Annotated in this window: 57 protein-coding genes; 35 read left to right on the forward strand and 22 right to left on the reverse strand. The window is 68.7% G+C overall.

The features are described from left to right. On the reverse strand, nucleotides 1-250 hold a 250-nt coding region (locus Q8Q77_RS09090; RefSeq protein ID WP_305583255.1), incomplete at its 3' end, for a DUF2170 family protein. A gap of 295 nt (nucleotides 251-545) precedes the next feature. Between Q8Q77_RS09090 and Q8Q77_RS09095 the strand changes: the two genes are divergently transcribed. The 7 genes from Q8Q77_RS09095 to trxC all read left to right on the forward strand — a co-directional run bounded on the left by Q8Q77_RS09095 (nucleotide 546) and on the right by trxC (nucleotide 6,942). Continuing rightward, nucleotides 546-1,190 (forward strand): YjfK family protein, encoded by a 645-nt coding sequence (locus tag Q8Q77_RS09095; RefSeq protein ID WP_305583256.1) that lies wholly within the window; start codon nucleotides 546-548, stop codon nucleotides 1,188-1,190. Between the two features lie 11 nt (nucleotides 1,191-1,201). Continuing rightward, complete coding sequence (locus Q8Q77_RS09100; protein WP_305583257.1) at nucleotides 1,202-1,615, forward strand: DUF350 domain-containing protein; 414 nt, start codon at nucleotides 1,202-1,204, stop codon at nucleotides 1,613-1,615. A gap of 8 nt (nucleotides 1,616-1,623) precedes the next feature. Next, nucleotides 1,624-2,223 (forward strand): DUF1190 domain-containing protein, encoded by a 600-nt coding sequence (locus Q8Q77_RS09105; RefSeq protein ID WP_305583258.1) that lies wholly within the window; start codon nucleotides 1,624-1,626, stop codon nucleotides 2,221-2,223. A gap of 281 nt (nucleotides 2,224-2,504) precedes the next feature. After that, nucleotides 2,505-4,034 carry a hypothetical protein gene (locus tag Q8Q77_RS09110; protein ID WP_305583259.1) on the forward strand — a complete coding sequence of 510 codons (1,530 nt, stop codon included), beginning with the start codon at nucleotides 2,505-2,507 and terminating at the stop codon, nucleotides 4,032-4,034. Continuing rightward, entirely contained in the window at nucleotides 4,031-5,107 is a 1,077-nt protein-coding gene (locus Q8Q77_RS09115; protein ID WP_305583260.1) for a class I SAM-dependent methyltransferase, read from the forward strand. Before Q8Q77_RS09110 ends, Q8Q77_RS09115 begins: the two co-directional genes overlap by 4 nt. A gap of 73 nt (nucleotides 5,108-5,180) precedes the next feature. Next, entirely contained in the window at nucleotides 5,181-6,386 is a 1,206-nt protein-coding gene (locus tag Q8Q77_RS09120; RefSeq protein WP_305583261.1) for an acyl-CoA dehydrogenase family protein, read from the forward strand. A gap of 85 nt (nucleotides 6,387-6,471) precedes the next feature. Beyond that, on the forward strand, nucleotides 6,472-6,942 hold the full coding sequence (gene trxC / locus Q8Q77_RS09125) for a thioredoxin TrxC (RefSeq protein WP_305583262.1): 471 nt from the start codon (nucleotides 6,472-6,474) through the stop codon (nucleotides 6,940-6,942). Here the strand turns inward: trxC and Q8Q77_RS09130 are convergent. The 9 genes from Q8Q77_RS09130 to Q8Q77_RS09170 all read right to left on the reverse strand — a co-directional run bounded on the left by Q8Q77_RS09130 (nucleotide 6,908) and on the right by Q8Q77_RS09170 (nucleotide 14,759). Further along, entirely contained in the window at nucleotides 6,908-8,551 is a 1,644-nt protein-coding gene (locus Q8Q77_RS09130) for a hypothetical protein (RefSeq protein WP_305583263.1), read from the reverse strand. The genes trxC and Q8Q77_RS09130 overlap by 35 nt on opposite strands. A gap of 65 nt (nucleotides 8,552-8,616) precedes the next feature. Next, nucleotides 8,617-9,000 (reverse strand): MerR family transcriptional regulator, encoded by a 384-nt coding sequence (locus Q8Q77_RS09135; protein ID WP_305583264.1) that lies wholly within the window; start codon nucleotides 8,998-9,000, stop codon nucleotides 8,617-8,619. Then, nucleotides 8,997-9,398, reverse strand: a complete 402-nt coding sequence (locus Q8Q77_RS09140; RefSeq protein ID WP_305583265.1) for a nuclear transport factor 2 family protein — start codon at nucleotides 9,396-9,398, stop codon at nucleotides 8,997-8,999. Before Q8Q77_RS09140 ends, Q8Q77_RS09135 begins: the two co-directional genes overlap by 4 nt. A gap of 84 nt (nucleotides 9,399-9,482) precedes the next feature. Then, nucleotides 9,483-10,145 (reverse strand): hypothetical protein, encoded by a 663-nt coding sequence (locus tag Q8Q77_RS09145; protein ID WP_305583266.1) that lies wholly within the window; start codon nucleotides 10,143-10,145, stop codon nucleotides 9,483-9,485. A 364-nt stretch (nucleotides 10,146-10,509) separates the two neighbouring features. Further along, on the reverse strand, nucleotides 10,510-10,953 hold the full coding sequence (locus Q8Q77_RS09150; RefSeq protein WP_305583267.1) for an SWIM zinc finger domain-containing protein: 444 nt from the start codon (nucleotides 10,951-10,953) through the stop codon (nucleotides 10,510-10,512). Nucleotides 10,954-11,036: 83 nt separating this feature from the next. Next, on the reverse strand, nucleotides 11,037-11,327 hold the full coding sequence (locus Q8Q77_RS09155; RefSeq protein ID WP_371130436.1) for a type II toxin-antitoxin system ParD family antitoxin: 291 nt from the start codon (nucleotides 11,325-11,327) through the stop codon (nucleotides 11,037-11,039). A gap of 82 nt (nucleotides 11,328-11,409) precedes the next feature. Then, entirely contained in the window at nucleotides 11,410-12,174 is a 765-nt protein-coding gene (locus Q8Q77_RS09160) for a Stf0 family sulfotransferase (protein WP_305583269.1), read from the reverse strand. Between the two features lie 193 nt (nucleotides 12,175-12,367). Further along, complete coding sequence (locus Q8Q77_RS09165) at nucleotides 12,368-12,916, reverse strand: hypothetical protein (RefSeq protein ID WP_305583270.1); 549 nt, start codon at nucleotides 12,914-12,916, stop codon at nucleotides 12,368-12,370. Nucleotides 12,917-13,481: 565 nt separating this feature from the next. Further along, on the reverse strand, nucleotides 13,482-14,759 hold the full coding sequence (locus Q8Q77_RS09170) for a hypothetical protein (RefSeq protein ID WP_305583271.1): 1,278 nt from the start codon (nucleotides 14,757-14,759) through the stop codon (nucleotides 13,482-13,484). A 391-nt stretch (nucleotides 14,760-15,150) separates the two neighbouring features. Here Q8Q77_RS09170 and Q8Q77_RS09175 point away from each other — a divergent pair, with 391 nt between their 5' ends. Next, on the forward strand, nucleotides 15,151-15,708 hold the full coding sequence (locus Q8Q77_RS09175; protein WP_305583272.1) for an RNA polymerase sigma factor: 558 nt from the start codon (nucleotides 15,151-15,153) through the stop codon (nucleotides 15,706-15,708). Then, the gene (locus tag Q8Q77_RS09180) at nucleotides 15,695-16,060 is read left to right on the forward strand and encodes a DUF6768 family protein (protein ID WP_305583273.1); all 366 of its coding nucleotides are present in this window, start codon (nucleotides 15,695-15,697) and stop codon (nucleotides 16,058-16,060) included. The genes Q8Q77_RS09175 and Q8Q77_RS09180 overlap by 14 nt, the downstream gene beginning before the upstream one ends. A gap of 95 nt (nucleotides 16,061-16,155) precedes the next feature. Here the strand turns inward: Q8Q77_RS09180 and Q8Q77_RS09185 are convergent, their stop codons facing one another. Next, nucleotides 16,156-16,278 carry a hypothetical protein gene (locus Q8Q77_RS09185; RefSeq protein ID WP_305583274.1) on the reverse strand — a complete coding sequence of 41 codons (123 nt, stop codon included), beginning with the start codon at nucleotides 16,276-16,278 and terminating at the stop codon, nucleotides 16,156-16,158. Nucleotides 16,279-16,427: 149 nt separating this feature from the next. Beyond that, on the reverse strand, nucleotides 16,428-17,045 hold the full coding sequence (locus Q8Q77_RS09190) for a DUF938 domain-containing protein (protein WP_305583275.1): 618 nt from the start codon (nucleotides 17,043-17,045) through the stop codon (nucleotides 16,428-16,430). 109 nt (nucleotides 17,046-17,154) lie between these two features. On the opposite strand from Q8Q77_RS09190, the gene Q8Q77_RS09195 reads away from it, so the two are divergent. After that, nucleotides 17,155-17,703: a DUF4199 domain-containing protein gene (locus Q8Q77_RS09195; protein WP_305583276.1), complete on the forward strand. Its 549-nt coding sequence runs from the start codon at nucleotides 17,155-17,157 to the stop codon at nucleotides 17,701-17,703. 55 nt (nucleotides 17,704-17,758) lie between these two features. Here the strand turns inward: Q8Q77_RS09195 and Q8Q77_RS09200 are convergent, their stop codons facing one another. Further along, a complete protein-coding gene (locus Q8Q77_RS09200; RefSeq protein ID WP_305583277.1) occupies nucleotides 17,759-18,079 on the reverse strand; it encodes a DUF1476 domain-containing protein in 321 nt (106 codons plus the stop codon). Between the two features lie 207 nt (nucleotides 18,080-18,286). Between Q8Q77_RS09200 and purC the strand changes: the two genes are divergently transcribed. The 5 genes from purC to purQ are packed head-to-tail and all read left to right on the forward strand — an operon-like array spanning nucleotide 18,287 to nucleotide 20,813. Next, complete coding sequence (gene purC, locus Q8Q77_RS09205) at nucleotides 18,287-19,045, forward strand: phosphoribosylaminoimidazolesuccinocarboxamide synthase (RefSeq protein WP_305583278.1); 759 nt, start codon at nucleotides 18,287-18,289, stop codon at nucleotides 19,043-19,045. Beyond that, nucleotides 19,045-19,284: a phosphoribosylformylglycinamidine synthase subunit PurS gene (purS, locus tag Q8Q77_RS09210; protein WP_305583279.1), complete on the forward strand. Its 240-nt coding sequence runs from the start codon at nucleotides 19,045-19,047 to the stop codon at nucleotides 19,282-19,284. Before purC ends, purS begins: the two co-directional genes overlap by 1 nt. Further along, nucleotides 19,281-19,658, forward strand: a complete 378-nt coding sequence (locus Q8Q77_RS09215) for a hypothetical protein (RefSeq protein WP_305583280.1) — start codon at nucleotides 19,281-19,283, stop codon at nucleotides 19,656-19,658. The genes purS and Q8Q77_RS09215 overlap by 4 nt, the downstream gene beginning before the upstream one ends. Then, on the forward strand, nucleotides 19,655-20,140 hold the full coding sequence (locus Q8Q77_RS09220; protein ID WP_305583281.1) for a DUF3291 domain-containing protein: 486 nt from the start codon (nucleotides 19,655-19,657) through the stop codon (nucleotides 20,138-20,140). The genes Q8Q77_RS09215 and Q8Q77_RS09220 overlap by 4 nt, the downstream gene beginning before the upstream one ends. Nucleotides 20,141-20,150: 10 nt before the next feature. After that, entirely contained in the window at nucleotides 20,151-20,813 is a 663-nt protein-coding gene (gene purQ, locus Q8Q77_RS09225) for a phosphoribosylformylglycinamidine synthase subunit PurQ (protein WP_305583282.1), read from the forward strand. On the opposite strand, the gene Q8Q77_RS09230 is transcribed toward purQ, so the two are convergent. From Q8Q77_RS09230 to Q8Q77_RS09240, 3 genes are read right to left on the reverse strand one after another with little or no spacing between them, the layout of a single operon-like run. Further along, nucleotides 20,810-21,208: an SRPBCC family protein gene (locus tag Q8Q77_RS09230; RefSeq protein WP_305583283.1), complete on the reverse strand. Its 399-nt coding sequence runs from the start codon at nucleotides 21,206-21,208 to the stop codon at nucleotides 20,810-20,812. The two genes, purQ and Q8Q77_RS09230, sit on opposite strands and share 4 nt — an antisense overlap. Next, a complete protein-coding gene (locus tag Q8Q77_RS09235; RefSeq protein WP_305583284.1) occupies nucleotides 21,208-21,570 on the reverse strand; it encodes a VOC family protein in 363 nt (120 codons plus the stop codon). The genes Q8Q77_RS09230 and Q8Q77_RS09235 overlap by 1 nt, the downstream gene beginning before the upstream one ends. A 21-nt stretch (nucleotides 21,571-21,591) precedes the next feature. Next, nucleotides 21,592-22,440: a helix-turn-helix transcriptional regulator gene (locus tag Q8Q77_RS09240; protein WP_305583285.1), complete on the reverse strand. Its 849-nt coding sequence runs from the start codon at nucleotides 22,438-22,440 to the stop codon at nucleotides 21,592-21,594. A gap of 130 nt (nucleotides 22,441-22,570) precedes the next feature. Here Q8Q77_RS09240 and Q8Q77_RS09245 point away from each other — a divergent pair, with 130 nt between their 5' ends. The 6 genes from Q8Q77_RS09245 (at nucleotide 22,571) to purL (ending at nucleotide 29,174) form a co-directional block, all read left to right on the forward strand. After that, nucleotides 22,571-22,936, forward strand: a complete 366-nt coding sequence (locus Q8Q77_RS09245; RefSeq protein WP_305583311.1) for a BlaI/MecI/CopY family transcriptional regulator — start codon at nucleotides 22,571-22,573, stop codon at nucleotides 22,934-22,936. Beyond that, a complete protein-coding gene (locus tag Q8Q77_RS09250) occupies nucleotides 22,929-23,870 on the forward strand; it encodes a M56 family metallopeptidase (RefSeq protein ID WP_305583286.1) in 942 nt (313 codons plus the stop codon). Before Q8Q77_RS09245 ends, Q8Q77_RS09250 begins: the two co-directional genes overlap by 8 nt. Before the next feature lie 62 nt (nucleotides 23,871-23,932). Further along, nucleotides 23,933-25,843 (forward strand): CocE/NonD family hydrolase, encoded by a 1,911-nt coding sequence (locus Q8Q77_RS09255; RefSeq protein WP_305583287.1) that lies wholly within the window; start codon nucleotides 23,933-23,935, stop codon nucleotides 25,841-25,843. A 29-nt stretch (nucleotides 25,844-25,872) separates the two neighbouring features. Further along, complete coding sequence (locus Q8Q77_RS09260; RefSeq protein WP_305583288.1) at nucleotides 25,873-26,208, forward strand: hypothetical protein; 336 nt, start codon at nucleotides 25,873-25,875, stop codon at nucleotides 26,206-26,208. A 198-nt stretch (nucleotides 26,209-26,406) separates the two neighbouring features. Next, the gene (locus Q8Q77_RS09265; protein WP_305583289.1) at nucleotides 26,407-26,931 is read left to right on the forward strand and encodes a hypothetical protein; all 525 of its coding nucleotides are present in this window, start codon (nucleotides 26,407-26,409) and stop codon (nucleotides 26,929-26,931) included. 44 nt (nucleotides 26,932-26,975) lie between these two features. After that, nucleotides 26,976-29,174 carry a phosphoribosylformylglycinamidine synthase subunit PurL gene (purL, locus tag Q8Q77_RS09270; RefSeq protein WP_305583290.1) on the forward strand — a complete coding sequence of 733 codons (2,199 nt, stop codon included), beginning with the start codon at nucleotides 26,976-26,978 and terminating at the stop codon, nucleotides 29,172-29,174. Here the strand turns inward: purL and Q8Q77_RS09275 are convergent. Then, the gene (locus Q8Q77_RS09275) at nucleotides 29,171-29,656 is read right to left on the reverse strand and encodes a CinA family protein (RefSeq protein WP_305583291.1); all 486 of its coding nucleotides are present in this window, start codon (nucleotides 29,654-29,656) and stop codon (nucleotides 29,171-29,173) included. The genes purL and Q8Q77_RS09275 overlap by 4 nt on opposite strands. Nucleotides 29,657-29,765: 109 nt before the next feature. Here Q8Q77_RS09275 and Q8Q77_RS09280 point away from each other — a divergent pair, with 109 nt between their 5' ends. The 6 genes from Q8Q77_RS09280 (at nucleotide 29,766) to Q8Q77_RS09305 (ending at nucleotide 33,526) form a co-directional block, all read left to right on the forward strand. Next, a complete protein-coding gene (locus tag Q8Q77_RS09280; RefSeq protein WP_305583292.1) occupies nucleotides 29,766-30,998 on the forward strand; it encodes a serine hydrolase in 1,233 nt (410 codons plus the stop codon). A gap of 24 nt (nucleotides 30,999-31,022) precedes the next feature. Further along, the gene (locus tag Q8Q77_RS09285) at nucleotides 31,023-31,433 is read left to right on the forward strand and encodes a VOC family protein (protein ID WP_305583293.1); all 411 of its coding nucleotides are present in this window, start codon (nucleotides 31,023-31,025) and stop codon (nucleotides 31,431-31,433) included. A gap of 99 nt (nucleotides 31,434-31,532) precedes the next feature. After that, nucleotides 31,533-31,766, forward strand: coding sequence for a BolA family protein (locus tag Q8Q77_RS09290; RefSeq protein ID WP_305583294.1), 234 nt, complete (start codon nucleotides 31,533-31,535; stop codon nucleotides 31,764-31,766). A gap of 10 nt (nucleotides 31,767-31,776) precedes the next feature. Further along, nucleotides 31,777-32,673 carry an aldo/keto reductase gene (locus tag Q8Q77_RS09295; protein ID WP_305583295.1) on the forward strand — a complete coding sequence of 299 codons (897 nt, stop codon included), beginning with the start codon at nucleotides 31,777-31,779 and terminating at the stop codon, nucleotides 32,671-32,673. Nucleotides 32,674-32,765: 92 nt separating this feature from the next. Then, nucleotides 32,766-33,110 (forward strand): Grx4 family monothiol glutaredoxin, encoded by a 345-nt coding sequence (gene grxD, locus Q8Q77_RS09300; RefSeq protein ID WP_305583296.1) that lies wholly within the window; start codon nucleotides 32,766-32,768, stop codon nucleotides 33,108-33,110. Continuing rightward, entirely contained in the window at nucleotides 33,107-33,526 is a 420-nt protein-coding gene (locus Q8Q77_RS09305; protein ID WP_305583297.1) for a thioesterase family protein, read from the forward strand. The genes grxD and Q8Q77_RS09305 overlap by 4 nt, the downstream gene beginning before the upstream one ends. Here Q8Q77_RS09305 and Q8Q77_RS09310 read toward each other — a convergent pair. Continuing rightward, on the reverse strand, nucleotides 33,523-33,891 hold the full coding sequence (locus Q8Q77_RS09310) for a hypothetical protein (RefSeq protein WP_305583298.1): 369 nt from the start codon (nucleotides 33,889-33,891) through the stop codon (nucleotides 33,523-33,525). The genes Q8Q77_RS09305 and Q8Q77_RS09310 overlap by 4 nt on opposite strands. An 88-nt stretch (nucleotides 33,892-33,979) precedes the next feature. After that, entirely contained in the window at nucleotides 33,980-34,597 is a 618-nt protein-coding gene (rpsD, locus tag Q8Q77_RS09315; RefSeq protein ID WP_305583299.1) for a 30S ribosomal protein S4, read from the reverse strand. Nucleotides 34,598-34,869: 272 nt separating this feature from the next. Here rpsD and Q8Q77_RS09320 point away from each other — a divergent pair, with 272 nt between their 5' ends. Both Q8Q77_RS09320 and Q8Q77_RS09325 read left to right on the forward strand, forming a co-directional pair. Then, the gene (locus Q8Q77_RS09320) at nucleotides 34,870-35,322 is read left to right on the forward strand and encodes a hypothetical protein (RefSeq protein ID WP_305583300.1); all 453 of its coding nucleotides are present in this window, start codon (nucleotides 34,870-34,872) and stop codon (nucleotides 35,320-35,322) included. A 91-nt stretch (nucleotides 35,323-35,413) separates the two neighbouring features. Next, nucleotides 35,414-37,150: a hypothetical protein gene (locus Q8Q77_RS09325; RefSeq protein WP_305583301.1), complete on the forward strand. Its 1,737-nt coding sequence runs from the start codon at nucleotides 35,414-35,416 to the stop codon at nucleotides 37,148-37,150. On the opposite strand, the gene Q8Q77_RS09330 is transcribed toward Q8Q77_RS09325, so the two are convergent. Beyond that, complete coding sequence (locus Q8Q77_RS09330) at nucleotides 37,147-38,472, reverse strand: DUF1254 domain-containing protein (RefSeq protein ID WP_305583302.1); 1,326 nt, start codon at nucleotides 38,470-38,472, stop codon at nucleotides 37,147-37,149. The two genes, Q8Q77_RS09325 and Q8Q77_RS09330, sit on opposite strands and share 4 nt — an antisense overlap. A gap of 68 nt (nucleotides 38,473-38,540) precedes the next feature. Next, a complete protein-coding gene (locus tag Q8Q77_RS09335) occupies nucleotides 38,541-39,314 on the reverse strand; it encodes an RNA methyltransferase (protein ID WP_305583303.1) in 774 nt (257 codons plus the stop codon). A 129-nt stretch (nucleotides 39,315-39,443) separates the two neighbouring features. On the opposite strand from Q8Q77_RS09335, the gene Q8Q77_RS09340 reads away from it, so the two are divergent. From Q8Q77_RS09340 to Q8Q77_RS09365, 6 genes are all read left to right on the forward strand, one after another. Next, complete coding sequence (locus Q8Q77_RS09340; RefSeq protein ID WP_305583304.1) at nucleotides 39,444-40,055, forward strand: DUF2726 domain-containing protein; 612 nt, start codon at nucleotides 39,444-39,446, stop codon at nucleotides 40,053-40,055. A gap of 125 nt (nucleotides 40,056-40,180) precedes the next feature. Then, a complete protein-coding gene (locus Q8Q77_RS09345; protein WP_305583305.1) occupies nucleotides 40,181-41,410 on the forward strand; it encodes an NADP-dependent isocitrate dehydrogenase in 1,230 nt (409 codons plus the stop codon). Between the two features lie 5 nt (nucleotides 41,411-41,415). Beyond that, the gene (locus tag Q8Q77_RS09350; protein ID WP_305583306.1) at nucleotides 41,416-41,964 is read left to right on the forward strand and encodes a DUF2939 domain-containing protein; all 549 of its coding nucleotides are present in this window, start codon (nucleotides 41,416-41,418) and stop codon (nucleotides 41,962-41,964) included. Between the two features lie 65 nt (nucleotides 41,965-42,029). After that, complete coding sequence (locus Q8Q77_RS09355; protein WP_305583307.1) at nucleotides 42,030-43,577, forward strand: esterase-like activity of phytase family protein; 1,548 nt, start codon at nucleotides 42,030-42,032, stop codon at nucleotides 43,575-43,577. A gap of 85 nt (nucleotides 43,578-43,662) precedes the next feature. Next, nucleotides 43,663-44,040: a VOC family protein gene (locus Q8Q77_RS09360; RefSeq protein WP_305583308.1), complete on the forward strand. Its 378-nt coding sequence runs from the start codon at nucleotides 43,663-43,665 to the stop codon at nucleotides 44,038-44,040. 126 nt (nucleotides 44,041-44,166) lie between these two features. After that, a complete protein-coding gene (locus Q8Q77_RS09365) occupies nucleotides 44,167-45,072 on the forward strand; it encodes a hypothetical protein (protein ID WP_305583309.1) in 906 nt (301 codons plus the stop codon). Here the strand turns inward: Q8Q77_RS09365 and alaS are convergent. Continuing rightward, on the reverse strand, nucleotides 45,069-47,165 hold a 2,097-nt coding region (gene alaS / locus Q8Q77_RS09370), incomplete at its 5' end, for an alanine--tRNA ligase (protein ID WP_305583310.1). The two genes, Q8Q77_RS09365 and alaS, sit on opposite strands and share 4 nt — an antisense overlap.

The following is a 47,165-nucleotide window of genomic DNA, read 5'->3' on the forward strand; positions in this document are numbered from 1 at the left end:
GGAAGACGTTGAACGCCGCCTGGTCCTTCTGCTCGTCCACCGGCCAGAGGATCACCGAGACCACCATCTGCAGCGGCCCGACACTGACATAGACCGGCAGGTCGCCGTATTCGTGCATGGTGACCAGCAGGACCGGCTCGGTCCCCTCGATCACCTGGGCGGTCAGCTCACCCTCGCGGACCAGGGTGCTCTCGACGAGCGCGTCGCGCAGGCCAGGAACGGTCCAGGCGGTGTCTATGACGGAGTCCATGTGTTTGACGCCTTGTGCGTGAATGGTTTTGCCTAACAAAGCCGGGCCGCGCGTCGACTCGATGACGATGGCCTGCACTGCGGCCTGGATGTCGGCCTTGCACGCCGACGGCGCCCAGACCTCGATCTTCACGAACCCCGCTTCCCGCCTGGCCAGACGCCAGGCGCGGGTGCGCAGGGCGGCTTGTTCGGATCGGGGAGCTCGTCTAGCCATGGATACATGTACGCATACCATGAACGCTTGACAAGATGTCGCAGCGGGTCATTCTGCCCCGGGTTTAGGAAAGCGCCCACCGATGTTCCGCAAGCTCTTCGGCAAGGATACCCCGAAGCTGGCCGCGCCGGTGCTTCCTATTGTGCGCAACGTCACCATCGGGCGCACCGTCATCCTCGATCCCCTCACCTGGCGGCGCTTCGGCGACCAGACGAAGTTCGCGCTCGACCGCGACACCCTGGAGATCACCGCCCAGGGCGTGGTCAGCCTCGACGACGGCGCTTTCGTCCATCGCTTCTACACCGACGACCACGTGATGTTTCAGGCGGTCTCCGACGACAAGGAGGGCCAGAGCGCCAACGACTTCACGCTCTTCGTCCCCTGGCGCACCGCCTATCCGGGCAGCTCGGCCCAGAACCGCCTGTGGGCCGACAAGCTGCGCGGGGCGACCTTCATGGAGGACGACCTGCCGATCTATCGCCGCTTCTGGTTCGACGAGGACACCATCGACCAGGCGCCGGTGACCTTCTGGGAGAACGTCTTCGAGGACCGGGCCGCCGAGATCCCCTATTCGCGCCTGTTCCAGACCTGCATGCTGTTCCATCGCGACCTGCCCGACGAGGGCCGCGAGCTGCTGCTGGCGATCACGCTGGAGCCCAAGGACGGCGACGTCACGCACGAGATCATGATCGGCCTGCCCCTGGCGGTCGGTGAATTCAGAGCCTGAGAGGCCAAGCCATGTTCGATGTCACCGCGTTCCAGACCGGCGCCCTCGCCTTCCTGCTGGCCTTCGTCACGGCGGGGATCTTCACCCTGGCCTTCAAGGTCATCTACCAGTGGATCACTCCCTACAGGGAGCGCGACCTGATCCGGGCGGGCAACACCGCCGCGGCCATCGCGCTGGCCGGCGCCCTGATCGGCTACGTCCTGCCGCTCGCCTCGGCGCTCAGCCACACCGTCAGCCTGCTGGAGTTCGCCGCCTGGGCGACCCTGGCCGGCGTGATCCAGATCGTGGCCTTCACCGCCGTGCGCCTCATCGCCCTGCCCGACGTCAAGGCGCGCATCGAGGCCGGCGAGGTCTCCATCGGCGTTTACCTGGCCGGGGTCTCCATCGCCGTCGGCCTGCTCAACGCCGCCTGCATGACCGCGTGAGGCCCGTCATGAAGCGTTCCTCCTCCCTCACCCTCACCACCATGCTGGCCGGCGCCAGCCTGACCGTCGCCGCCTGCGACGACCCACCCTCGGCCGCGCGCTGGGACCAGGGCTCGGTCGCCCAGGGCGAGCAGGTCGAGACCTTCCAGTACGCCGACCTGGACTCCTGCAAGACCGCCAACGCGATCCCCGACGCCGAGTGCGACACCGCCTACGCCAAGGCGCTCGAGGACAACGACAAGTCCGCCCCCCGCTTCGAGGCCAAGGCCACCTGCGAGGAGACCTACGGCGCCGGCAATTGCGTGCCGCGCGGCTCGGGCGGCGGCAGCTTCTTCACCCCCCTGCTGGCCGGCTTTGTCATCGGCCAGATGTTCGACGGCGGCGGCAATCGCTACTACCGCGGCACCGGCCTCTATCGCGGCCGCGACGGCTACCAGACGGGCTGGGGCGGCACGCTCGGCCGCGACTACACGACCGGGCGCACCACCATCTCGCGCCAGAGCATCGATCCGCCCGACAGCATCCGCCAGGCGCCGCCCCGCATGCAGACCCGCACCTCCGTGGTCTCCCGAGGCGGCTTCGGCGGCGGCCGCGGCTTCGGCGGGTAGGACCTAGATGCTCCCCTCCTGGGGGAGCTGTCACCGCAGGTGACTGAGGGGGACTTTGACTCTTATGGGCTGCAACCCCTCCGACACGTCGCCGATAGAGGCGACGCGCCACCTCCCACTAATCGCGCCGCGCGCTGGGGGAGGATCTAGGAGCGCCGCCCTCCGCTCGCCCCTCGGGCGAGCCAGCTTCGCCGCGGCCTCGACACCCGCCTCCCGTGCGTTAGGATTTGGCCGCAACCGGGGTGGGGTGTGGCGTGACGGGTCCTAGGCGTTTGATCGGCATGGCGTGCGCCATCGCCGTCGTGAGCTTTCTCCACCCGGCGGCGGCCCGGGCGGCCTGGATCAAGGCCGAGACCGACCGCTTCATCGTCTACGGCGACGGACGCGACAAGGCGGTCCGCAACCTCGCCGAACGGTTGACGATCTTCGACGCCACCCTGCGCATTCTCAATCCCGCCGTCGGCCAGGGCGTCCCTCAGCGCAAACTTGAGGTCTATCTGGTGGCCGACGGCCGCGAATTGCGCCGGGTCGAGCCGCGACTCGACGACCGCATCGGGGGCTTCTACCGCGCCGCGCCCCAGGCGACCTTCGCGGTGGTCCGCTCGTCGGACAGCGTGATGGGCGCCGATGACGTCCTGTTCCACGAGTACGCCCACCACTTCATGCTGGAAAACTTCCCCGCCGCCTATCCGGGTTGGTTCATCGAGGGCTGGGCGGAGTATTTCATGACCGCGGAGGTCACCTGGAAGGGCGTCAAGGTTGGCGGCTACAACGAGAACCGCGCCTACTGGCTGTTCCATGCCCCCTGGCTGCCGCTGGAGACGGTGCTCTCCAAGTCGCCCTCCGAGATCGAACCGGCCAAGCGCCACATCTATTACGGCCAGGCCTGGCTGCTGATGCACTACATGCGTGGCGACCCCGCCCGCGTCGCGCAGATCAACAAGGCGACCCGGGCCATCGCCGCTGGCGAACCGCCGGTGAAGGCCATGCAGGAGGCCACCGGCCTCACCATCCTCGAACTGACCAAGGCCCTGCGCGGTTACCGCAGGCTGCCGATGTTGATGGTCAAGCCGCCGATGGAAGGCCCGCCCCAGGTCACGATCACCCCCCTCCCGGCCACGGCCGAGGCGTTCCTGCTCGACAACCTGCGCCTGGCCACGGCCTCGGTCGCCCAGCCCGACGCGGCGTTGCTGGCCGACATCCGGACCCGGGCGGCCCGCTATCCCGGCGACCGCCTGGCCGAGCTCACCCTGGCGCGCGCCGAGTTCAACTTCGGCGACACCGCGGCCGGCGAAGCCATCGCGCAGTGCCGGCTGAAGGAGGCGCCTGGGGACGTCGAGTTGCTGTATCTGGCGGGGATGGGCCAGATCCTCGCCGCCGAGCGCGCACCCGACACCCACGTCGAGCGCCTGCGCGCCGCGCGCAAGCTCCTCGGCAAGGCCTACGCGCTCGACCAGGACGACTACCGCATCCTGCTGGCCTACGCCTACAGCCGCAGCGCTGAGCCCGCCTACCCCACCGAGAACGATCTCAACGTGCTGCTGGAGGCCCGCGCCCTGGCGCCGTCGGTGCAGATGGCGTCGGTCTGGGCCGGCGCGGCGCTCATCAAACGCGACCGCCGCGACCAGGCGGTGGGCATGCTCTCCGGCGTGGCCAACAATCCGCACGGCGGCCCCTTGCCGGCCCAGGCCCGCGCCCTGCTGGCCGGAAAGTCCATGGCCGAGGCCTCCCGCATCGCCGCCGCCGAGCCCGACGAGCCTGGCCCGGGCGAACCCGAGAAGCCGCCCGCCCCGGCGAAGCCGGCGAAATGACCGCCCTCGACCAGCAGCTCGCCATCGGCGTCACGCGCCTGCGCGAGCACATGCTGAACCATGCCGAGCTGATCTTCCGCCGCATCCTGGACGCCGACCCAGAGCACCTCCAGGCCGGCCGCTATCTGGGCGTCACCCTGGTCAAGCTCGGGCGCCGCGACGAGGCCCTGCCCCTGCTGCAGGCCGCCGCGGCCCGCGACCCGCAGGCCCGGGCCGATCTCGACGCGGCCCTTAACGGCGGGCCCTTCGCCACCGACCAGGGCGAGCACGCCTTCAAGGTGATCGACTATCCCTACCGTTCGACCGTCCGCTACGGCTCGGGCCGCCCGCCGCACCGCGAGCTCGCCGCCCTGATCGGCGCCGGCGCCCCGCGCTACGGCCAGTTCCTCGACCGCCTCGGCGAGATCGCCGGCGACTTCGACGACATCCCGCTGGGCGGCGCCTATGAAACCCCGACGCCCTTCTGGCTCAACGCCTGGTTCCCGCCGCTGGACGGCATGGTGCTGACGCAGATGCTGCGCGCCCACGATCCGGCCCGCTTCCTGGAGATCGGCTCGGGGGTCTCCACCAAGTTCGCCCGCCGCGCCGTGACCCGCTACGGCCTCAGGACCCGCCTGACCTCCATCGACCCCCAGCCCCGCAACGAGGTCGACGCCCTGTGCGACGACGTCATCCGCCGGCCGCTGGAGGACTGCCCGCCCCAGATGTTCGAGGCCCTGGTCCCCGGCGACATCCTCTTCCTGGATTCCTCGCACCGCGCCTTCCAGGGCTCGGACGTCACGGTGTTCTTCCTCGACATCCTGCCGCGTCTGAAGCACGGGGTGATCGTCCAGGTCCACGACATCTACCTGCCCGACGACTACATCTCCGGCCACGTGGCCCGGCTGTGGAACGAGCAGTACCTGCTGGCCACGGCCCTGCTGTTCGGCGGGCAAGCCTTCGAGGTCCTGTTCCCCTGCTGGTATGTCGGCCAGGACCCGGCCCTGGCCGCAAAGGCCGCCGCCCTCCTGCGCCAGGGTCCGCGCGAGACCCTCAACCTCTACGGCGCGTCCTTTTGGCTCAGGAAGACCTGACGTCGGGTCAGTCTTTGTCGCCGCCTCCCGCGGGCCTAGGATGGCCCTCGACAGCACAGACGGGAGACGTGACATGGCCGATCATGGCGGGGATATCGGGCTCGAGGCCTTCCGGAGCGACGTCGCCGCCTGGCTCGGCGCCAACTTCCCGCCGGCGCTGAAGGGCAAGGCGGCCCTGGCCTCGGCCGAGATCTCCTATGCCGACCCCCACCTCGCCGCCTGGCGCAAGGCCATCGGCGCCAAGGGCTGGGCGACCCCGACCTGGCCGGCCCAGTACGGCGGCGGCGGCCTCTCGCCGCTGGAGGCCCGGACCCTGGCCCAGGAGATGGCCAGGATCGGCGCCTTCAACCCGCTGATGTTCGGCATGGGCGTGACCATGATCGGCCCGACCATCCTCGACTACGGCACCGAGGCCCAGAAGGCCCGGCACATCCCGCCCATCGTGCGCGGCGACGTGCAGTGGTGCGTCGGCTATTCCGAGCCCAACGCCGGCTCGGACCTGGCCTCCCTGCAGATGCGCTGCGAGGACGCCGGCGACCACTATGTGATCAACGGCCAGAAGACGTGGACTTCCGGCGCCCAGTACTCCGACTGGTGCGGCGCCCTGGTCCGCACCGACTTCGCCGCCAAGAAGCACGACGGCATCTCCTTCATGCTCATCGACATGCGTCAGGACGCCATCGATCCGCGCCCCATCGCGCTGATCGCCGGCGCCTCGCCGTTCTGCGAAACCTTCTTCACCGATGCGCGCGCGGAGAAGGACGGCCTGCTGGGCGAACTCAACGGCGGCTGGACCGTCGGCAAGCGCCTGCTGCAGCATGAGCGCGCCAGCCAGACCGGCGCCTCCTCGGGCGGCCGCGCCGCGCCGCTGCAGGACATCGCCAAGCGCTATGTGGGCGTCGACGACCAGGGCCGCCTGGCCGACAGCGACCTGCGCACCCGACTCACCCAGCACCTGATGGACGCCAAGGTCCACGGCCTGACCCTGGCCCGGATCGTGGCCGAGTCGAAGGGCGCCTCGGGGGCCACCAACACCGCCTCCATCCTGAAGAACTCCGCCACCCACGTGGCCCAGACCCGCGCCGAGCTCAGCCTGGAGATCTTCGGCTGTCAGGGCCTCGGCTGGGACGGCGACGACTTCACCCGCGACGAGATCGAGACCGTCCGCGGCTGGCTGGGCGGCAAGGCGATGTCGATCTACGGCGGCTCCTTCGAGATCCAAAACAACATCATCTCCAAGCGCATCCTGGGCCTGCCCGAAACCACCGCCTCGACCTGAGAAAAAGCCGCTCATGTTCCTTTTCCCCTTGCGGGAGAAGGACACACCGCTCCCCAGCCCGCGCCCAGAGAGCCGCGAGAGTCCGATGTCAGACGCCACAGCCGCCGCCGATCTGCTTGTCGTCGCCTGTCCGGTCGACGGTTCGCTCAACCGGGTCCCCAGGGGCAAGCTCGACAGCGGGCCCAAGTGCGGCAAGTGCGGCGCCCTGCTCTTCCAGGGCAAGGCGGTCGATCTGACCGCGGCGACCTTCGAGCGGCACGCGCTCAAGAGCGACCTGCCGCTCGTCATCGACTTCTGGGCGGCCTGGTGCGGCCCCTGCCGCATGATGAGCCCGAACTTCGAGGCCGCCGCGGCGCAGCTTGAGCCCCGCGTGCGGATGGCCAAGCTCGACACCGAGGCCGAACCCGCCATCGCCGGGCGCTACAACATCCGCGGCATCCCCAGCATGATCATGATCCGCAAGGGCCGCGAGATCGCCCGCGTCTCCGGCGCCATGCCGACCCCGGCCATCGTCCAGTGGGTCACCCAGGCCCTCGCCCAGGCCCCGCCCGGCTGAGGTCGAGCTCCGGCCGCTCGCAACCGGCGCCGCACACCGGCAGCATCGCGCGATACTCGCGCACCTTGGCCCGGCTTCCGGCGAGCTCGGCCGATCGCACGGCGCCCAGCAGTCCGCCCAGCCGGCGCGGCGCCCGGCGCAGCGAGGCCTCGTACGCCGCCAGCGCCTCGACCGGCGCCTTGAGCTCCAGCAGCAGTTCGCCCAGCTGCTCCCGCGCCGGCAGGATCGCCCCGGGCGTCACCGGGTGCTTCTCGGTGGCGTCGTCGGCCTCGGCGGCCGCCGTCATCAAGGTCAGGGCGGCCTCCCGCTCGCCCCTGGCATGGGCCAGCCAGCCGGCCGCCACCAGTCGGTGGATCTCCACCTGCCCGCCCCAGTCGTACTCGCCCGGCCGCGCGGGCAGGCCCTTGCGGATCTCGTCCAGGGCGGCGACCTCGCTCGCGGCCTCGGCGACCCGTCCCGTGCGCGCCAGGCCGACAGCGCGCGCGAAATGGATATGCGCCTGGGCCCAGCGGAACTTCGACCAGGCCACGCCGGCCCGGTCGGCGGAGGGCAGGGGCAAGGCGGCGGCCTGCGACCACCGCCGCCGCTCCAGCGCCATCCGCGCCGGAATGGCCGACATGGCGTAGGCCACCTTGAAGTTCGGCGGATCGACCCGCTTGAGGCCGTTCAGCTCGTCCAGCACGCCCTGGGCCTGATCGTCCTGCGCCAATTGCAGGTGCGCATAGACCAGATAGTCCATGGCGTGGAGCTGCTCGTCCCAGGCGCCCGGCAGGGCGTGACGCGCGGCGTAGGCCTTGGCCGCCGCCTGCGCCTGCCGGTCGGACTTGATCGCCTCCGCCCACAGGCCCAGGCGCGTGAAGATGTGCGACGGCATGTGCTGGGCGTGGGCCGAGGCCGGCGCGATGCCCGCATAGCTGCGCGCGGCCGGCAGGGCGAGGTCGGCCAGGGCCGGATAGTCGAAGCTGTGGATCAGGTAGTGGGAGACGCCCGGATGGTTGGGCTCCTGCGCCAGCACCTTGTTCAGGATGGCGGCGGCCTGGCGTTCGCGGGCATAGGTCTCGTCGGCGTCCGTCGTGCCGGCGGCGATCAGGGCCAGGGCATGGAACACCCCGGCCTCGCGGTCCCGCCGATAGCGGCCGGCCAGCGCCTGCATGGCGTCCAGATAGGCCAGCACCCGGGTCAGGTGGGGCGAGCCGGCCTGGTCGTAGAACGCCCCGGCGGCGGCGATATAGTCCCGCTCCCGCGACGTCTTGCCCCCGATCGCCCTGGCCTTGGCCACCGCCGCGGCCCCCTTGGCCAGCTCCCCCGGCGTCGGCGGCGCCCAGAGCGGATGATAGTTGCTCATCGCCACGCCCCAGTGCGCCATGGCGCATCCCGGATCGGCCTCCGCCGCCTCGAGATAGCTCTTCTCCGCCTCCTCATATTCGAAGGAGTGCAGCCAGGCCGTGGCGCGGTTGAAGCGCGCCTGGGCGGTCGGGGCGCAGGATGTCTCGAACGCCACCGTCCCCAGCTCATGCCCCTCATGCTCATGCTGGGCGAGCGCCGGAGACGCCATCGTCAACAGGACCGTCCCGACCAGGCCGGCGAATATCCACGAACCCGACCGCAAGACCGCTCTCCTCATCCGACCTCGGACGATCCTGCGCCCTGAAACCCCTCCTGACGAGGCCTCGGTCAGCGAGGCCGGCGCTTCTTCTCCGCCCACTCGTCATAGAAGGCGATCTTGACGTCGATCTGCTCGAGCGCCGTCTTGAGGTCGACCATCCGCGCCTCGATCTCGGCGCGATGTTCGTTCAGCAGCGACCGGCGCGCGCCCAGGCTGGGCCAGCCCTGCATCGACAGCTCGGTGAGCCGGCGCATGTCCGCCACCGACATCCCCGTGCGCCGCATCCGTTCGAGGAACAGCACGTGCTCGACGTGGTCGGCCTCGTAGACCCGCCGCCCGCCGCCGTCGCGCCCGACCGCTGGTATGAGGCCCTGGGCCTCATACCAGCGGATCGTATGGACGCTTCGATCCACGAGCTTGGCGAAGCGCCCAATATGATAGCGGACGCTCACGCCGGGAGCGGCTCCAGCACGGCCTCGGCCAGCGCTGAATCGAGGTACTCGCGCACCTCGGCCATCTTGCCCCCGGCCATCTCGATCACGAAGCAGTAGCGGTTGTCGTAGGCCTTTCCGGATTTCAGCGTCACGGCCCCGCGCGCCTCGACGATCACCACGTCGCCCTCGGCGAAGATGTTCGTCGCCGTATTCGTGTAGGCGCTGGCGTATTGCTTGCGCAGCGGTGCGAACAGGTTGTCGCGCGCCCGCTCGCGGCCGTGGTGGACCTCGCCCCACACGCCGCCGACCATCGGGCGCCACACCATGTCCTCCGCCATCGCCTCGTAGAAGGCCCGGCTGTCGCCGCCGGCCAGGGCCTCCATCGCGTTGGCGACGATCTGTTTGTTGTCGAGCATCTCACTGGTCTCCAGGTTGAACCAGTTTCGGAGGGAACATCCTAGAGCATGCTCTAGGTCAATAGCCCCATGACCAAGGCCGCCTCACCGCACCGCAAGCGCCCCCGGCCCCTCCGGTCCATCGCCATAGGTGTCGCCGAAGTTGCGCACGGTGATGTTGAGGATGGTGCGGTTGTCCTCCACGACCGCCCCGTCCCCCTCCACCAGGGGCTTGGGCCCGTACCGGGTCGGCGCCAGCTTGCCGGCCTGCCATTTCAGCGCGTCGATCCGCACCCGGGCCAGATAGGCGGTCTCCGGCGTCGCCCCCTGCGCCTCCTCCCACACCTGGTCGAAGCGCCGGTGCGCCTGCGCCATCCGCGCCACGCCATAGGCCTGCGCGAACTCCGGATGGCGCTTCAGCCAGCCATAGACCGTGTCCTCGTGCGGCAGGCCCGGCAGGTCGCAGGCCTGGCCCACCGTCATCCCCCGCGCCACCCGCGCGCAGATCAGCTCGGCCACCGGCGGACAGTACAGCGTCCGCCGCCCCCCGCGCGGATTGCCCCGCCCCGCCGCCATGGCCTGCGCCAGCCGAGCCCGGAACTGGGGCCTGGCCTTCGCCCACCCCTTCACCCCAGCCCGGCTCGGCATGTCCGGCTCCCGGCAGACCGCCATCAGGCTCTCCCCGCCCGCCAGCCGCGCGCAGACCACCGAAGCCAAGGCGTCGGAATAGGCCCGCCAGGGCCGGGGAACTGCAACGTCAGAAGTCATGGGAGTCTCGCAAACCTCATCCCTCCTCTTTATGGGGAGGGACAGACCGCGAAGCGGTCAGGGTGGGGAAGTCCGGCCGCCGCGCGAGGCGCCAAGCCCGTCAGACTGCCCGAAGTCTCGCAGAATTCGGCGCGAAAGTCGAGAACATTTCGAGAACATTCGCATCGCCCGGTACACGCGCCACCCGATCCCCGCCCGATCCCCGGATGTGTGGTCAGATGCTCCCCTTCTGGGGGAGCTCCCGGCCGATTGGCCGGGTGAGGGGGACTTTAATGCCCTTTGACTGAGGTTCGACGGGCTTCGGCAGGGGTTAAAGTCCCTAGACCCTCCGGGTCCTCCACCGGCTCAGCAGGACGCCAAGGCCCTACCCCTCATCCTCGTCGTAGGCATCACCCATCTCCAGCGCATCCAGCGCCTCGGGATCGGCCAACAGCATGTCCAGCACCTTGTCCACCAACGCCTCGCGATCCAGCGCCAGCAAAGGGGCCCGCAGCCGGTCCCACCGCACCCGCGCGATCTCCATATCCTCCGGCGCGGCGGCGTTCCCCCACAGCGCCAGGGCGATCATATGCTTGCACACGCCCCAGTCATCGAAGGCCGGGCATGTGCAACTCCCGGCGAACCCCCGCGCCCGCCGCAGCAGTTCCACCCGATAGGTCTCCGTCCCGAACACCCGCGCCAGCAACCGCCCCTCGTCGGCGGCCACCACGTCGACGGCATCCTGTTCGAAATACCCCTGCCCCCGCGCGAACATCTTGTCCCCGGCGGCCTTGCGCAGGGCGGCGATGTCGAAGGGGGGCGGATCCATCACCCTACCGCCCCGCCGCCGCCGGTTCCTGGTTCAGCGCGAACAGCCGCTCCAAGGCCTCCTCTTCGGCCCCGCGGCCGCGCCTACAGGTCACGAACCACGCCGGCCTGCCGACGCGCCGCCTCGAGGATGTCCTGCATCGCGTTCGAGCTGATCCCGCTGTCCAGCGCTTCCGTGACCAGCCGCTGCATCGCCCCGATCTTCTCGTCGCGCTCCTGGTCCCGCCGGATCAGGTCCCGCACATAGTCGCTCGCATTGCTGTAGCGCCCCGTCCGCGCCCGCCCCTCGACCCAGTCCTTCAGGGCCTCGGGCAAGGAAACATTCATCGTCGCCATGATCGCACCTCTTGGCTCAGAGGACGCGGAATTTGGCAAAGTTTGTCAATTTCTGGGGCTGGTCGCGCCCTTCAACGCCCGAGCGAGGGCGCCGGCAGGGCAAAATTCGGGGACACGATACTTAATTCAACGCCGCGACCGATCGCCTGAACCTGTCGGCCCACTCTCGGCTAAGGACATCCGCCATCCTTGCCGTCTTGACCGTTACAGCTGAGGCGGCCTCTGGCGTGCAGCCCAGGGAAGACAGAAGGGTTCGGAGCACCTGGCGCGGGTCATCGGCCAGCGCCTCGTAGGTGACCCGTACAGGTTGGATGTGGTGCGACGCGAAGAAGCACTCCCATGCCGCCTCATCGGATTCCAATTCCCTTATGATGCTGGCTATACGCTCCGCATCATACTGCGCTGGCTGCGGCGGACCTGTCCTCTGGCGCTCGCTTCCATCGGCGGCGACGTGCCAAAGACCACTGCGTTCGGCTTTTAGCAGCGATATTGCTTGAGCGGTCTTGTCCACTCGAGAAACGTGGATGTAGAGAGGCTTCCCGAAGGCGCGCTCAATGAGCGCCGCGTCATCTGCGATGCTTGGGTAGAGCAACCTAAGACGTGTGGTGAGTTCCGCCACACTGTCCCACATAATTCGCAAGCCAAATATTCCGGTTTCACCCGTGCCTTCTCGCAGAGCGGCCGCGAGGTACATCCGATTGAATTCGATATCGTCCGCAAATTCAGTTCTCGATAGCCCCCACGACTGCGCCCGCTTCGAAATGTCCGGACGGCGATAATACGAGTTTGGACGCCCGGACACCCCGGTGTCAGCGAGGAGATCGCATAGAAGCGTGGTGCCGGAACGCGGGGTGGCGCAAATGAGATATGACGAAGCGCCGAGCATATGATCCTTTCGGGCGGAAATTCGGGGACACTATGCCTGATTCAACGCCGCGCTGGCACGCCCGGCAAGAGTTCAGCGCCACGCCGGTAGCACGCCAATTTATGTATAGTGTCCCCATATTTCTAGCAGCGGCGAAGGTCCGTTCGGTTTGAGATCATAGCTGCTCGCGACCCGATGCGAAGATCTCACCGCGTCAGAGGCGGTAGAACTCTACGAACTTCTCCAAGGACGCGCGCGTCGCCAGCAACCCAAAGGGGAACACCGTCCAAGGGCGGGCGAGGTCCATCGTTGGCAACGCCGCCATGACCATATCAGTGACATCGGGTCGAAGCTGCTCTTCGCTGTCGATGACCTGCCCCCACAGCGAGTTGCCCTGAAAATTCCGTGCCTCAGGTTCCACCGGCTCGGCCGAGGCCACATAGGCGGGCGGGAAGACGCGGCGGTAGGCTGGCAGATGGTATAGCCATGACCGCCCCCGGACATGCTTGGCGTCGGGACATTTCGTGAGGATGTGCTCGACGAGCGCAGCCATCTCGTCCCTTCGCCGAGCGAGCTTGATCCTCACAAGCGGCCCTCCCGCCGCGTCAGTGTCGAAGTTGCGGAAGTGAATCGGAACCGATCCATCGGCGTCAGCCACGTTGTTGCAGGCGAAACAGCCGAAGCGCATCCGGCCTGGACCAGGCCAGTCGTCCTGACGCCCCACCGTGAACGCAGCCACGGTCAGCGCCACTTGGTCTGGCAAGCAAGGGAGTTGCTCCAGCGCGTCGGCATACCCGCACCAGGATGGCGCGGGCTCGTCGCCGACCGGGCCAAGCCCAAACCCGCGGTGAAACGTTGTGTGCCGGAGTACCGCCTCTCCTAAGGAGCGCCCGCTCAGTTCGGCCAGACGCCGAGCCAGACGGAGCTGCAGCTCGAAATAGGGCCCTAGCCGTCTTGCGCGTTCAGCACGATCCATCGGTCCCGTCATCAGCGGCGAAGTTAGCTGGACCGAGTCCGCAAATCACTCCTTTCAGCAATTCAAAATCGCAGCTGTGGTCTGAAGACAGCGCTTACTTGGAGTTGGCGGGGATAGCCGAACCAAACGCCCCCCTTGCATCCAGCCGACGCATCGCCGACGGCGGTGAATCGAAGGGGCTGAGCGAGCGCGGGCGAATTCGGGGACACTATACTTAATTCAACACTGCGCTGGCGCCCCGCCAAGGATCCAGGCAACGCCGGTCGCATGGCAACTAAGTATAGTGTCCCCGCATTTCTAAACTCGACATCTGCTGTTCCCCGCCGCATCCGCGAGGACCGTAGCACAGCCCTCAGTGGCTTGGCGCGGGGACCCCGGTGGAAGCATCCGGATTCCAGCCGAGAAGCAGCAGCATGACGAGGAAGCCCAGGACGTAGGCCAGCGGCACGAACCAGCCCTCGCGCAGCCATCGGAACACTGATCGCCCCTCCGGATAGAGGTTGGTGAGCGCCACCCCGGCCGAGGACCCGAACCAGACCATGGAACCCCCAAAGCCCACGGCGTAAGCCAGCAGAGCCCAATCGTATCCTCCCTGCTCCAGCGCCAGCGCCGTCAGGGGGATGTTGTCGAAGACCGCGGACAAGAAGCCCAATCCCAACGAGCTCTGCCACGTGGGATCCGGCAACGCGTTCACCGGCATCAGCGAGGCCGCCGCGACCAAGGCCACCAGGAACGATGCGCCCTTGAGCGCAGGCCGGGCCACCGCCCAGTCGGGCTTGGCGACGAAGGCCGTCAGGATCAAGGCCACCCACACGGCCAAGCCCAGCCAGGGCGCTGTTTCCTCGCCCTCCGTGAGGGCGTTTGCAGTGATGTTCGTCGCCACGGCGGCGGCCAGGATGAACATCACGATCCACACGCGGCGCCATTGCAGCGGATGATCCGGCTCGTCCTTGGCGAGGATTGGCTGATAGCGCTGCTGTGATCGCGCGCCCGCCAGGCTGCAGACGACGAACGCGACGCCGGCCGCCACATATGCCGGCAGCACCGTGAGCGGCGATATCCCGTTCAGCCACATGATCGTGGTCGTCGTGTCGCCGATGACGCTGCCCGCTCCGCCGGCGTTAGCGCAGGCGACGATGGCGGCCAGGAAGCCCACGCTCACCCGGCCCTGGTAGACGTGGCGCGCCATCACGCCGCCGATCACCGCGGCGGCGATGTTATCCAGGAAGGCCGACATGACGAAGACGATACCCAGGAGCACCACCCCGCCTGTCCAGTCGTCAGGCAGTAGGCTCGGGAGGTGATCGGGCAGGTTGCTGCGCTCGAACTGGTTCGAGAGCAGTTCGAACCCGACCAGCAGCAACATCAGATTGGTCAGGATCACCCATTCGTGCCGTAGGTGTTCGCCCAGCGCGCCCAGGCCGACGCCCGTGGGAAAGCCGCTGACCATGGCCTGGTAGGCGATGATCGCGGTGAGCCCAGCGAGCGCCACCTCCAGGGTGCGATGATGGAAGATAGCGACACCGAGCAGGGTCAGGCCGAAGAGATAGAACTCGATCGGCGCGCCCAGGAGCGCGGGCGCGTCAACCCCCGGCGCGGCGGCCTGCGCCAGGGCTGGAAGGGCGCTCATGGCTAGCGCCAAGGGAAGAACCAGTCGAGTTCGCATCGCGGTCATGAGGCTAGGTACCCGCCGGCGATGGAATAGCCAACCGCGGTAGCTTGCGCCGCGCGATCGCTCGGTCGGTCGATCGCTCGGTCGGAAGATCAACAGCACATGGCGTCCCGCGACGCTGCTAAAGGCGTAGTCCGGCCGGCTCGGCATTGCGGCCTGACGCGCCACGGTCGCCGCGCCCCTCCGCGTTCAGGCGATAGCTGTCGACTTCGAAATAGACGCGATCACCGGCGCTAGCGCCAAGGCCCCATAGGCGGCGTCGAACCCATCACCGTTGTCGGCCCCTGGCTTTGAACCTTTGCGCAGGGTGGATCGACTATACTACCGACGTGGGCGGGAAGGCGGGCCATTGCCTCAGCGCGAGATAGACCGGGTCTACGACGAACTTCTCGTCACCCTCGTCCAGAGTGGGGATCGGCGTGCGATTGAGCGGCTGGCGGCCCGATGGCAGCCGCGCCTTATTCGTGCAGCGCGGCGATTGGTGCGCGATGACGACGTTGCCCGCGAGGCCGTACAGGAGACCTGGACCGGCGTGCTAGCCGGAATCGCTCACCTCGCGGACCCGGCCAGGTTCCCCGCCTGGACGTTCAGGATCCTACATCACAAGTGTGTGGACCTGATTCGTAGCGCCCAGCGCGGCCGGCGACGGACCACGGCGCTCGATGCGGCGCTGGAACCGGCCGCGCCCACCGGTGGCGGCGAGGACGTGACGGCGATCCTCCAGGCGCTTGGCCGGTTGAGCCTCGATCACCGTTCGGCCGCGGTGCTCTATTTTGGCGAGGGGCTGACAATGGCCGAGATCGCTGTGGCGACGAACGTGCCGTTGGGCACGGCCAAGTCGCGAATTTTCCATGCCCGCCGGCAATTGAAGGCGGCACTCGCAGGAGACGACCATGACCGAAATTGACGAGAGGTTGCGCGCGTCGCTAAGCGCCGATGACGAGGCGTTCCTTGACGGCCTGGACAGAGAACGAACACTGTTCGCGCAGCTGGGAGAGACCTTCAAAGGTCCTATGCGGAACTGGACAATCGTCGCCAATGTCGCCGCGATCATCGCGGCCGTCATAGGGGTCTGGTGCGTGTGGCGGATGATCGAGGCGGAAACGACGCGTGGCCTCATCCTTTGGGCGGCGGCCGGATGGGCCGCTTGGACCGTGCAGATCACTGTGAAGCAGTGGATATTGCAGCGCATGCAAATGCTCGGAATCCTGCGCGAACTGAAACGCTTGGAGTTGCGCCTGGCGCGGCTGGAGCCTTGACCGCAGGCGCCGTCTGTTCACGGGCGGTATCGCGCGCCGGTGCTGAGGTAGTTGCGGGATCGCTGACCTTACGGGGCGCCAAAGAGCATGTCCGATCAGCTCGCATCCAGCTTTGCGAGGATGATGAACTGCAGCATCCAGCCCGCGAGCGCGACGCCGCCGACAAAAGCGCCAATAATGACCAAGGCCAATAGGTTTGATTGCGGATATCGAGCCATCGGCTCATTCCTTCAGCCAGTCTAGCACCGGGCTAGTAAGCCCCGCCGGCGAGGTCCGATCAAGCTTCTCGCACACTTCGGCGCTGGCGCGGCCGGCAAGGCTCCAGCGCAACGCCGGTCGCGCGCCAATCGAGCATGACGCCGCCCGCTCAAACCTTCCGAAACACCACCGCCAGGTTATTCGCCGGCATCCCAATCCGCTCAACCAACCCCAACCCATGCTCAGCGGCCAGCGCCGCCACATCGTCCAAACACCGGATCCCCCAGGCGGGGTTCCTGCGCCTCAGGCTCTCGTCGAAGCTGAGGTTGCTGGGCGCCGTCGGCACGTCGCGCTCGATGAACGGCCCGTAGAGGAACAGCACCCCGCCCGCCGGCAGCAGCCTCCCCGCCCCCGCCATCAGCCCCTGCGCCGCCGACCACGGCGAGATGTGGATCATGTTGATATTGACCACCGCGTCGGCGCGCTCGATCGGCCAGGCGTCGGGGTCCGACGCGTCGAGCCTAAGCGGCGGCAGCAGGTTGGGCAGGCCCGCGTGGTCGCGCCAGGCGGCGATGCTGGCCAGGGCCTCGTCGTCGCTGTCGGTGGGGCGCCACAGCAGGTGGGGCGTGGCCGCGGCGTTGTGGACCGCGTGCTCGCCGGCGCCCGAGGCGATCTCCACCACCAGGCCCGCGGCCGGCAGGCGCGGCTTCAACACCGCCAGTATGGGATCGCGGTTGCGGGCCGTGGAGGGCGAGACCCTCGCGCCGGGCGGAGGCAGGTCGGACATCGACCCTCTTTGCGCGCTGAAGCCGCCTTGCGCCAGGCGAGGGATCTTGGGGAATACCGCCGAGGGTGCGAAGGCGCCATGGTCGTTCGCGCCGCCAGGAGCCACCGGCATGACCCGCATCATCCTGACCTACGGCCTGATCTCGGGCCTCGTCGTCATCCTGGGCGTCATCGGTTCGATCGCCTCCACCGGCGGCGAGGGGCCCCATTCCAGCGTCCTGGTGGGCTATCTGATCATGCTGGTCGCGCTCTGCGCCATCCTGGTGGGGGTCAAGCAGTATCGCGACCAGACGCTGGGCGGGGTGATCGGTTTCGGCCGGGCCTTGGTCCTGGGGCTCGGCATCGCGGCCATCGCGTCGCTCGCCTATATCGCGGTGTGGGAGGCCTATCTGGCGCTCACCGACTACGTCTTCATGGACCAGTACACGGCCAAGGTCCTGGCCGATAAGCGGGCCGCCGGGGTGAGCGGGGCCGACTACGCCAAGGCCGCCGCCGAGATGGAGACCATGCGCGTGCTCTACGCCAACCCGCTGATCCGCATGGCCATGACCTTCACCGAGATCTTCCCGGTCGGCCTGCTGATCTCGCTGGTCAGCGCCGCCCTGCTGCGCAATCCGCGGTTCCTGCCGGCGCGCTCGCGGCCCGTGGCGGCGGCCTGAAACAAAAACGCCGCCCTTTCGGGCGGCGTCTGTGGTCGGCGAGGCGGTTTGGGCCTCAGCCGGCGCGGAGCTGTTCGCGGGCCTGGGCCAGCAGTTCGTCCATCTTCATGCGCACCTCGCCCTCGGAGATGGCGACGCCGGACCCTTTCAGGTCCTCGAACACCTTGCGCAGCACGTCCTCGTCGCCGGGCAGCTCGAAGTCGGACTTGACCACGGCCTTGGCGTATTCGGCGACGCTGTCCTCGGACAGGCCCATCAGCCCCGCGGCCCACTCGCCCAGAGCGCGGTTGCGACGGGCGCCGGCCTTGAATTCCTGCTCCTGGTCGAGCTCGTACTTCTTCTCGAAGCCGCGCTCTCGATCGTTGAAGGTGGTCATGTGTTCCCCAGTGGGCCGTCAGTCGGGCGTTGCATATCCCTTGGCGAAGGCGCTCGCAATGCAAACGCGCGAGATCGGCTGCGACGTCTGGCCTCTTTGCGCTGTTTGCGCCGGCCGGGCGGTTCCGCTAATCCTCACAAAGCCTCATATGGGCGAGAGGTCTGAGTCGATGGCTCGGCTAGCCCTCGCTCTCGGAGAAGGCGCTTTATGACCACCCGCCGCAAGAAGATCTACGAGGGCAAGGCCAAGATCCTCTATGAGGGGCCCGAGCCCGGAACCTTGATCCAATACTTCAAAGATGACGCTACCGCCTTCAATTCGCAGAAGAAAGCGATCCTGGAGGGCAAGGGCGTCATCAACAACCGGATCAGCGAATACGTGATGGTCAAGCTGAACTCCATCGGGGTCCAGAACCATCTGATCAAGCGCCTGAACCTGCGCGAGCAGCTGATCCGCGAGGTGGAGATCATTCCGCTGGAGGTGGTCTGCCGCAACGTGGCGGCCGGTTCGCTCAGCCAGCGCTTCGGCCTGCCCGAGGGCCAGGCCCTGCCCCGCTCGATCATCGAGTTCTACCTGAAGGACGACAAGCTCAACAATCCCATGGTCGCCGAGGAGCACATCACCGCCTTCAACTGGGCCTCGACCCAGGAGATCGACGACATGATGGCGCTGACCCTGCGAGTGAACGACTTCCTGACCGGCCTGTTCGCCGGCGTCGGCATCACCCTGGTGGACTTCAAGGTGGAGTTCGGCCGGATCTATGAGAACGACTTCTCCCGGGTCCTGCTGGCCGACGAGATCAGCCCCGATTCCTGCCGGCTGTGGGACGCCCAGACCAACGAGAAGCTGGACAAGGACCGCTTCCGCCGCGACATGGGCGACGTCATCGAGGGCTACACCGAAGTCGCCCGGCGGCTGGGGATCATGAAAGAGATGCCCACCGTGATCCAAGGAGGCCTGCACTAGTGCGCGCGAAAGTTCATGTGTTCCTGAAACCCGGCGTCCTGGACGTCCAAGGCAAGGCGGTCGAGAACGCCCTGCACGGCCTGGGCTGGCCCGGCGTGGACGGGGTGCGCGTCGGCAAGACCATCGAGTTCGATCTCAAGGCCTCCGACGCCGCCTCGGCCGAGGCCGAGGTCAAGCAGATGTGCGAGAAGCTGCTCGCCAACACGGTCATCGAAAGCTACCGCGTCGAGGTGGCGTGAGGGCCCCGGCCCTCATCGCGATCCTCCTGACAGCCCAGGCCTGCGCGCCTGAACCCCCGCCTCCGCCCCCGGCGCGGCTGCAGCTCGACTGCTCGCTCAGCTATGAGGCGCTGTCGGCCAAGGTCCTGGCCCAGCCGGGCCTGAGGCCCGCGCCGCAGACGCCCGGCGAGCCCTACCGGTTCTATACGACGCCCGGCGGGTCCGAGGCCTTCGTCTTCACCGAGCCCGGCGCGCCTGGCCATCCGGCGATCCTGAAGCAGGAGGGCTCGCGCAAGGACGGGGCGGCTTTCATGACCAACACCGGCTGCCCATATGGCGACAAGGCCGGCTACGCCAAGCTGCTCGCCTACCTGGAGGGATTGCAGACAAGATGAGCGCGTTCCACCTCGCCCAGATCAATATCGGTCGCCTGCGCGCGCCGGTGGACGATCCGATGATCGCCGACTTCAAGAACAACCTCAGTCGTATCAACGCCCTCGCCGAGGCCTCGCCGGGCTTCGTCTGGCGGCTGGTCGGCGAGGGCGACGACGCCACCGACATCCAGCCCTTCGAGGACCCCTTGATGGCCATCAACATGTCGGTGTGGGAGAGCCCCGCGGAGCTGGGCGCCTATGTCTACCGCTCCGGCCACGTGGAGTTCATGCGCCGCCGCGCCGAGTGGTTCGAGAAGATGGAGATCTTCCTGGCGCTGTGGTGGGTCCCCGCCGGCCATCGCCCGACGCCGCAGGAAGGGATCGCCCGCCTGGAGACCCTGCGCCGCATGGGGCCCGGCCCGGACGCCTTCACCTTCCGCGAGATCTTCCCGGCGCCGGATTCCGCCGAACCGCCCCTCCCAATCCTCGACGAATGCGCCTAAAGAGCCGCCCATGAAAGCCGCCGTCATCGTCTTCCCCGGTTCCAACTGCGACCGCGACTGCAAGGTCGCCATCGAGCGCTCGACCGGCGCCTCGGTGGAGATGGTCTGGCACGGGGAGACCGCCCTGCCCTCCGGCCTGGACCTGATCGTCCTGCCGGGCGGGTTCTCGTACGGCGACTATCTGCGCTGCGCGGCCATCGCGGCGCTCTCGCCGGTGATGGCCGAGGTCAAGGCCGCGGCCGAGCGGGGCGTGGCCACCGTCGGGATCTGCAACGGCTTCCAGGTGCTCACCGAGGCCCAGATGCTGCCCGGCGCCCTGCTGCGCAATGAAGGCCTGAAATATGTCTGCAAGCCGGTCGGCCTGGAGGTCACCAACGCCCAGACCCGCTTCACCGCGGCCTATGGCGGCCGGCGCGAGGTCGAGATGACCGTCGGCAACGGCGAGGGCAACTTCTTCGCCGACGAGGCGACCCTCGACCGGATCGAGGGCGAGGGCCAGGTGGTGTTCCGCTATCTCGAAAACCCCAATGGCTCATCCCGCGCCATCGCCGGGATCGTCAACGCCAAGGGCAACGTGCTGGGCCTGATGCCCCATCCCGACCGCGCCTTCGAGGCTGAGCTGGGCTCGGCCGACGGCGCGCTCCTGTTCCAGAGCGCGCTCGCCAGCGCCTAGGACGGAAGCGCCTCCAGATTGCGCTTCAGGGCCGCCGAGCCGGCCTCGGTCAGCGGGCCGGCCACCTCCAGGAAACCGTTCGGCAGGACGTCCGTGATCCACGCGATCCGGCACCTGTCCTCGCCGTCGGCGAAGACCTGGAAGGAGGCGTTGTGGTGGGTGGGCGCCCCCTCCACCACCGCATAGACGAACCGCATCGCCGCATCGTCGACATCGACGATCCGCTCCTTGGCCACCATGCCGTTCGCGAAGGTCACGATACGGGCGTCCCCCTCCAGCCGGCAGTCGGTGAGCACCCCGGCGAAGGCCTTGTGAGCCTCTCCCGCCTCGCGGAGCACCGACCAGGCGAGGTCGGCGCTGACGGCGACGGTGATCTCCTTGCGGATCGAGCCCATTATTCGGTCCCCCATACGGCTTCGACATTGTTGCCGTCCGGATCGATCAGGAAGGCGGCGTAGTAGGTGGGGCTGTAGTCCAGGCGCAGTCCCGCCGCGCCATTGTCCTTGCCGCCGGCCTTGAGCCCTTGGGCGTGGAACTCGGCCACCTCCTCGCGGCCGGCTGCCCGGAACGCCACGTGCGCGCCCTGCGCGGCGTCGCCGCCAGCATGCAGCCACAAGCCAGGCTTGCCGGGAGGCCCGAAGCCAGCGCCATCGGCGTCCTCATAGCTCTTCACGCAGCCCAGGGGGGCGAGCGCGGCGGTATAGAACCGCGCGCTGGCCGCGACGTCCTTCACTCTCAGTCCGATATGGTCGTACATGGGGATCTCCTTGATTGGAGGTCACCCTAGGGCGGAGGCCGCCAGCCGTTCTTGGAGGATCTTGCGGTCGCCCTTGGCCGCGTTGCGGAAGGCGCGAGGCGAGACGCCCGCCGCCCGGCCGAAGGTGCGCACGAAGTTCGACAGGTCGCCGAAACCGACATCATAGGCGACGTCGGTGATCGAGCCGTGGTCCTGGGCCAGCATCCGCGCGGCGCGGCGCAGGCGCGAGCGGACCAGGTACTGGTGAGGCGTGACGCCCAACACCTTGGCGAACACGCGCAGGAAGTGGAACGGGCTGAGGCCCGCCTCGCGGGCGGCGCCGTCGAGGTCCACGGCCTCATGGGCGTTGGCGTCGATCCACAGGGCCGCCTCAACCGCCCGGCGGCGATCACGGCCCACGGCCTGGGGCGGGGCGCGGCGCTTGCCGGTCACCGCGGCGACGAAGCGCGCGGCGTAGAGCATCCCGGCCTCGTCCATGCCCACGTCCGTGCGGCCCTCTGCCGCCGATTGGGCCAGTTCCCCCAGCACCATCAGTTCGGGCAGGGGCGCGACCCCGCCGGTACGCCAGACCTCCGACTTGCCGCCCAACGCCTCGATCAGGGCCGGAGACAGGCGGAAGGCCAGGCACTCGTCGCCGCACTGGTGGTCGTGGGTGCAGACATAGTCGTCGCCTGCGCGGCCGATAACGGTGGAGCCGGCCACCATTTCGAAGGTCTTGGCGCCCAGGCGGTAGCCGAAGCTGCCCTTGCGGACATAGGACACGCAGGTGGCGTCATGGAACTCGGCGAAGGGCGCGGCCGACGGCCCCGCCTCGCACCGATAGTCGACCACCTCGATCGATCCAGACCTCAAGACCGTGCGAACCGACATGCCGTTCCTGGCTGCTGTTTCAACGGCGCATACTAGCATGCGAGGCCTAACGAACTTTGCGATTCTTGCGGTCGCTTGACAGCAAGATTTACCGTCGTAATTTGACGTGAACTACAGGCGTAAGATGGAAATCCACATCACCGAAGCCGAGAGCCAGGTCATGGACGCGTTGTGGCGGGACAGCCCGCGCAGCGCAGAGTCGATCGTGGCCGACGTCACCGCCCGCCAGGCCTGGGGCGAGGCGACGGTGAAGACCCTGATCAACCGCCTGCTGAAGAAGAAGGCCATCAAGTCCGAGCGGGTGGACGGGCGCCACCAATACCGGCCGCTGGTCGCGCGCGAGAACTATGTCCAGGCCGAGAGCCAGGACCTGCTGGACCGGCTGTTCGACGGCCAGCTGGCGCCCTTGGTGGCCCATTTCGCCAAGCATCGCGCGTTGAAGCCCGCCGAGATCGCGCGACTGAAAAAGCTGATCGAGGACCTGGGCGATGACTGACCTGTTCGCCGATCTCCTCCGGGCCAATCTGGCGGCCAGCCTGGCGATCGGCCTGGTGCTCGCGCTGCGCCTGCCCGCGCGACGGGTCTTCGGGGCCGAGATCGCCTACCGGCTGTGGCTGATCGCGCCCCTGGCCTTCGTCGCCAGCCTGGTTCCCGCCGCTGAGGCCGCCGACGCCGGCGGCACGTCCGCACCGACCTTCGCGGCCCTGACCCCTTCGACCCCGCTGGCCGTGCAGGTCTGGATCGCTGGTGTCATCGCTGTCCTGGCGCTGATGAGCCTTGGCCAACAGCGGTTCCTGAACCGCGCCAGGGCAGGCGCCGCGGGCCCGGCCGTGGTGGGGATCATTTCCCCGCGCATCGTCACCCCCGCTGACCACAACGAGCGCTTCACACCGGAGGAACGCGCCCTGGTCCGAGCCCACGAGCGGGCCCACATCGACCGTGGCGATCCGAGGGTCAACGCGGGCGTCGCCCTGGCCCAGGCGGTGAACTGGTTCAATCCCCTGGCCCACCTGGCGGCCTACTATGTGCGCCTCGACCAGGAGCTGGCCTGCGACGCCACGGTGATGGCGCTGCGGCCCGGCGAGCGGCGGCGCTACGCCGAGACCATGCTGAAGACCCAGCTCGGCACGACCCTCCTGCCCTTCGGCTGCTACTGGCCCGCCCCGTCGCGCCACCCGCTGGAGGCGCGCATCGACATGCTGAAGCAGCCGCGCCCCTCGCTAGTGCGGACGATGATCGGCGTCGGCGCCGTGCTGGCCCTCTCCGGGGCCGCCGGCCTCGGGGCCTGGGCCTCCCAACCGCCCGCCCCGGCCCATGTCCGCTGGGTCGACCGGCCCACCCGCGAGGCCATGACCCAAACCCGGGCCACGGTGGTCATGATGACCCTGACGCCCGCTCAGATGGCGGCCTTCAAGCAGCCGAGGCGGTAGCCGGCTCGCCAGGACCAGGTCCCGCCGCTAGGCTCGCGCCAAACGTCCCTTCGAGGAATCGCATGCCCCGGTTTTCGACCCTGTGCGCCGCCGTCGGCGCGCTGACGCTCGCCTGTTCCGCCCACGCCCAGACGCCCTACATGGCGCCCGACATCCCGGCCAAGTTCGTCCGGCCGGTCGAGGCGTTCGACTACGTCAAGCGCGAGGTGATGATCCCCATGCGAGACGGGGTGAAGCTGCACACCGTCATCGTGGTCCCCAAGGGCGCCAAGGACGCGCCCATCGTGCTGACCCGCACGCCCTACAACGCCAGCAAGCGCACCGAGCGGGCGGTCAGCCCCAACATGCTGGCCACCCTGCCCCAGGGCGACGAGGTGTTCGTCTCCGACGGCTATATCCGTGTCTTCCAGGATGTCCGCGGCAAGTACGGCTCGGAGGGTGACTACGTCATGACCCGGCCCCTGCGCGGGCCGCTCAACAACACCTCGGTCGACCATTCCACCGACGCCTACGACACCATCGACTGGCTGGTGAAGAACGTGGCCGAGAGCAATGGTCGGGTCGGGATGATCGGCTCGTCCTACGAGGGCTTCACCGTGCTGATGGCCCTGGTCGACCCGCACCCGGCGCTGAAGGCCGCGGTGCCGATGAGCCCCATGGTCGACGGCTGGAAGGGGGACGACTGGTTCCACAACGGCGCGTTCCGCCAGGCGACCTTCGACTTCATCTACAGCCAGAACGTGGTCAAGGGGGCCGGCGAGGACGTCGCCCGCGGCGGCTACGACGACTACGAGAACTTCCGCCAGGCGGGATCGGCCGGCGACTACGCCAGGAAGTTCGGCTTCGACCAGTTCCCCTATTGGAAAAAGCTCTCCGAACACCCGGCCTATGACGAGTACTGGCGCGAGCAGGCCCTGGACCAGATCCTGGAGAAGAAGCCGCTCACCGTCCCGACCATGGTGGTCGGCGCCCTGTGGGACCAGGAGGACATCTACGGCGCGGTGAACACCTATCGGGTGCTGGAGCCCAAGGACAAGGCCAACGACATGGCCTTCCTGGTGCTGGGTCCCTGGCGTCATTCGGGGGTCAATTACGAGCAGCGCCAACTCGGCGCGCTGAAGTTCGCCGGCGACACGGCCACGGAGTTCCGCCGCGAGGTGATGAAGCCGTTCCTGGACGAGCACCTGCGTCCCGGCGCGCCCAAGGCCGACACCCCGCCTGTGTTCATCTACGAGACCGGGACCAACGCCTGGCGGCGGCTGCAGAAATGGCCGATCGCCTGCGAGAGCGGCTGCGCCGCCAAGTCCAAGCCCCTATACCTGCAAGCCAAGGGCGGCCTGGGCTTTGGAGCCGCCGCGGCCGGGGCGGACGACTATGTCTCCGATCCCGCCAAGCCCGTGCCCTACATCCCCCGGCCTGTGCAAGCCGACAACGCTGACGCGTGGCGCACCTGGCTGGTCGCCGACCAGCGGGCCGTGGCCGACCGCACCGACGTGCTGACCTATGTGTCGGAACCCCTGACCGCCCCGCTGCAGATCTCCGGCGAGCCGATGGTCAATCTGTTCGCCTCGACCAGCGGCACGGACGCCGACTGGGTGGTCAAGCTGATCGACGTCTATCCGGAGGAGATGGCCTCGACCCCGGAGATGGCCGGCTACCAGCTCGCCGTCGGCATGGACATCTTCCGCGGCCGCTACCGCGACTCCATCGCCAAGCCCTCGCCGATCCCGGCCGGCAAGGTGCAGCGCTACCGCTTCGCCCTGCCCCACGCCAACCACGTGTTCCTGCCGGGGCACCGGGTCATGGTCCAGGTGCAGTCGAGCTGGTTCCCGCTCTATGACCGCAACCCGCAGACCTATGTGGAGAACATTTTCTTCGCCAAGCCCGGCGACTACCGCAAGGCCACCCAGAAGGTGTTCCACGGCGGCGCCAGCGCCAGCTTCATCGAACTACCTGTCGTGGAGAAGCCCTAGGGGCGGGCGGCGCACTGAGCCCAGACATCATGCCAACGAAAAGGCCGGCGCCTTTCGGCGTCGGCCTCTTCAAACCGGACGTCGCATCAGCGATCCGTGCGGTCATCCCCACGCTCGCCGTCCTGACGACCGGCCTTGTCGGCCTGGTTGTCGTGACCTTGACGGTCCTGGCGATCACGATCCTGGCCCTGCTGTTGCTGCTGGCCCGGGTTTCGCTGTTGCGGGTTTTTCTGCTGCTGCTGCGGATCGCGGTTCTTTTCGTTGCCCATGTCGCCTCCATGTTCGCTACGCGCCGCGACGGCGCTGATGAGGCAACCCACCGGTCCCGCAGATGTTCCCCGGTCAAGCTGTTCACCCTCGCGTGACTCCAGCCCAGCTTCCATAAATTACTCTTGTAATTCCCAAGTTGATTTATGATTGTAAATCACGGACGCGAACGGGCGTCCGTGGAGGAAGATCATGCTGCATCCGGTCACGGTCGAGACAGCCTCCGTTCCCGCGCCGCCGGTGGCGGCGGCGAGCCGCCCCCGACTGCCGGCCCGCCAGCGGCTGGAGGCGGGGCGATGAGCCGGCTGGCGCTCGGCGTCCTCGCCGCCTTCGCCTTGATCGGCCTGGCCCTGGCCGCGGGCGGCGACCTGCTGCGTCCCGACCGTCCGGGCGTCATCGCCCGCCGGGCCGCCGCCCACCCGCCCGAGTTCTGGTTGGCCGAAGCGCTGGACGACCAGGGCGCGGTGCGCGGCGCAGTGCAGGTCTGCGCCGACAACGTGATCCGCTCAGGCTTCCTGACGCCTCTGCCCCGGCTCAATGGGGAACCCTGCCGGCGCATGGGCCAGGCGGTGGTCAAACCCGACCTCTACGCCGTGCGCTGCGTGGCCCTCGACAGGCGCTACAGCGTCAATGTCACCCGAACCGGCGACCCCGCGCGGGACATCACGGTCCGCTTCGCCCTGCGCCCCCTCGAGACCCCCGATCCGGGCGTGCGGCAGGCCGTCCGCTACCGCCTGATCGGCGCCTGTCCGGCGGGCTGGCGCATCGGCGACACGGTCCGGCCGGGGGCGGTGCGACGGATCAACGCGCTGGCTGGCTGATCGCCCTATCGCGCCCGAGGACGAGTCCGGGTAGAAGGCCCGCCATGAGCGCACAGCCTGCCAAGACCCTCCGCGAGACCGCCGCCGAATACGGCCTGAAGTCGGAGGAATACGACGTCATCCTCCAGCGCCTGAACCGCGAACCGAGCCCGGTCGAGCTGGGCGTGTTCTCGGTGATGTGGTCCGAGCACTGCTCGTACAAATCGAGCAAGATCCATCTGGGCAAGTTCCCGACCACCGGGCCTCGCGTGATCTGCGGGCCGGGCGAGAACGCGGGCGTGGTGGACATCGGCGACGGCCAGGCTTGCATCTTCAAGATGGAGAGCCACAACCACCCCTCCTATATCGAGCCCTATCAGGGCGCGGCCACGGGCGTGGGCGGCATCATGCGGGACGTCTTCACCATGGGCGCGCGGCCCATCGCCCTGCTCAACGCACTGCGGTTCGGCGATCCCAGCCATCCGAAGACCAAGCGGCTGGTGGCCGGGGTGGTCAGCGGCATCGGCGGCTACGGCAACTGCGTGGGCGTGCCCACCGTGGCCGGCGAGACCAACTTCCACCGCGGCTATGACGGCAACATCCTGGTCAACGCCATGTGCGTGGGCCTGGCCGACGCCGACAAGATCTTCTACTCGGCCGCCCCTTCGCCCGGCCTGCCGGTGGTCTATTTCGGCTCCAAGACCGGGCGCGACGGCATCCACGGCGCGACCATGGCCTCGGCCGAGTTCGACGACGCCTCCGACGAGAAGCGCCCCACCGTCCAGGTCGGCGACCCCTTCGCCGAGAAGCTGCTGATCGAGGCGACCCTGGAGCTGATGGCCTCGGGCGCCGTGGCCGCCATCCAGGACATGGGCGCGGCGGGCCTCACCTCCTCCTCGGTGGAGATGGCCGGCAAGGGCGGGGTCGGCATCGAGCTCGACCTCGACATGGTGCCCCAGCGCGAAGAAGGCATGAGCGCCTATGAGATGATGCTGTCGGAGAGTCAGGAGCGGATGCTGGCCATCCTCAAGCCCGGCCGCGAGCACGACGGCGAGCGCATCTTCAAGAAGTGGGGCCTGGACGCCGCCACCATCGGCTGGACCACCGACACTGGCCACATGGTGCTGAAGCACAAGGGCGAGGTGGTCTGCGACGTGCCGCTGGCGCCCCTGTTCGACGACGCCCCGCTCTATGACCGGCCCTGGGTCGCGCCGGCCCTGCAGCCGCGCCTCACGCCCGCCGACGTGCCGGCGCCCGCCGACTACGCCCAGGCGGTGCTGAAGCTGATGAGCGCGCCGGACATGGCCTCCAAGCGCTGGCTCTGGGAGCAGTACGACCGCCACGTCATGGCCGACACCCTGGAGGACTCCTCCACTGGGGCCGACGCCGGGATCGTGCGCGTGCACGGCACCAGGAAGGCGCTGGCCGTCACGTCCGACTGCACCCCGCGCTATGTGCTGAACGACCCCTTCGAGGGCGGCAAGCAGGCGGTGGCCGAGGCCTGGCGCAACCTGACCGCCGTGGGCGCCGACCCCATCGCCATCACCGACAACCTGAACTTCGGCAATCCCGAGCGTCCCGAGATCATGGGCCAGATCGTGCGCGCCATCGACGGCATGGCCGAGGCCTGCCGGGTGCTCGACTTCCCGGTCGTGAGCGGCAATGTCAGCCTCTACAACGAGACCAACGGGGCGGCCATTCCGCCGACGCCGACGGTCGGGGCCGTGGGCCTGCTAGCCGACTCCAGCCTGCGCGCCGACTTCGCCGGCATGAAGGCCGGCGACGCCCTGGTGCTGATCGGGGCGACCCGCGGCGAGCTGGGCGCCAGCATGTACCTGCGCGAGATCCTGGGCCGCGAGGACGGCGCCCCGCCGCAGGTCGACCTGGCCCTGGAACGCAAGACGGGCGACTTCATCCGAAACCTGATTCTATCGCGTCAAGCTGTTGTCGTGCATGATCTTTCGGACGGCGGCCTGATCTCCGCCGTGGGCGACATGGCCCTGGCCTCCAAGGTGGGCGCCAGCCTCACCCTGCCGGCTGGGATCGCGCCCCACGCGGCCTTGTTCGGCGAAGACCAGGCCCGCTATCTGGTCGCCGTCGCCAATGGCTATGAGGTGCTCTCCGCCGCCAAGGCCGCGGGCGTTCCGGCCGCTATCGTCGGCCAGGCCGGCGGCCAGGACCTGTCGGTCGCGGGCCTCTTCACCCTGCCTCTGGCCGAGCTGCGCCAGGCCCACGAGGCCTGGATGCCAGCCTATATGGGCTAGGCCGGCTCGGTCGCCGCCTCCAGCATCCGCAGGCAGGCGGCGGCGAAGGCCTCCATATTGGCCGCGCGGTCGTCGGACTCCGTCTCGATGGTGACCACCATCTCCACCGGTCCGGAGATCGCCACGCAGGTATGGCCGGCCGCGTCGCCGTAGCCGTTGCCGGTGGGCCCCGCCGCGCCGGTCTCCGAGATGCCCCAGGTGGCGCCGTAGCGTTCGCGGGCGTTCTGGGCCAGCAGCAAGGCGTAGGGTTCGCTGGACGAGCGCATGCCGGCCAGGGCCTCGCGCGGGATGTCGGTCAGCAGCACCCGGGCCTTGGGCGTGTAGACCACCGCGCCGCCCATGAAGTAGGCCGAGGCCCCGGGCACCGACAGCAGGGCTGCCGAGACCAGTCCGCCCGACGAGCTCTCATTGACCGCCACGGTCTCCTTGCGGTCCTTCAGGCGCTGTCCCAGCACCGCGGCCTGCGCCATCAAAGCCTGCATCCTGATCGTTCTCCATCCAGCCGACAGCGTGTTTTTCTTGGCATCCGTATGCCGCCGCGCCCATGATGCCCGCCAATTAGAACGACCGCCATTCTCGGGAGGATATTTTATGGACGCCCAATCTCAGTGGACGGGGCTCGACGCCGGCCGTCTGGACCGCATTACCGACCACCTCGAGCGCAACTACATCGGCCCGAAGAAGATCATGGGCTGCCAGGTGGCCGTCGCGCGCCACGGCCACGTCGCCTACCAGAAATCGTTCGGCTCCATGGACCTGGAGCGGGGCAAGCCGATGGCCGACGACGCTATCTTCCGCATCTATTCGATGACCAAGCCGATCACCTCGATCGCGCTGATGACCCTCTACGAGAAGGGCTATTTCCAGCTCAACGACCCGGTCAGCCGCTACGTCCCCTCCTGGAAGAACCACCGGGTGTGGGTCGCCGGCGAGGGCGAGGACATGGTCACTGAGCCGCTAAAGCGCCCGGTCTCGTTCCGTGACGTGCTCTGCCACACGGGCGGCTTCACCTACGGCGGCGGACTGCCCGGCGTTGGCATCCAGCACCCCGTCGACAAGCTCTATCGCGAGCTGAAGATCCGCAGCGCCGGCTCGACCGACACCATGGCGGCGTTCCTGGACAAGCTTTCTCAGGTGCCCCTGCTCTATCAGCCCGGCGAGCGCTGGATGTACTCGCTGGCGACCGACATCTGCGGCGCCCTGGTGGAGGTGATCTCCGGCAAGCCCTTCGCCGAGTACCTGCAGGACGAGATCTTCGGTCCGCTCGGCATGGTGGACACCGCCTTCTTCGTGGCCCCCGACAAAGTCGACCGGTTTTGCGCCAACTATCAGCGTGGCGCCGACAAGCAGCTCAAGCTGATCGACGATCCGGCGACCAGCGCCTTCGCCGCTGAGCCAGGCTTCAAGTCCGGCGGCGGCGGCCTGACCGGCACCACCGCCGACTATCTCCGCTTCTGCGAGATGCTGCGCCGGGGCGGCGAACTGGATGGCCACCGGGTCATCGGCCCGCGCACGCTGGAGCTCATGCACATGAACCACCTGGCGGGGGGCAAGGACCTCTCGACCATGGCGCTGGGCACCTTTTCCGAGACCGCCAATGACGGGGTCGGCTTCGGCCTCGGCTTCGCCTCCACCATGGGCCAGGTCGAGACCGGGACCCTGGGGACGGGCGACTACTACTGGGGCGGCGCGGCCTCGACCATCTTCTGGGTCGATCCGAAGGAGGACCTCTCGGTCGTGTTCATGACCCAGCTCATGCCGTCCGGGACGTTCAATTTCCGCGGCCAGTTGAAGAGCCTGATCTACTCGGCCATCGTCGACTGACGAGAATCCGGCGCGGGGATGTCGATGGATCTGCTGGTCAATATCGACGTCCCCGACCTGGCCCGCGCCGTGGCCTTCTATGTCGACGCCTTCGGCCTCAAGGTCACGCGGCGCTTCGGCGACGGCGGCGCGGAGCTGTCAGGTTGGCCGGCCAAGATTTATCTGCTTGAAAACCCGGAAGGTTCGGTCGGCGCCGGCCAGGACCTGCGCCGCTATGCCCGCCATTGGACCCCGGTCCACCTGGACGTGGTGGTCGCCGACATCGAGGCCGCCTTTGTCCAGGCCATCGCCGCCGGCGCGCGCGCCGAGAGCGAGATCCGCACCGAGGCCTGGGGCAAGATCGTGGTCATGGCTGACCCCTTCGGCCACGGAATTTGCCTGATCGAGTTCCTGAATCGCGGCTATGACGAGATCGCGCCGAGCCTGTCCTCCTAGCGCCCCGGATAACCTTCGGGCGGACCCCGCGAACCCATTGGGAATCCAAGGGTTGTTAAGCTTTATGGCAGACAACTTTTATTCGACCGGAGCGCCCCCATGCCCATGCCCATCGCCGAACTGGAGCGAAGCCTCCGCGAGGCGTTTCCCGACGCGCAGATTCAGGTCGACGACCTGGCCGGCGACGGGGACCACTACAAGGCGCGGATCGTGTCCAAGGCCTTCGCCGGCCTGAACCGGGTCAAGCAGCACCAGCTCGTCTACGGAGCCCTGAAGGGCCGGGTGGGCGGGGAGCTGCACGCGCTCGCGCTCGAAACCTCCGCCCCGGCCTGAGAGGAGCGCCATGCGCTATCGCCCCTTCGGCATAACCGGCAAGGCGGTCTCGGCCGTCAGCCTGTTGTTGCGCGAAGCGCCGAACATGAGCTCGCCCCAGGCGTGGCGGACCCTGGTCTTCTCGGCCATGGAAAACGGGATCAACTTCTTCGAAGTGGCCGCCGGCGTCGATGTCGCCGCCCTCGGCCTGGGCGAGGCGCTGAAGTCGGTAGAGCGGCGGCTGCTGTTCCTGAGCTGGCGGCTGCGGGGCGACCCGCGCGGCGTGCTGACGGCCGAGGCCATCTCGCTCAGCATCCGCCACGGCCTGCAGAAGACCGGCGCGCTCTATTTCGACCTCGTGATGATCGACGAGGCCGCCTACGAGACCCTGGCGCCCGACGCCCTCGACCATCTGAGCCAGCTTCGCTCGGCCGGGCTCTGCCTGCAGGTGGGCGTCGTCGGCGACGGCCCGTCGGTCGACGAGGGTATCCGCAGCGCCAGCTTCGACGTGGCGACCACCCCCTTCAGCCTGACCTCCGACTGGCAGGCGCGCCGCCGCATCCGCGAGGCCGCGGCCAGCAACATGACCCTGGTGGCCAGCGATCCCTTCCCCGGCGGCGCCCTGGGCCGCGCCTCGCCCACCGCCTCGTCGCCACGCCGCAGCCTGCTCAGCCCCGGCCGGCCCGAGCCCCTGGCCGGCGCCGGCACCTACGCCTTCCTGCACGACACCCCCGGCTGGACCCCCGACGAGATCTGCCTGGCCTACACGCTCACCGAGCCGACCTTCGCCTCCGTCCAGCTCGAGGCCTTCCGCACCGAGGCCATCGAACGGTTCGCGGCCGTGACCGACAGGGACCTGCCCACCGGCGTGGCCGCCCAGATCGAGATGGCCCGCTTCGGCGAGCTCGCCGACCGCCGCCGGGCCTGAAGCCTGCACCCTGCGGCGTCGGGCGTCTTGACCCGCGGCCCTCCCGTCCCTAGCTGTCTGGCGAGATATTCGCCGCAAAGGCCCGTTTCGCCATGACCGACACCACCACCGCCAATCCCGCCCACGACTTCATCGCCAAGACCGTGGCCGACAATCCCGTGGTGCTGTTCATGAAGGGCGTGCCCGAACAGCCGCGCTGCGGCTTCTCGGCCCTGGTCGTGCAGATCCTCGACCACCTGGGCGCCGACTTCATCGGCGTCGACGTGCTACAGGACGACAGCCTGCGCGACGGCGTCAAGACCTTCACCGACTGGCCGACCATCCCGCAGCTCTATGTGAAGGGCGAGTTCGTCGGCGGCGCCGACATCATCCGCGAGATGTTCCAGTCGGGCGAACTGAAGCCCCTCCTGATCGAACAGGGCGTCCTGGCTGCGTGAGCCGACGCCTCGAGCCGCCCCCCGGCCGACAGGTCTTCACCCGCGAGTTCACGCCGTCTCCGTCGGACATCGACGAAAACGGCCACGTGAACAATGTGGTCTATGTCCGCTGGATTCAGGACATGGCCACCTCCCACTGGCGGGCCCTACAGCCGGACGGGGAACAGGCGGCCTGGGCCTGGATCGTCCTGCGCCATGAGATCGACTACCGCCGGGCCCTGATGCCCGGCGAGACGGCCCTGGCCACGACCTGGGTCGCCGAGGCGCCCGAAGGTCCGCGCTTCGACCGCTTCGTGCGCATCGACGGCCCCGACGGCGCCATGTGCGCCCAGTCCCGCACGGTCTGGTGCCTGGTGGAGGCCGGGACCGGACGGCCCAAGCGGGTCACCCCCGACATCGTGGCCCGGTTCACTTAGCGCCTCACCCAACTCCCTGGCCCGGTCCAGGCGGCCAGCGGGTTCAGCAGGAACAGCGGCGTGCGCTGCGTCACCCCCAACTCCTCATAGCTGAACGTCAGGTCGGTGTGGCCCATGGCGAAGGACCTGCACGGGTCCAGGCGCTTGCGGCCGAAGGCCAGCGTCATCGCCTCGCCCTTCCGCTCGACGAAGAACGAGAAGTCCTCCTTCTTGGTGCAGCCGTTGGACGCGACGCGGATGGTCAAAGCCTCCCGCCCGGCGCTGGCTGAGTAGAGCGGCTCCAGCTCCGACAGGACCCGCGGCGCGGCCGTGGCGCAGCCCGAGACCAGGGCCAGGCCCGCGACAAGGAGAAACCGGCGATTCATCGCGCCACTCCGCCACAATATCCCGCAAAGCAAAAGGCCCCGGATCGCTCCGGGGCCTTCGCGGATCTTGGTCGGGTTCGGCGGCCGGTTAGGACGCGTAGAACTCGATGACCAGGTTCGGCTCCATCTTCACCGGGTACGGGACCTCGGAGAATTCCGGCGCGCGGATGAACTTGGCGGTCATGCCCTTGGCGTCGACCTCGATGTAGTCCGGCGTGTCGCGCTCGCCCGACTGCAGGGCTTCCAGCACCAGCGCCATGTTCTTCGACCGCTCGCGGACCGAGACGATGTCGCCGGCCTTCACGCGATAGGAGGCGATGTTGACCCGGTTGCCGTTCACCAGCACGTGGCCGTGGTTCACGAACTGACGGGCGGCGAACACGGTCGGCACGAACTTGGAGCGGTAGACCACCGCGTCCAGGCGGCTTTCCAGCAGGCCGATCAGGTTCTCGGAGGTGTTGCCCTTGCGGCGGGCGGCCTCGGTGTAGGTGCGCGAGAACTGCTTTTCGGTCAGGTTACCGTAATAGCCCTTCAGCTTCTGCTTGGCGCGGAGCTGCAGGCCGAAATCGGAGACCTTCTGCTTGCGGCGCTGGCCATGCTGGCCGGGGCCGTAAGAGCGTTGATTGACGGGGGACTTCGGGCGACCCCAGATGTTCTCGCCCATCCGCCGGTCGATCTTGTACTTCGCCGAGTGGCGCTTCGACATACGTCGTCTCTCTTCATAGTCGACCCGGGCCGGCGCCCCCGATAGTGGAGGCGCGATCTCAACGGCGGCGATCAGGTCACCCGTCATAGGTTCGCGGACCCGCACGGTCTCCCGGCGGCGCGAAGGGGCGGTGTATGACGGCCGGCAGGGCGAAAGTCAATCTCGACGCCCTAGGCATGCCCCCGAAGCGCGCCCTCCGAAGCACGCCAGAGGGGAGAGCGCTTTACGGCCTGGCTGGCGGACGGGATAGTCGGCGCGGTTCGGAGTTTCCCATGACCGGCGCCCTTCGCCTCCTCCCCGCCCTGCTCCTGGCCCTGGCTGCGCCCGCCGCCCAGGCCGCCACGTCGCGGCCCGACCTGGCGCCGGGCGTCGAAGTGGACGACGCCTGCATGGCGGAGGCCTTGCTCGAGAGCGGCTTCCAGGGCGCCGTCCGCGTCGCCACGCCGGCCGCTCGCGACCATTCCCTGGAGGCCTGCGATCTCGAGGCCGAGACGCTGCTGGTCGCCGACTACCGCGCCGTGGCTGGGCCCTGCACGGCTGACGCCCTGCGCGACCAGGGGTTCCTGGGGCGGATCAACCGGCCCCGCCAGGTGGAACGCAACGATCCGGCCTGTCTCGCCCTCCAGGCGCCGGCCGCGCCGCCTTCGCCGCAAGACCTGGTGACCTTTCGCGGCGCCGACGGCCGGGAGATCACCACAATGCGTCCGATTCCCAACCCGTATTAGGCAATATTCGGTCCGAACTGGACCACGAGTACAGTAGTCTGGCCACCACCAGTCCGCGTAGCTCTGTGCGCCTTGTCATATGGGGGTCTCCATGCGCGTGTTCCTGCTCTCCACCGTCTTCGCCGCCGGCCTGATCGCCTTGCCCGCCGCGGCTCAGGACCACGCCGCCCACACCGCCGCCAAGGCCGAAGGCCCGGCCATGAACCACGGCGCCATGCCGATGCCGGGCGCGGCCATGCCGGCCATCTATATGGGCCAGGCCGACAAGCCCGGCGCCCCGGTGTTCGACGGCCTGGGCGACCACCGCCACCCGATCACCACCACCAATCCCCAGACCCAGAAGCTGTTCGACCAGGGCGTGAACCTGCTGTTCGGCTTCAATCACGCCGAGGCGATCCGCTCGTTCCGCGAGGCCGCGCGCCAGGATCCCGACTGCGCCATGTGCTGGTGGGGCGTGGCCTTCGCGCTGGGCTCCAACATCAACCTGCCGATGCAGGCTGACGCCGTCACCCCGGCCTGGCAGGCGCTGTCGCGCGCCCAGGTCCTGCAGTCCAAGGCCTCGCCACGCGAACAGGCCTGGATCGACGCCCTGTCGACCCGCTACGCCGCTCAGCCTCCAGCCGACCGCAAGCCCCTGGACGAGGCCTTCGCCAAGGCCATGGGCGATCTCGCCCGCGCCGACCCGTCGGACCTGGACGCGGCCACCTTCTACGCCGAAGCCATGATGGACACCCAGCCCTGGGACTACTGGCAGGCCGACGCCGTCACCTCGAAGGGCAAGGGCGCGGAAATCCTCGCCGCGCTGGAGGGGGTGATCGCCAAGGCGCCCAACCATCCAGGGGCCCTGCATCTCTATATCCACGCCGTGGAGGCCTCGACGACGCCCGAGCGGGCGGAGGCCGCCTCCGACCGGCTGCTGACCCTGATGCCCAAAGCCGGGCACATCGTCCACATGCCCAGCCACATCTTCTACCGGGTGGGGCGCTACGCCGACGCGGCCCGGTCCAACGAGATGGCGGCCCTGGTGGACGAGGAGTACATCGCCGCCTGCCGGGCGCAGGGCTTCTATCCGGCTGGCTATTACGGCCACAACATCCACTTCCTGTGGACCTCGGCGGAGATGGAGGGGCGCTCCCTGGTCTCGCACCAGGCCGCCCGGCGGCTGGTCAAGGCGGTCAAGGCCGAGGAGACGGCCGCCAACCTGCCGCTGGCCGAACTCTTCGTCTACACGCCGGTCGTGAACCTGCTGCGGTTCGGCAAGTGGGACGCGGTGCTGGCCGAACCGCCGCCGCCGCCCGGCCTCAAGCTCGACACCGCCATCTGGCTCTACGCCCACGGGATCGCCGCGGCCAATACGGGCGATCGCGCCACGGCCCTGGCAGACCGGGCCAGGCTGGAGGCCCTGACCCGCGCCGACCTCTCGGCCTTCGACGCCTTCGCCATCCCCGCCAAGCCGATGACGGAGCTGGCGCTGGCCCTGCTGGACGGCGAGATCGCCCGCAAGGATGGGGTGCTGGACGCCGCCATCGTGCGTTTCCGCAAGGCCTCCGAACTGGAGCGCGCCCTGCCCTATACCGAGCCGGCCTACTGGCATTCGCCGGTCAGCCACTATCTGGGCGCGGCCCTGCTGGAGGCCGGCCGCGTGCAGGAAGCCGAGGCCGTCTATCGCGACAGCCTCAAGCACTACCGCCGCGACGGCTGGGCGCTCTACGGCCTGACCCAGGCCCTCGACCGCCAGGGCAAGAAGGACGAAGCCGCCACGACCCGCGCGGCCTTCGACGAGGCCTGGAAGACGGCCGACGTGAAGTTGACCGCCTCGCGGTTCTAGGCCTTGACCACCGGCGGGAAGCGGAAGCGGCCGTCCAGCATCTCGGCGCGCGGCAGATAGGCGCGCAAGGTCATGGCGAACGGTCCCTGGGCCGGCGCCGGCAGCCAGTTGGCGCTCCGATCGCCGCCCGGATCGGTGCGGCCGATCCAGATGTCCAGCGACCCGTCGGCGTTGCGCTTCAGGCCGCTGGTGCGGTCGCCGATGGCGAAGCGCTTGATTGGGTTCTGCGTCAGGAAGAACTGACCCTGGGGCGTGGCCTCGTACATGGTCAGCGACCAGAAGCCGTCCAGCGGCAGGTTGGCGGGCATGGTCAGCCGGCGCAAACCGTCGCCGGTGAACCGACCGCTTCCGTCTTCGCCCTGGGCCCGCATGTACATGGCCTCGACCGGGGTCAGGGCCGCCAAGCCGCCGAGCGCCACCATGGCCCGGAAGAGATAGTCCTGGCCGAAGAGACCCAGATTGGCGCGCGGATAGCTCCAGCCGTCGATGAAGGTCTGGCGCCCGGCATTGGCCAGGATCATGGCCTTGGCCTCGGCGACCCCGGCCTCGATCTGGGCGAGCTCACCGGCGTTGAAGCGCTTGGGGTCGAAGCCCGAGACGGGGCCGAGCCCCAGGGCCGCGACGCGGCGGAACAGGCCCAGGTCCTCGGGCCGCGGCGGATCGGAGGCCAGCAGCGCCTGGGCGCTGGCGAAATAGTCGCCGGGCGGGGCGTTGCGCGCGGCGACGGCCGGCGGCGCGGCTGTCGCCGGGCCCCTGAGGACGATCCCATCCTGCACCGCGTGGGCAGCGGCGAGATCGGCCTCGCCATCGACCAGGGTGCGAGCCAGCACCCAGGCATGTGGCGTGGCGACCCGCACCAGGTTGGCCCCCGACCCCGGCTGTTTCGGCCCGACCAGGGTGAAGGTCCCGCCCTCGCTTCCCAGGGTTCGCGTGCCCAGGATGGCGTCGTTGTCCGTGTACATGTCGAGCACCGCCACCGAGAGGTAGCGCTTGCCCGAGGCCGGCAGGGTCAGCGTCGCCGGCCCCGCCGTCAGGTCCAGCCAGGCGCTGGAATAGAGGGTGTCGTTGTTGGGCGTGGTGATCGCCCGGCTGGCCGGGGTGGCCAGGTTGCGGCCATGGACGAAGCCGTTGACTGCCGCCGGCTGGTCGCCCGGCCGGGCCCGCAGCATCCGCATCCGCGCCTGGCCCATCTCGATCAGCGGCAGAGCGAAGATCCAGGCCTCCCGCGCCGCGGCCTTGAGGTCGCCGTCCGCCGCCAGGGCCCGCGCGCCTGGAGCCAGTCCCATGGCCGCCACCGCCGCCAGCAGATTCCGTCTGTTCATGATCCCCTCCCATCCCATCCCGCTAGGGGCGATCTGACGCCGCCCTGGATCGCCGTTCAAGCGCCGCCTCAGTCCTTCCTCGCCGCCTTCTCCCGCGCCAAGCGGTCCAGCACCCGGCCCCGCCCCTGGGAGAGCGCCGTGACCACACCGCGGAAGGTGCGCACCTCCTGGTCGGAGAACCGGGCCCGCGCAAGCGCCGAGCGCAGGTTCTGGATCATCGAGGGCCGCTTCTCGGGCGGGTGGAAGAAGCCGGCGTCGTCCAGTTCGCGCTCGAAATGCTCGTAGAGGCCCAGCATGGCCGCCGCGTCGGCGGCCGGCGGTCCCTCGCGGAACGCCGGCGGCGCGCCGGCTTCGGTCGTCATCCGCCACTCATAGGCGTTGATCGCCACGGCCTGGGCGAGGTTGAGCGACCGGAACCTGGGATCGATCGGCAGGGTCACCACCGCCGAGCACAGGGCGATGTCGGCGGTCTCCAGCCCCGCGCGCTCGCCGCCGAACAGCAGACCCACGGCATGGCCCTGGGCCACCTCGCCCGCCAGGTTCGCCGCCGCCGCGCGCGGGGTGAGGATCGGCAGCTGCAGCTCGCGCGGCCGCGCCGTCGTCGCATAGACCAGATGCAGGTCGGCGATGGCGGCCTCGACGCTCTCATAGATCCGAGCGGCGTTCAGCGGCCACTCGGCGCCCGAGGCCGCCGCCCAGGCGTGCTCCTGGGGCCAGCCGTCGCGCGGATTGACCAGCCGCAGGTCGGCCAGACCGAAATTGGCCATCACCCGGGCCACGGCGCCGATGTTCTGCGCCAACTGGGGCTTGTCGAGGATGATACAGGGCGGGAGGGAGCTCATGCCGCGTTTTCCATCCGATGCGGCGTTCGATGCAAGGGCCGAGGGGTCGGGAAACCCCGGACGCGAGGAATCCGGGGTTTGCCCGGTGCAACCTGCTGGGGCACTATCGCCTCAATCTCGGGAGGCGGCATGTCGGAGAGCCTATCCCTATTGCTCGCCGGCGCCGTTGCGGTCGCCTTCCTGGCCGGGCTGTACGGCGAGCGCTGGCGCTCCAGGCTCGGACGTCGGAGCTGGCGCATACCCCCCGCCCGCAAGCAGTTCGCTTCCGTCCATTTGGTCGACGCCACGCCGACCGGCCCGATCACGGATTCCGCCGACCAGCTTCGCATAGTCATGGGAGCGCGGTTCGAACGGCGCCGCCTGCTCACCAAGTCGGAAGCCCGGGTGTTCTATGCGGCTGAGAAGGCGGTCAGGGACCAGAAACTGGCGTGGCGGGTGATGGCCCAGGTGAGCCTCGGTGAGATTCTGTCCTCACCCGACGCCCGCGCCTATGGCGCCATCAACAGCAAACGTGTCGACGTACTTCTGATCTCGGCGAGCGGTGATCCACTTGCCGCCATCGAGTATCAGGGCGGCGGCCACTATCAGGGCACGGCGCCGGCCCGCGACGCCGTAAAGAAGGAAGCCCTGCGCCGCGCCGGCGTTCGCTACATAGAGATCACACCCGAACACGACGCGGCCGACGTGGCGCGGGAGATTGCGCGCGTCGCAGCGGCGGATGTGCGCCCGGGGTCTTCCTAGGGCTGAACGCGCAGGCCGATCCGATGTCACCTCCCGCTTCTGCACGTGGCAGGCTTTGCGTCCTGGCGCGGGCCTAGTATACGGCCCCCAACCCCGCCGTTACGCCCTCGGAGCGCTTCGCCCACATGGCCAAGAAGATCAAAGTCGCCAATCCCGTCGTCGACCTCGACGGGGACGAGATGACCCGCATCATCTGGAAGTGGATCAAGGACAAGCTGATCTTCCCGTATCTCGACCTCGAGATCGACTATTACGACCTGGGGATGGAGCACCGCGACGCCACCGACGACAAGGTGACGACCGACGCGGCCGAGGCGATCAAGCGCCATGGCGTCGGCATCAAGTGCGCCACCATCACCCCCGACGAAGCGCGGGTCGAAGAATTCAAGCTCAAGAAGATGTGGAAGTCGCCCAACGGCACCATCCGCAACATCCTGGGCGGCGTGGTCTTCCGCGAGCCGATCATCTGCAAGAACGTGCCGCGCCTGATCCCGGGCTGGACCCAGCCGATCATCATCGGCCGCCACGCCTTCGGCGACCAGTACCGCGCCACCGACTTCCTGGTGCCCGGCCCCGGCACGATGACCATCAAGTGGGTCGGCGACAACGGCGAGACCATTGAGCACGAGGTGTTCAAGTACCCTGGCTCCGGCGTGGCCATGGCCATGTACAACCTCGACGACTCGATCCGCGAGTTCGCCCACGCCTGCTTCGCCTACGCGCTGAAGCGCAAGTACCCGCTGTACCTGTCGTCCAAGAACACGATCCTCAAGGCCTATGACGGGCGCTTCAAGGACATCTTCGCCGAGGTCTTCGCCAGCGACTACCAGGCGCAGTTCAAGGAGGCCGGGATCGTCTACGAGCACCGCCTGATCGACGACATGGTGGCCTCGGCGCTGAAGTGGTCCGGCGGCTTCATCTGGGCCTGCAAGAACTACGACGGCGACGTGCAGTCCGACCAGGTCGCCCAGGGCTTCGGCTCGCTCGGCCTGATGACCTCGGTGCTGATCACCCCGGACGGCAAGATCATGGAGGCCGAGGCCGCCCACGGCACCGTCACCCGTCACTATCGCCAACATCAGCGCGGCGAATCGACCTCCACCAACTCCATCGCCTCGATCTTCGCCTGGACCCAAGGCTTGAAGCACCGCGCCAAGCTGGACGGCAATCCCGAGCTCGACCACTTCGCCGACACCCTTGAGAAGGTCTGCGTCTCCACCGTGGAGAGCGGCTCGATGACCAAGGACCTGGCGCTGCTGGTCGGCGACACCCAGGGCTGGCTGACCACCGAGGGCTTCATCGACAAGGTCGCCGCCAATCTGGAGAAGGCGCTGGCCGAGTCGCCCGCCGCCTGACCGCCGTGGACCCGCGCGCGCCCGACGGCTGGAGCCTGGGACGCGCGGTTTTCCGCCTGATCGTCACCCTGATCCTGGGAACGGCGCTGGTCTTCGCGGCCGCGCCGTTCTTCGCGTTCCGGGCCCTGAAGGCCGCGGCGCGGGACGGCGACACCCAGGCTCTCGCCGAGCTTGTCGACTACCGCGCGGTGCGCGAGGGTCTGCGCCCGCAGGTGGCCGCCCGGCCGGTCGCCGCGCCGGCCCCGCCCGACATCTGGTCCGACCCCGTCGGCGCCATGCGCCGGGCCATCGAACCGCTCACGACCGCCCCGCCGGCCGTCGAACCCTATCTGAACGCCCAGGGCCTCCACGACCTGACCCGCGGCTATGCGCCGGGCAAGGCGCCCGCCGAGGCCAGGGCTCCGTTCCCCACGCTCCGCTATTGGGGACCCAATCGCGCGCGGTTCGCCGTGACAGCGTCGGGCGCGCAGGAGCCCGTCATATTCAGCTTCCAGCGGCGCGACCTCTTCACCTGGAAGCTGGTCCAGATCCGGGCGCCGCGGGGCAAGTTCTAGGCGCGCACTGTCACACCACCGCCAATGACCGCTGCTAGGCGGGACCCTTGCTGAGGGGACCATCCATGATCTCGATCCGTTGGGCCGCGCTCGCCGCGGCCGCCCTGTCGGCGTTGGTTCTCGCGGCTCCGGCCAAGGCCCAGGTCTACGCCACCCCCAACCTCACCCAGGCGAGCGGGCCGGAGCCCGTCTCCCTGGAAGGCCAGGCCTTCGTCAATCACGGGCTGGTCGCGGTCGGCCGCCTGCCGGCCGCGACGCGGGACTTCGCCGGAGAGACCCTGGGCTCGTTCTCGGGCATGGCGCTCGACCTCGCCACTTGGCGCCGGCGTCCCGACGGCGCCTATGTCGGCAAGCTGTTCACGCTGCCCGACCGCGGCCCCAACGATGTCGGCCCGTTCAAGGGCACGACCGATTACCGCAACCGTGTCCACACCCACGACCTGGTGTTGACGCTCCATGCGACGGGCTCGCAGAACCAGCTCGCCATCACGCCGACCGGCGGCTTCCTGCTGACCGATTCCGCCGGCCAGCCGTTCACGGGCAAGGACGCCGGGAACCATGTCATCACCCGCGACGGCGTCGTCTATCCCAGCCCGGCGAGCGGCGAGGGTGCGGGCCGGATCAGCCTGGATTCCGAGGCTATCGCTCGGCTCGCCGACGGCTCGTTCTACGTCTCCGACGAGTACGCGCCCGGTATCTACTATTTTGACCCGACGGGCCGTCAGATCGGCGCGATCCAGACGGTCGCCGCCCTGCTTCCGCGCGTGGACGATGTAGTGAACATGAACGGCGCGGCCGCGCCGAAGAGCGGTCGACGGCACAATCAGGGCATCGAGGCCCTTTCCATCACCCCCGACGGACACAAGCTGGTCGCCGTGTTGCAGAGCGCCACGGTGCAGGACTCGGGCTCGGGAAATCCGGGCCGCAACAACACCCGTATCCTGATCTACGACATCTCGACCAACCGCACACCCACCGCGCCGGTCGAACACTATGTCCTGCAACTGCCCGTGATCAGCGCGCCCGGGACCGGCGGCGCGGCCACCGCAACCGCCGCGCAGTCGGAAGTTCTGGCGCTCAACGCCCGCCAGTTCCTGGTGCTGGCGCGCGACGGCGTCGGTCGCGGCTCAGGCGTCAACGCCGCCAATTCGCCGGTCTATAAGAGCGTGCTGTTGGTCGACACCACGGGCGCCGCCAACATCGCCGGCACGCCGTTCGAGACCTCGCCCGGCGGGACCGTCTCCCCCGGCGGGGTGCTGGACGGCGCGATCACGCCCGTGCGGCAGGTTCAGCTCGTCAACATGCTGAACCCCACTCAGCTCGGCGCCTTCGGCCTCAACCTCAAGACCGCGCCGTCCGACGCCTCCTCCCTGTCCGAGAAGTGGGAGGCCCTTGCGCTCGCGCCCGCCCTCGATCCCGCCGCCCCGACGGATGTCTTCCTCCTGGTGGGCAACGACAACGACTTCGTGGTCGGCGCGGGCCGCGTCAACGGACAGGACTTCGACGCCGCGTTGAAGGGCGATGGCGGAACCGGCGATCATGACAGCCTCATCCTGGTCTATCGCCTGACCCTGCCGACCTATCCGGCGTCGGCGGCGACGGTTCCCCGGTAGGCGATCCCCGTCGCGCCGCGCACTACGTTCTTGTTATGTTCTTATTCCGGCGCTAGGGTGACCGCTCCTAGGACGGGAGGATCGAATGATCGGATATGTGACTATCGGAGCCCTGGACGTCGAGGCGGCGACGCCGTTCTACGACGCGGTGCTGGGCGCCATCGGTTATGAGCGCAAGTTCCTGGACGGCGGCTGGGCGGGCTACGGCCCCAAGGACGCCGACGCCAACACCTTCATCTGCCCACCATTCGACGGGCAGCCGGCGCGGGGCGGCAACGGGATCATGATCGCCTTCAAGGGCCCCGACACCGGATCGGTGGACGCCGCCCATGTGGCGGCGCTCGCCCATGGCGGCGGCGACGAGGGTGCCCCTGGGCCCAGGCCGCCGGAGTCCACCAGCTTCTACGCGGCCTATATGCGTGACCCGACCGGCAACAAGTTCGCGGTGTTCGCCAAGCCCTGACCGGGCTTGGGGTTGGCGAGTGGACGACGAAAAGGCCGGGGCGAACCCCGGCCTTCCACCTGTCTCGAAACCGTGATCGTCTAGGCGAGCGCGGCGGCGTCCGGCCACGCCCTTCGGAGCCCGACCATGCGCGCCCTCGCCGCGATCGCCTGCAGCCTCCTCGTGACGAGTCCCGCCGCCGCCGAAGTCTGCGAGGCGTGGGCGCCGGCGCAAGCCTTCGGGGCGCTCGAGGTCAGCCTCATCGACGAGGCCAGCGGCCTGGAGGTCTCCGACCGTCACCCCGACCGCCTCTACCACAACAACGACAGCGGCGACGGCCTGCGGTTCTACGTCTCCGACCTCAAGGGCCAGGGGACGCGGGCCGTGGAGATCAAGGGCGACCAGCCGCTGGACATAGAGGAGATGTCGCTCGGGCCCTGCGGGCGCAAGACCTGCCTCTATCTCGGCGACATCGGCGACAACCCGGCCAAGCGCGAGGGGGTGGTCTTCACCCTGGTGGTCGAGAAGAAGGCCTTCGGCGAGCGGGTGAAGGCCCTTCGCACCGTCCGCGCCCGCTATCCCGACGGGCCGCACAACGCCGAGGCCTTCGCGGTCCACCCGGACGGTGACCTCTACCTGGCGACCAAGCCGGCCGACGCGAAAATGATGACCCCGGGCCCCGCGTTGGTCTACCGGCTGAGCGCCGCCCAACTCCGCAACGGCAAGGACGTGCAGACCTTCACCAAGGTTGGCGAGATCGACCTGCCGAAGATCATGGCCGCCTATCCCTTCCCCGGCTCGATCGCCACGGCGCTGGACATCGCCAGCGACGGCAAGCGGGCGCTGCTGCTGACCTATGTCGCCGCCCTGGTGCTGGACTTCGACATCGCCAAGGGCCTCAGCGGACCCCATCAGGTGGTGTCGCTCGACACCCTGCCCCAGCAGGAGGCCGCGGCCTGGCTGCCGGATGGGTCAGGCTTCCTCTACGACACCGAGCAGACCCGCAGGGTCAAGGGCGCCAAGATCAACCAGGTGCTCTGCAAGGCGCCTTAGGCGCCCAGCAGGGCCTTGATCGCCGCCAGGCCTTCGGCCGCCTTGCCGCCGTCGGGCGCGCCGCCCTGGGCGAAGTCGGGACGTCCGCCCGCGCCCTGGCCGCCCATGGCCAGCACCGCGGCCTTGGTCAGGTCCACGGCGTTGAACGTCGCCGAGGCTCCGCCGACCACCGCCACGGCCACGGCCCCCTTGCCGTCGGCTGAGCCGATCAGGGCGATGACGCCGTCGCTCACCTGCTTGCGGAACTCCTCGACCATGGGCCGCAGGTCCTTGCCGCCGACCCCGTCCATGACGCGGGCGATGACCTGGACGCCACCGATCTCTTCCGGACCCGCCGGAGCCCCGCCCGATCCGCCGCCGCCCATGGCGAGCTGGCGCTTGGCCTCGGAGAGCTCCTTCTCCAGCTTGCGGCGCTGGGCGTCGAGCGCGTCGACCCGCGCCAGGACCTCGGAGACCGGGGTCTTGAACTGGTCGGCGAGGGCCTTGGCCACCTGGGCCTGCTCCACCAGCCAGCGGCGCGCCGCCTCGCCGGTCAGGGCCTCGATCCGCCGCACGCCGGCGGCCACGCCGCCTTCGGAGACCACCTTGAACAGGGCGATGTCGCCGGTGCGCGCCACATGGGTGCCGCCGCACAGCTCCACCGAATAGTCGCCCTCGCCTTCCAGCGCGCGGCCCAGGGTCAGGACCCGGACGCTGTCGCCGTACTTCTCGCCGAACAGGGCCATGGCCCCGGCCTCGATGGCCTCGTCGGGCGCCATCTCCTTGGTCACCGCCGGCAGGTTCTGACGGATCACCGCGTTGACCTCGACCTCGATCTTCTCGATCTCGTCGGGGGTCAGCGGGCCGCCGTGGCTGAAGTCGAAGCGGATGCGCTCGCCATCGACCATCTGGCCCTTCTGCGAGACGTGGGGGCCCAGCACGTGGCGCAGGGCCGCGTGCAGCAGGTGGGTCGCCGAGTGGTTGGACCGCGTGGTGATGCGGACCTGCGGGTCCACCGCCAGGCGCACGTCGTGGCCCGGCTCCAGCGCGCCCTGCAGGATCTCGATCTCGTGGACATAGAGGTCTCCGGCCTGCTTCTGGGTGTCGAGCACCCGGGCGCGGCCGTCGGTCCATTCGATCTCGCCGACATCGCCGGCTTGGCCGCCGCTCTCGGCGTAGAAGGGCGTGCGGTCGAAGACCGCCAGGACGGTCTCGCCGGCCTTGGTCTCGGTGATTTCGGCGCCGTGGGCGACCAGGGCCTGCAGCTTGCCCGTGGCCTCGGTCGTCTCGTAGCCGACGAACTTGGTCGCGCCCACGCGCTCGCGGATGGCGAACCATTCGGCCGCCTGGCTGGCCTGGCCTGAGCCGGTCCAGGCCTCGCGCGCCTGGTCCTTCTGGCGCTTCATGGCCGCGTCGAAGCCGGCCAGGTCGACGGTCAGCCCCTTGTTGCGCACCGCGTCCTGGGTGAGGTCGAGCGGGAAGCCGTAGGTGTCGTAGAGCTTGAAGGCGGTCTCGCCAGAGAGCACGCCGCCTTGCGTCATCTTGGCGGTCGCCTCGTCCAGCAGGGCCATGCCACGGCCGAGCGTGCGGCGGAAGCGTTCCTCCTCCTGGCGCAGGGTCTCGACGATCACTGGCTCGGCGCGGCGCAGCTCGGGATAGGCCCCGCCCATCTCGGCCACCAGGACCGGCGCCAGGCGGTGCATCAACGGCTCCTCGGCGCCCAGCAGGTGGGCGTGGCGCATGGCGCGGCGCATGATCCGGCGCAGGACGTAGCCGCGGCCCTCGTTGGAGGGCGAGACCCCGTCGGCGATCAGGAAGCTCACCGAGCGCAGGTGGTCGGCGATCACCCGGTGCGAAGGGCCGTTGGAGCCCCCGGCCACCAGCGCCTTGGACGCCGCGATCAGGGTGCGGAACAGGTCGATGTCGTAGTTGTCGTGCACGCCCTGCAGGACCGCGGCGATGCGCTCTAGGCCCATGCCGGTGTCGATCTGCGGCTTGGGCAGGTCGCGGCGCGTGCCGTCGGCGAACTGCTCGAACTGCATGAAGACCAGGTTCCAGATCTCCACGAACCGGTCGCCGTCCTCGTCCGGGCTGCCGGGCGGGCCGCCGGGGAT

The sequence above is a fragment of the Phenylobacterium sp. genome (assembly GCF_030698145.1).
Classification (GTDB): Bacteria; Pseudomonadota; Alphaproteobacteria; order Caulobacterales; family Caulobacteraceae; genus Phenylobacterium.

What these genes read in the sequence shown, in the direction of transcription:
- Q8Q77_RS09340 (WP_305583304.1), top strand. Translation starts at nt 39,444, where the DNA reads ATGTCGGAGAGCCTATCCCTATTGCTCGCCGGCGCCGTTGCGGTCGCC.
- Q8Q77_RS09150 (WP_305583267.1), bottom strand. Translation starts at nt 10,953, where the DNA reads ATGGATCCGCCCCCCTTCGACATCGCCGCCCTGCGCAAGGCCGCCGGG.
- Q8Q77_RS09105 (WP_305583258.1), top strand. Translation starts at nt 1,624, where the DNA reads ATGAAGCGTTCCTCCTCCCTCACCCTCACCACCATGCTGGCCGGCGCC.
- Q8Q77_RS09200 (WP_305583277.1), bottom strand. Translation starts at nt 18,079, where the DNA reads ATGACCACCTTCAACGATCGAGAGCGCGGCTTCGAGAAGAAGTACGAG.
- Q8Q77_RS09195 (WP_305583276.1), top strand. Translation starts at nt 17,155, where the DNA reads ATGACCCGCATCATCCTGACCTACGGCCTGATCTCGGGCCTCGTCGTC.
- Q8Q77_RS09275 (WP_305583291.1), bottom strand. Translation starts at nt 29,656, where the DNA reads ATGCAGGCTTTGATGGCGCAGGCCGCGGTGCTGGGACAGCGCCTGAAG.
- Q8Q77_RS09260 (WP_305583288.1), top strand. Translation starts at nt 25,873, where the DNA reads ATGCCAACGAAAAGGCCGGCGCCTTTCGGCGTCGGCCTCTTCAAACCG.
- trxC (WP_305583262.1), top strand. Translation starts at nt 6,472, where the DNA reads ATGTCAGACGCCACAGCCGCCGCCGATCTGCTTGTCGTCGCCTGTCCG.
- grxD (WP_305583296.1), top strand. Translation starts at nt 32,766, where the DNA reads ATGACCGACACCACCACCGCCAATCCCGCCCACGACTTCATCGCCAAG.
- Q8Q77_RS09320 (WP_305583300.1), top strand. Translation starts at nt 34,870, where the DNA reads ATGACCGGCGCCCTTCGCCTCCTCCCCGCCCTGCTCCTGGCCCTGGCT.
- Q8Q77_RS09310 (WP_305583298.1), bottom strand. Translation starts at nt 33,891, where the DNA reads ATGAATCGCCGGTTTCTCCTTGTCGCGGGCCTGGCCCTGGTCTCGGGC.
- Q8Q77_RS09360 (WP_305583308.1), top strand. Translation starts at nt 43,663, where the DNA reads ATGATCGGATATGTGACTATCGGAGCCCTGGACGTCGAGGCGGCGACG.
- Q8Q77_RS09145 (WP_305583266.1), bottom strand. Translation starts at nt 10,145, where the DNA reads ATGACTTCTGACGTTGCAGTTCCCCGGCCCTGGCGGGCCTATTCCGAC.
- Q8Q77_RS09240 (WP_305583285.1), bottom strand. Translation starts at nt 22,440, where the DNA reads ATGTCGGTTCGCACGGTCTTGAGGTCTGGATCGATCGAGGTGGTCGAC.
- purL (WP_305583290.1), top strand. Translation starts at nt 26,976, where the DNA reads ATGAGCGCACAGCCTGCCAAGACCCTCCGCGAGACCGCCGCCGAATAC.
- Q8Q77_RS09285 (WP_305583293.1), top strand. Translation starts at nt 31,023, where the DNA reads ATGGATCTGCTGGTCAATATCGACGTCCCCGACCTGGCCCGCGCCGTG.
- Q8Q77_RS09325 (WP_305583301.1), top strand. Translation starts at nt 35,414, where the DNA reads ATGCGCGTGTTCCTGCTCTCCACCGTCTTCGCCGCCGGCCTGATCGCC.
- Q8Q77_RS09290 (WP_305583294.1), top strand. Translation starts at nt 31,533, where the DNA reads ATGCCCATGCCCATCGCCGAACTGGAGCGAAGCCTCCGCGAGGCGTTT.
- Q8Q77_RS09110 (WP_305583259.1), top strand. Translation starts at nt 2,505, where the DNA reads ATGGCGTGCGCCATCGCCGTCGTGAGCTTTCTCCACCCGGCGGCGGCC.
- Q8Q77_RS09160 (WP_305583269.1), bottom strand. Translation starts at nt 12,174, where the DNA reads ATGCTCGGCGCTTCGTCATATCTCATTTGCGCCACCCCGCGTTCCGGC.
- Q8Q77_RS09120 (WP_305583261.1), top strand. Translation starts at nt 5,181, where the DNA reads ATGGCCGATCATGGCGGGGATATCGGGCTCGAGGCCTTCCGGAGCGAC.
- Q8Q77_RS09095 (WP_305583256.1), top strand. Translation starts at nt 546, where the DNA reads ATGTTCCGCAAGCTCTTCGGCAAGGATACCCCGAAGCTGGCCGCGCCG.
- Q8Q77_RS09250 (WP_305583286.1), top strand. Translation starts at nt 22,929, where the DNA reads ATGACTGACCTGTTCGCCGATCTCCTCCGGGCCAATCTGGCGGCCAGC.
- Q8Q77_RS09190 (WP_305583275.1), bottom strand. Translation starts at nt 17,045, where the DNA reads ATGTCCGACCTGCCTCCGCCCGGCGCGAGGGTCTCGCCCTCCACGGCC.
- purC (WP_305583278.1), top strand. Translation starts at nt 18,287, where the DNA reads ATGACCACCCGCCGCAAGAAGATCTACGAGGGCAAGGCCAAGATCCTC.
- rpsD (WP_305583299.1), bottom strand. Translation starts at nt 34,597, where the DNA reads ATGTCGAAGCGCCACTCGGCGAAGTACAAGATCGACCGGCGGATGGGC.
- Q8Q77_RS09235 (WP_305583284.1), bottom strand. Translation starts at nt 21,570, where the DNA reads ATGTACGACCATATCGGACTGAGAGTGAAGGACGTCGCGGCCAGCGCG.
- Q8Q77_RS09365 (WP_305583309.1), top strand. Translation starts at nt 44,167, where the DNA reads ATGCGCGCCCTCGCCGCGATCGCCTGCAGCCTCCTCGTGACGAGTCCC.
- Q8Q77_RS09330 (WP_305583302.1), bottom strand. Translation starts at nt 38,472, where the DNA reads ATGAACAGACGGAATCTGCTGGCGGCGGTGGCGGCCATGGGACTGGCT.
- Q8Q77_RS09100 (WP_305583257.1), top strand. Translation starts at nt 1,202, where the DNA reads ATGTTCGATGTCACCGCGTTCCAGACCGGCGCCCTCGCCTTCCTGCTG.
- Q8Q77_RS09180 (WP_305583273.1), top strand. Translation starts at nt 15,695, where the DNA reads ATGACCGAAATTGACGAGAGGTTGCGCGCGTCGCTAAGCGCCGATGAC.
- Q8Q77_RS09220 (WP_305583281.1), top strand. Translation starts at nt 19,655, where the DNA reads ATGAGCGCGTTCCACCTCGCCCAGATCAATATCGGTCGCCTGCGCGCG.
- Q8Q77_RS09185 (WP_305583274.1), bottom strand. Translation starts at nt 16,278, where the DNA reads ATGGCTCGATATCCGCAATCAAACCTATTGGCCTTGGTCATTATTGGC.
- Q8Q77_RS09230 (WP_305583283.1), bottom strand. Translation starts at nt 21,208, where the DNA reads ATGGGCTCGATCCGCAAGGAGATCACCGTCGCCGTCAGCGCCGACCTC.
- Q8Q77_RS09280 (WP_305583292.1), top strand. Translation starts at nt 29,766, where the DNA reads ATGGACGCCCAATCTCAGTGGACGGGGCTCGACGCCGGCCGTCTGGAC.
- Q8Q77_RS09295 (WP_305583295.1), top strand. Translation starts at nt 31,777, where the DNA reads ATGCGCTATCGCCCCTTCGGCATAACCGGCAAGGCGGTCTCGGCCGTC.
- Q8Q77_RS09265 (WP_305583289.1), top strand. Translation starts at nt 26,407, where the DNA reads ATGAGCCGGCTGGCGCTCGGCGTCCTCGCCGCCTTCGCCTTGATCGGC.
- Q8Q77_RS09355 (WP_305583307.1), top strand. Translation starts at nt 42,030, where the DNA reads ATGATCTCGATCCGTTGGGCCGCGCTCGCCGCGGCCGCCCTGTCGGCG.
- Q8Q77_RS09170 (WP_305583271.1), bottom strand. Translation starts at nt 14,759, where the DNA reads ATGAGCGCCCTTCCAGCCCTGGCGCAGGCCGCCGCGCCGGGGGTTGAC.
- Q8Q77_RS09140 (WP_305583265.1), bottom strand. Translation starts at nt 9,398, where the DNA reads ATGCTCGACAACAAACAGATCGTCGCCAACGCGATGGAGGCCCTGGCC.
- Q8Q77_RS09255 (WP_305583287.1), top strand. Translation starts at nt 23,933, where the DNA reads ATGCCCCGGTTTTCGACCCTGTGCGCCGCCGTCGGCGCGCTGACGCTC.
- Q8Q77_RS09345 (WP_305583305.1), top strand. Translation starts at nt 40,181, where the DNA reads ATGGCCAAGAAGATCAAAGTCGCCAATCCCGTCGTCGACCTCGACGGG.
- purQ (WP_305583282.1), top strand. Translation starts at nt 20,151, where the DNA reads ATGAAAGCCGCCGTCATCGTCTTCCCCGGTTCCAACTGCGACCGCGAC.
- Q8Q77_RS09335 (WP_305583303.1), bottom strand. Translation starts at nt 39,314, where the DNA reads ATGAGCTCCCTCCCGCCCTGTATCATCCTCGACAAGCCCCAGTTGGCG.
- Q8Q77_RS09115 (WP_305583260.1), top strand. Translation starts at nt 4,031, where the DNA reads ATGACCGCCCTCGACCAGCAGCTCGCCATCGGCGTCACGCGCCTGCGC.